This window comes from Variovorax ginsengisoli (assembly GCF_030486595.1).
GTDB lineage: Bacteria > Pseudomonadota > Gammaproteobacteria > Burkholderiales > Burkholderiaceae_C > Variovorax > Variovorax ginsengisoli_B.
Map to the genome: position 1 here is coordinate 1 of NZ_JAUJZH010000047.1, position 41,036 is coordinate 41,036.

Below are 41,036 nucleotides of genomic sequence, written 5' to 3' on the forward strand. Positions count from 1 at the left end.
TACACCCAGGTCAAGTACAACAACGTCACCGCCCTGAACCAGCTCATCCCCGGCCTGTCGCCGGATCCGAAGTCGGAGAAGTTCGCCCTCGGCTATGTGTACAACCTGTCGAAGCGCACGGCCCTGTACGCGACCGTGGCACGGATCGACAACTCGAACGGCGCAGACCTCACGGTGGGCGGGCCGGCCTTCTACGCGAAGCCGATCAATGGTTTCGTGCCGACCGCGCAGTCGTCGACCGGCTACGACCTCGGCATCCGCCACATCTTCTGACCGCCGATGACCGCACTCACCCTGGCCGGCTGGCCAGCGCTCGGACGCCAACTTTTTCCCGGCGTGCTCGCCAGCGTCGTCGTGGCCGCCGCTGCGATGTTCCTGTCGCAGCACTATGGCGCGCCGGTGATGCTCTTCGCACTGCTTCTCGGCATGGCGATGAACTTCCTTTCCGCCGACAGCCCCTGCACCCCGGGCATCGAGTGGACCGCCCGCCAGGTGTTGCGCATCGGCGTGGCCTTGTTGGGCTTGCGCATCACCACCGGCCAGATCGTGGCCATGGGCTGGCATCCGGTGGGGATGGTGGTGGCCTCGGTGGCGCTCACCATCGGCCTGGGCATCGGGGTCGCCAGGCTGATGGGCTACCGGAGCTTCTTCGGCTTGCTCACGGGCGGCTCGGTCGCGATCTGCGGCGCCTCGGCGGCCATGGCGCTTTCCGCGGCGATGCCGCACCACCCGATGCGCGATCGCGCCACGCTGTTCAATGTGATCGGCGTCAGCGCGCTGTCGACGCTGGCGATGGTCGTCTATCCGATGATCGTGCGCGCGGCGGGCCTCGATCCGGTGCAGGCCGGCATCTTCCTCGGCGCCACGATCCATGACGTGGCCCAGGTGGTGGGTGCCGGCTACGGCATGTCGAGCGCCACCGGCGACGCCGCCACCTTCGTGAAGCTGCTGCGTGTCGCGATGCTGCTGCCCGTGATCGCGTTCGCGGGCTTCCTGACGCGTGCGCACCAGGGCGGCGCGGTCGATGGCCCGCGCCCGCCGCTTCTGCCGTGGTTCGCGCTGGCCTTCGCGCTGCTGGTCGCCGTCAACAGCACGGGCTGGGTGCCCAAGGCCGTCGCCCGGGCGGGCATGGACCTCTCGCAATGGTGCCTCGTCACGTCGATCGCCGCGATCGGCATGAAGACCCAGTTGAAGGAACTTGCCACGGTGGGATGGAAGCCGATCGCCCTGATGGTCGGCGAGACGGTGTTCCTCGCGCTGCTCGTGATGGCCTGGCTGCACTGGGGCGGCGCCGCGCCGGGGTGAGCGATCGCTGGCGCGTCTACTCCGGCACCTTCCCCATCGTCTTCGCGGCCCGCAGAAAGTCGAAGTCCACCCCCTGGTCGGCTTGCGTGACGGTCTCCAGGAACAGCTTGCGGTAGCCGCGCCCGGCGGTCGGCGCCACCACCGGCGAGGCCTCGGCGCGGCGCGCCAGCTCTTCGTCGGACACCAGCAGGGCGATCTCGCGGGCCCGCACGCTCAGGCGGATCCGGTCGCCGTTGCGCACATGGGCCAGCGGCCCGCCGATGGCCGACTCGGGCGTGATGTGCAGCACGATGGTGCCGAAGGCGGTGCCGCTCATGCGGCCATCGGACATGCGCACGATGTCCTTCACGCCGGCCCGTGCGAGCTTGCGCGGGATCGGGAGGTAGCCCGCCTCGGGCATGCCGGGCGCGCCCCTGGGGCCGATGTTCTTCAGCACCAGCACGTCGTCGGCCGTGACGTCCAGGTCGTCGCTGTCGATGCGTTCGGCCAGGTCCTCGAGGTTCTCGAACACGACCGCCCTGCCTTCGTGCTCCATCAGCCGGGCGTCCGCCGCCGACTGCTTGATGATCGCGCCGCCCGGGGCCAGGTTGCCGCGCAGCACCGCGATGCCGCCCTGCGGATAGATCGGGCGCGCGATGGGCCGCACCACGTCCTGGTCGAAGCCGGGCCCCGAGGCCTCGATCTCCTCGCCGAGCGTGCGGCCGGTCACGGTCAGCGCGTCGAGCCGCAGCAGCGGCCTGAGTTCGCGCAGCAGGGTGGCCATGCCGCCGGCGCGATGGAAGTCCTCCATGTAGTGCTGCCCCGACGGCTTCAGGTCCAGCAGCACCGGCGTCTCGCGGCCCACGCGGTCGAGGGCGTCCAGGTCGACGTCCAGGCCCATGCGGCCCGCGATCGCGGTCAGGTGGACGATGCCGTTGGTCGAGCCGCCGATCGCCAGCAGCACGCGCATCGCGTTCTCGAAGGCGGCCGGGGTCAGAACCTTGTCGATCGACAGGCCGTCGCGCGCCATCTGCACGGCCCGGGTGCCGGTCTGTTCGGCCACCCGCATGCGGTCGGCGGTGACCGCCGGCGGCGAGGCGCCACCCGGCACCGTCATCCCCAGGGCTTCGGCGATGCAGGCCATGGTGCTGGCCGTGCCCATCACGGAACAGGTGCCGACGCTCGCGACCAGCTGGTCGTTGACCTCGCCCACCTCGTCGTCGTCGATCTCGCCGGCGCGGAACCGGCCCCAGTAGCGGCGGCAGTCGGTGCAGGCCCCGACGCGCTCGCCGCGGTGGCTGCCGGTCAGCATCGAGCCGGTGATGAGCTGGATCGACGGGATGCCGGCCGAGGCCGCGCCCATCAGCTGCGCCGGCACGGTCTTGTCGCAGCCGCCGATCAGCACCACGGCGTCCATCGGTTGGGCGCGCACCATTTCTTCGGTGTCCATCGACATGAGGTTGCGCAGGTACATGCTGGTGGGGGCGGCAAAACTCTCGTGGATCGAGATCGTCGGGAATTCCATCGGCAGGCCGCCGGCCAGCATGACGCCGCGCTTGACCGCCTCGAGCAACTGGGGCGCGTTCCCGTGGCAGGGGTTGTAGGCGCTGCCCGTGCTGGCAATGCCCACCACCGGACGGTCGAGCGCGCCGTCTGTGTAGCCCGCGCCCTTGATGAAGGCCTTGCGCAGGAACAGGGAGAAGCCCGGGTCGCCGTAGCTGGTCAGGCCCTTCCTGAGGCCGGTCGGATTCGGGGCCATGGCGCTCGCGTGGGCGACCCTATTGCGGTACGGCGAGGAACTTGTCGACAAGGCCGACCGTCGTCTCGGTGCTTTCCTCCATCAGCCAGTGCCCCGCGTTCGGGACCACCTCCTGCTGCACGTTGGTGGCCGCGTTGCGCATGACCGTCGCCATGTTGGCGCCGAAGGACTTCTCTCCGCCGATGGCCAGCACCGGCATCGGAAGCTTGTTGCGCGAGAACGCGATGTTGTCCGCGACATCCTTCGCCGCGATGGTGTTGAACTGCGCGAAGGATGCCCGCATAGCGCCGGGCTGGGCATAGAGCTTCGTGTAGTGCCGGCGGGTCGCTTCATCGATCTTTGAAGGGTCGCCGGCGAACTCGTTCCAGAAGCGGTCGAGGTAGATGCGCTCGCGCCCCGCCACCAGCCGCTCCGCATTGGGGCCGCCGAAATTGAAGTGCCACAGCGCGGGCCACAGGATGATCTGGTCCCAGGGCGCGATGCCGGGCACCGGCGCGTCCATCACGACCAGCTTGTCGACCTTGTCCGGATAGCTCGCCGCGTATGCGTAGGCGACCATGGTGCCGATGTCGTGGCCGACCACCGCCGCATGGTCCTGGTTGAAGGCGGTGACGACCGCCCGGATGTCGACGGCCTGCGACTTCTTGTCGTAGCCGCCGGTCGCCTTGGCCGAGCGGCCCATGCCGCGCAGGTCGGGCACGATGACCAGGTGCGTCTTGGCCAGTTGCCCGGCCAGGGGCCCCCACATGTCACCGGTGTCGCCGAATCCGTGGATGAGGACGACGGCAGGGCCGGCGCCTCCGGAGCGAACGAAGAGCTTCGTTCCGTCCTGCGCGTCGACCGTGCGGGTCTTGAAGCCGCTGGGCAGCACGGGCTGCGCGGCGGCGGCCTGGCCCAGCGAGAGCCCGGCAACGAGCAGGGCGGCCAGGAAAAACGCAAGGCGGATGGTCATGTTTGTGAAGCTCCAGGGGATGAGGGTGAACACGCGCTAGCCGGCGGCGCCGCCCAGTTGCAGTTTGAGGAACTCGATCGTGCGGGCCCAGGCGAGCTTGGCCGCGGCCGCGTCGTAGCGAGGCGTCGTGTCGTTGTTGAAGCCGTGCTGCGTGCCCGGATACTGGAAGTCACTGACGCTGACGCCCGCGGCCTTGAGCGCCGCTTCGTAGGCCGGCCATGCCGCATTGATGCGCTCGTCGACGGCGGCCCGGTGCACGAGCAGCGGCGCCTTGACCTTGGCGGCTTCGGCCGGCGCCGGCACGTTGCCATAGAACGGCACGCCGGCGTTCAGGTCGGGCATGCGCGTGCTCAGCACATGGACGATGCCGCCGCCGTAGCAGAAGCCGACCGCGCCGAACTTCCCGGTGGCGTCCGGGCGCGCCTTCAGCCAGTTGGCGGCGGCCACGAAATCCTCCCGCGCATGGGCCTGGTCCAGCTTGGCGAAGGCGTCGCGGGCCTTGTCTTCGTCGCCGGGGTAGCCGCCCAGCGGCGACAGCGCGTCGGGCGCGAAGGCCATGAAACCGTCGAGCGCCAGGCGCCGCGCGATGTCCTCGATGTGCGGGTTGAGGCCGCGGTTCTCGTGAATCACCAGCACGGCGGGAAGGCGGGTGGCGCCGGCGGCGGCGGGGCGCGCCAGGTAACCCCTGACGGTGCCGCTGCCGGCGGGAGAGAGATAGTCGACGCGCTCGGTCCTGAGCTTCGGGTCGCTCGGCGGCACCTGCTGGCCGGCCGCGAAATCGGGGCTCAGTGCGGCGAGCAGCCCGGCGGCGGTGACGCCTGCCTTGGCGAACTTCTGCGCCTGCCCGAGGAAGCCCCTTCGGTCCAGGTTGCCGTGGACGTAGGCGTCGAAAAGAATGAGCAAGTCCTGGTCGAAGTCCTGGGCTGTGAGGCGAGGCTGCATCGGTGCTCCTTGGAAAAAGATCCCGGAGCATAAGCCGCAAATCCGAATGGCGTGCGACGGCCTTCGCGCGGGGTCTGGACGCCGCCCGCGGGTGCGCGTAACGTGCGGCGCGACGGATATCGGCGCCGGCGCCTCGACGGCGCGTCCAAGGAGGACGCACATGGACCACAGCAGCCACGGCATCATCGAAGGACCTGCGCTCACGGGTGAATTGCCCCGGACCACCGTGCCGGCGTTGGTTCGCCGGCGCTTGCGCGAAAGGCCCGAGGCAGTCGCGCTGGTGGACGCCGCCAGTGGCCGCGAACTGACCTGCAGCGCGCTGGACCACGCGATCGGCCGCTTCGCGGCGGGCCTGGCGGCCCAGGGCTTCAAGCCCGGCGACGTGTTGCTGCTGTTCGCGCCGAACTCGCCGGAGTGGCCGATCGCCGCGCTCGGCGCCATGGCTGTCGGCGGCGTGGTGAGCGGCGCCAACCCGATGTACGGGGCGGCCGACCTGGCGCACCAGATGCGCGACGCCAACGCGCGCTTCGTATTCACCCTGCCGACCCTGCTGTCCACCGTGCGCGAAGCCGCGGCCTTGGCCGGCGGGGCCACCGTGGTGGTGCTGGGCGAAGCCGCGGGCGCGCTGGCCTTCGCGTCGCTGATGGCCAGCACCGATCCCGAACCGGCGCCGGACATCGACCCCGACGCGCTGGCCGCGCTGCCCTATTCGTCGGGCACCACCGGCATGGCCAAGGGCGTGATGCTGACGCACGCCACCATCGTCGCCAACGTGAGCCAGTACCTGCAGGCCTATGCGCACCCGCCGGACAAGGTGCTGCTGGCCTTCCTGCCGATGTTTCACATCTTCGGCTTCACCATCATCACGCTGTGCGGGCTGGTCGCCGGCTGCCGGTTGGTGACCGTGCCGCGCTTCGAGCCGGAAGCCTTCCTCAAGGCGATCGCTACCTACCGCGTGTCGCGCCTCGCCGTGGTGCCGCCGGTGATGCACTTCCTCGGACTGCACCCGATGGTGGACGACTTCGACCTGTCGTCGCTCGAAGTGATCGGCAGCGGCGCGGCACCGCTCGGCGCCGCGCTGGAACACAAGGTCGCCGAACGCCTGAAGTGCAAGGTGCTGCAGGGTTACGGCATGACCGAGTCCTCGGGTTGCGTGACCGTGAGCCACCCGGACCGGATCCACGCCGGCACCAGCGGCCAGATCCTGCCCGGGACGCAGGCGCGGGTGGTCGATCCGGCGACCGGCGCCGACGTGGCGCGCGGCCAGTCCGGCGAGCTGTGGTTCCGCGGCCCGCAGGCCTTCAAGGGCTACCTGAACCAGCCGGAAGCCACCGCGGCGACCTTCACCGACGACGGCTGGGTCCGAACCGGCGACCTCGTCACCATCGATGCCGACGGCTACCTCACCGTCACCGACCGGCTCAAGGAGCTCATCAAGGTGAAGGGCTTCCAGGTCGCCCCGGCAGAGCTGGAGGCCCTGCTGTACACGCATCCGCAGGTGGCCGACGCCGCGGTGATCGGCCGGCCCGACGACCGTGCCGGCGAGATGCCGGTGGCCTACGTCGTGGCGCGCGGCGCCCTGGCCGCAGGGGACCTCAAGGCCTGGGTCGCCGAGCGGGTGGTGGCTTACAAGCAACTCGGCGACGTGGTGCTGTGCGAGACCATTCCGAAGACGCCGGCCGGCAAGATCCTGCGCCGCGTGCTGCGCCAGCAGGACGCCGTGCGCATGCGCGGCTGACCGTGCCCGTCAGGCAAAGCGACGCCTCCACGCGCGCTGGCCGATGGTCTAGCATGCGTGACCGTTGTGAGCTCTCACTGTCACCCCACGGAGGACCTTCGATGCCAAATCCCGACACGCGGCGCTGGACGGGCCCCGCCATGGCCCTGCTGGTGCTGGTCATCGCCGCCCTGCTGGCCTGGATCGCCTACCAGCAGGGGTTGTTCAGCCGCCAGGACCAGCTCTTCGTCGAGGTCCCCGACGCGGCCGGAATGAGCGAGGGCATGCCGGTGACGACCCGCGGCCTGGTGATCGGCAGCGTGCGCAGCATCCTGCTGGCCCCGTCGGCGCCGTCCGGCGACCAGGGCGTCAGGGTCGAGCTCGGCATCGGCCGCGACTACATGGCGGAGTTTCCGAAGGGCACCCGGGCCAGGCTGGTCCAGGACAACGCGATCGGCAAGCCGGCGATCGAGCTGGTGGCCCCGCGCGGCGGCCGTGCGCAACCGGTGGCCTCCGGCGAGGTGCTGGCGTTCGAGCGCCCCCGGGTGACGGGCCAGCTGGCGCAGGACATGCAGGCCGCGCTGATGCCGGCGATCGCCGATGCGCGCAAGCTGACTGAGAGCCTGACCGATCCGGAGGGCCCGTTCCAGCAGACCCTGAAGGCCGGCCAGGAGGCGGCGTCGAAGATCCCGGCCATCGCCGAGAAGGCCGGCGAGGTGCTGCAGCAGGCGCAGCAGGCCGTGAAGACCGTCGAGAGCGGCGCGGCGACGACGCTGCACAAGGCCAACCAGACCCTCGGGGTGGTGGCCGACGCCGCGCCGGCCGTGATCGAGAAGGTCCAGCAGGCGGCGGCCACTTCGCAACAGGCCAGCGCCGAGGTGCATGCGATGGCGGCGCAGGCCGCCGAAAGACTGCCCGGCGTGCTCGACCAGGTCCAGGCGGCGGCGACGCAGACCAACCAGATGGTCAGCGACGCGCGCCAGACCTGGCCGATCAGCTGGCTGACCGGTACCGCCACCACGCCGCAGTCGCTGCCGATCGACAGCATCGGCGGCCTGCCGCTGCCGGGGGACGCGCAATGAGTCGCGCACCGGCGAGGGCCGCCGTCGTCGTGTGCGTCGTGGCGGCCGGCCTGCTGGCGGCCTGCTCGACGCCGCCCGCGCGCTCGACGGCGCAGATCCGGGCCCAGGGCTTCAACACCCAGGGAATGGACCGCTACAAGGCCGGCGACCTGCCGCATGCGCTGACCTATTTCGAGCAGGCGCTCCAGGTCGCGCAGTCGATCGAGGACGACGATGCGATCGCCGTCGCCCGGCTCAACTTGTCGATGGTCTACCTCGGCATGGGGCGCCAGGACGAGGCGCTGAAGCAGCTGGACGGGGTTCTGGACGAACCCCGGCTCGCGTTCGGCAACGACCGCCGTGCCGAGGCCGCCTTGCGCCGTGCGATGGCGGTCCAGGCAGGCGATCGCGCCGGTGCCGCGCAAGCGCTCGACCGGGCCGACACGCTCTGCGGCAGCCGATGCGCCGTGAGAGGCAAGATCCTCAACCTGAAGGCCTATCTGGCGTTGACCGCGGGACGCGCCGAAGAAGGCCTTCGCTTCGCCCAGCAGGCCCACGGCGCCTTGGCCAAGGACGACGCGCTCGAGCGCGCCAACGCCCTGCGCCTGCAGGGCAGCGCCTGCATCGCGCTGAAGACGCCCGCCGCGGCCGTGGCGCCGCTCGAGGAGGCCCTCAAGCTGGACAAGGCGGCCGGTGCGAGCGAGAAGATCTACCAGGACCTGCTGCTGCTGGGCCAGGCGTCGGCCGACAGGCCGGAGCTCGCCAGGGACTACTGGAGCCGGGCCCACGACGTGGCGCTGGCGGCCGGCAACAAGGCGGGTGCCGAGCGCACCGCGAAGCTGATGGCCTCGGCGCCGCGCTAGGCGGCCGGGCCGCCGATCCGGCGGCGGCAACAAATTGCACCCGGGGCCTGATCCCGGATTTCCCAGAAAATACCTAAAATAGCCAAATCGGTTAAAACGGGTGTTTTGGAGATCCAACGGAGCTTCTCATGTCCATCACGCGCAATTCGCGTCCCGAAGCCTTCGATCGTTTCACGCGCGGCTTGCCGGCCGTCTCGGCCACCCATCTGGTCGCGGGGATGCAGAAGGTCACCAGCGCCGTCATGACGCACGGCGCGGTGGTCGTCACCCGCCACGACGAGCCGGCCATGGTGCTGATGTCGATCGATCGCTATCTCGCGCTCGAACAGGCGGCCGAACCCGACCTGGATGCGCTCACCCGCCAGTTCGACGACATGTTCGCCCGCATGCAGGGCGACGAAGCCGCCGCGGCGATGGAGGACGCCTTCGCGATGTCCCCGGCCGAACTGGGCAAGGCGGCGGTCCGCGCCACGGGCGGCGGCAAGTCCGCCAAGAGGTGATCCCCGGGCAATGACCGCGCGCATCTTCGTTCTCGCGGGCGTTAACGGAGCCGGCAAGAGCAGCATTGGCGGCGCAGCGCTCCAGGCACGCAAGGTCCCCTGCTTCAATCCCGATCTCGCGGCGCGCACGCTGCTGGACACCGATCCCGCGCTCACGCAGGAAACGGCCAACGCGCAGGCCTGGGAAATGGGCCGCGCCGGCCTCGAACGCGCGCTGGCCGAGGGCCTCAATTTCGCTTTCGAAACCACGCTGGGCGCGCGGACGCTGCCGGACATGCTGCTCGCCGGCGCGCGCAAGGGTGCGCAGGTCCACGTCTGGTACGCCGGGCTCGATTCACCCGAGAAGCACATCGAGCGCGTCAAGGAACGCGTGATTGCGGGCGGCCACGACATCCCCGAGGACAAGATCCGCGCCCGCTACGTGAGCAGCCGCGCGAACCTCATCCGGCTGCTTCCGCACCTGGCAAGCCTGCGCGTGTACGACAACAGCATCGACGGCGATCCGAAGGCCGGCATCAAGCCCCAACCCGTGCTGGTGCTGCACATGGCGGGCGGGCAGATCGCCTCGCACATCGCGCTCGACCAAGTGCCGCAATGGGCCAAGCCGGTGGTGGCGGCCGCACTGACCCTCAGGGCATCACCTGCCCGCCGTTGACTTCGATGATCTGGCCGGTGACGTAGCCGCTGGCCTGCGCGTCCGCGAGGAACATGAAGGCGCCGACGCATTCCTCGGCGGTGCCCAGCCGCCCCATCGGAATGGCACTCGCGAAGTTCTTCAGCACCTCGGGGCTCGAATGGCCGTCATGGAACGGCGTCTCGATCACGCCCGGCGCCACCGCGTTGACGCGGATGCCGTCCTTCACCAGTTCCTTCGCCATGGTGCGCGTGATCGTGGAGACGAATCCCTTGCAGGCCGCATAGAGCCCCGCGCCCGGCCCGCCACCGGTGCGCGCCGCCTGGGTGGTCACGTTGATGATGGCCCCGCCGCCGCCCGCCGCCATGAGGGGGATCACCCGGCGGCTCACCGCCACGACCGAGCGCGCGTTGAGACGGAACACGGCGTCGATGTAGTCGTCGTCCGCATCGACGATGGGCGAGCGCTTGACGAAGCCGCCGGCGTTGTTGACCAGGATGTCGATGCGGCCGAAGGCCTCGTGCACCGCCTGCACCATGCGGTCGACCGCGTTCGTGTCCATCACGTCGGCCTGCACCAGCAGCGCCTCGCCGCCGGCCGACCGGATGTCTCGCGCCACGGCCTCGGCCTCCGCCCGGCTGCCGCGGTAGTGCACCGCCACGCGGGCGCCGGCCTTGCCCATGGCGCGTGCCACGGCTGCGCCGATGCCGGTGCTGGCGCCGGTGACGAGGACGGCCTTGTTCTTCAGATCGTTCATGGTGAAGCTCTTTCAGGGGTTGAAGCAAAGGCCACCACGGCGGGCATCTTCAGAGCGTCGCGGCGATGGCTTCCAGTTGGGTGAGTCGCCGGGCCATGCGGCCGACGAAGTTCTGCGTGACGTGCGGCAGCACGCGCTGCGTGGGCACCACGATGCCCACCTTCATTCCGTTGAGCGCCTCCAGTTCGAAGGGCCGCCAGAGCAGTTCCCCGCGCTTGAGTTCCTCGATGAAGGCGATCTTGGAGAAGCAGGAAATGCCCTTGCCGCCCATGATCAGGCGCTTGAGCAAGGGCGTTGAATTGCAGGTGGCGGCCGGCTCCATGTCGTCCCAGAAGCTGGCGAACTCGGGCGACGACGCGGCGCTGATCACCGGATGCGAGCTGGAGCGCAGGAAGGAATACTTCGCGCACTCCTTGAGCGACACGGTATCGAAGCTGGCCAGCGGATGCCCCGGCGGCATCACGATGCCGATCGGCAGGTGCGCCACGTTCATGGCCCGCACGCCGCCCGGCAGCCGCCCCAGGAAAGTCAGCCCGACGTCGGCCTGGCCGGCCATGACCATCTGGGCCACCTCCATGGGCTGGGTGGAGGTGATGGTGTAGGTCACCGCGGGGAAGATCTGGAGGAACTCCTCCACCGCCGACGGCAGCAGCTCCTCGAAGAAAGAATCCATCGCCGCCACCTTGACGTGGCCGGTGCGCTCGCCCTTGAGCGCATCCAGCTCGGTGCGCATCACCTGGAACTGGTGCAGCGTTTCCTGCGCATGCTTGAGCAGCCGCTCGCCGGCCGGGTTCAGCCGGAGGCCGTTGGGCATGCGGTCGAACAGCTCGACGCCCAGCTCGTCCTCCAGCTTGTGGATCTGCCGGTTCACCGCGCTGGCCGCCACATAGAGCCGCTCGGACGCCTTGCGCACCGAGCCACACTGCGCCACTTCGATGAAGTACTTCAGGACGCTGGCATGCATCAGCCGGCCCTCCTGCCCCGCTGCGCACTACGCCATCGCTCCGACGGATGGCAGCGCCCTGGCGATGCCGGGATGGTCGCAGGCGCTCGCCCGGCCGTCCGCGCCGCCGGGCGAACCCAGGCCGCTGACGGCGTCGCCGAAGTACTCGCGGTTGATGGCCGTGAAATGCGCGAGCTCGGGCGGCAGCCGAGACTCTTCGTAGATGGCCTGCACGGGACAGGCCGACACGCAAACGCCGCAGTCGATGCATTCATCCGGATGAATGTACAGAGTTCGGGCGCCTTCGTAGATGCAATCGACCGGGCAGCAGGGCACGCAGGCGCCGTCCTTGCAGTCGATGCAGGCGGTGGTGATGACATGGGCCATGGTGTCGTCCCTTCGCGTCCGGCCTCAGCGCCCCTGCCAGCGCGGCTTGCGCTTCTGCTGGAAGGCCAGCACGCCTTCGTTGGAGTCTTCGGACTGCAACGCGGCGACCAGTGCGGGCAGGCGCATGCCGTGGGCCTGCGCCGGCGAGAGCTGGCCGGTCTGGCGCACCACCTGCTTGATCGCGCGCAGCGAAAGCGGCGCGCAGGCCAGCAGTTGCTGCACCCAGCGCTCGACCGCGGTGTCGAGCTCGACACGCGGCACGACTTCGTTGACGAGGCCCATCTCCAGCGCCAGGCGCGCCTTGACTCTCTGGCCGGTCAGCATCATCCCCATCGCCTGGCGATACGGGATCTGGCGCTGCAGCAGCAGCATGCCGCCATCCAGGGGCAGGCGACCGACCAAGGGCTCGGGCAGGCCGAAGCTGGCTTCCTCGCAGGCCACCACGAGGTCGCAGCCGAGCACCATCTCGAAGCCGCCGCCGAGCGCGAAGCCGTTGACCCGCGCGATCACCGGCACGTTCAGCGTGTCGCGCAGCGCGATGCCGCCGAAGCCGCCGGGGCGGCTGGCCGCCCAGTACTCGACGCCCTTGAGGTTGCTGGTGTTCTTCAGGTCGGCGCCGGCGCTGAAGGAACGCTCGCCCGCGCCGGTCAGCACCACCACGCGCACGTCGTCGCGCCGCTCGATGTCGTCCCAGATGCGGATGAGTTCGGCTTCGGTCGGCAGGTCGACCGCATTGAGCACGTCGGGCCGGTCGATGGTGACGCGGGCGACGTGCTCCTTGACCTCGTAGATGACGCTCATTGGGCCACCTCGCTCAGTGCGCGGGCTTCGTCCAGCACTTCGTCCGTGTGCTCGCCCAGCCGGGGCGGCGCACGGCGCAGGCCGGTGGCCGCGCCCGACATGCGGATCGGGCTCGCGATGAACCGCAGCGGACGGCCGTCGGGCGTTCCGCCGTCGAGGATCATCTCGTTGTGGAGGGTCTGCGGATCGACCAGCGCCTCGCGCATGTCGCGCACCGGCGCGGAGAGCAGGTCCTGGGCCTCGAGCCGCGCCAGCCAATGCTCGCGGGTGTTGCTCGCGAAGCGTTCGCGGAAGATCGCGTGCAGCTCGGCCTTGTGCTTGAACTGGCCCTGCAGGTCGCAGAAGCGCGGGTCGAGCGACAGGTCGTCGATCTCCAGCGCGGCGCAGATGTCGCGCAGCGGGTTGGCCTTGAAGGCCCCGACGAGCACCAGCGCGCCGTTCTGCGCCTGGAAGACGCCCGACAGCGGCATCGCCGCCCAGTTCACCTCGGAGTCCTCCATCATGATCATCGCGGCCTCCTGCATCTGCATGGCCAGCATCGAGTTGTAGAGCGACACCGAGACCTTCTGCCCTTCGCCGGTGCGCTCGCGCTGCAGCAGCGCGAAGAGGATGCCCTGCACCATGTGCATGCCGGCGGTGTAGTCGGCCAGCGCGGTGGGATAGATCGACACCGGCACCGACGCATCGGCGCGGCGCGCCATGACGCCGGTCAGGGCCTGCGCGAGCACGTCCTGGCCGCCCTTGTGCGCATACGGCCCGCTCTCGCCGAAGCCCGTGCCCACCGCGTAGATGATGCGCGGGTTCAGCCGCTTGCAGTCCTCGTAGCCCAGGCCGAGGCGCTCCATCACGCCGGCGCGGAAGTTGTTGGTGACCACGTCGGCATCGGCGATCAGCGCCTTCACCAGTTCCACCTGCGCCGGGTCGCGCAGGTCGATCTCGCAGCTTCGCTTGTTGCGGTTGAGGCTGCAGAAGATCGGGTTGTCATGCCCCGCCACCGGCGCGAAGGTGGAGCGGCTCAGGTCGCCCGCTCCCTTGCGCTCGATCTTGATCACGTCCGCACCATGGTCCGCCAGCATCTGCGTGCAGACCGGGCCCATCATCACCTGGGTGAAGTCGATCACCCGGATGCCGGCCAGCGGCAGCGTCTTGGTCGTGTGTGTCATGCGGCCTCCGCGAAGGAACGTGCGATCTCGGGCACGTCGGCGTTCGGGCCCTTCTGGTCTCCCGGGTCGGCGCCCTGCGCGCGCAGCGTGCGCTGCAGCTTCGCGACGTCGACCTTGCGCACCGTCACGCCGGCGTCGAGCGCCAATGCGGCAGCGGTGCCGGCGGCCTCGCCCATCGCCATGCAGGGCGGGATCTCGCGCGAGATCTTCTGCGCCGCCGAGGTCGACGAATAGTGGCGGCCCGCCACCAGCAGGTTCTCGACGCTGCGCGGCACCAGCGAGCGATACGGGTAGTAGTAGTCGCGGCCGCGCGCCACGCTGTCCTCGAAGCGCACGCGCTGCGTCACGTCGTCCTTGCTCATCACGTACTCGCCTTCGAGCAGGCGGGTCTGGCGCACGCCGGTCTGCGGCGCGAGGTCGATCAGGTAGCAGTCGGCAAAGCCCGGCAGCTTCGCGCGGATGAACTCGATCACCTTGTGGATGGTGGCGCGGCCCTGCACCTCGGCGCGCGTCAGGTCGGCCACCTTGAGGCCGTCCAGCCCCGCCATGTGCGGGCAGTTGCACCACACCACGCCCGGCAGCGGCGTCTTGAGCCACCAGCTGTCCCAGGCACCGCCCAGCAGGTGCTTGACCTCGCGGTCGATCGCCTGGAAGGCGGCCGGCTCCTCGTGCTCGAAGCGCTCGGCTTCCTCGGTGTCGACGCCGCCGAGGCGGAACACTGTGGTCACGATGTAGGCGCCGCTGACGTGCGGCGCGCCGGCCGAGGCGGCCACGTCGAGGTCGCCGGTGGCGTCGATCACCACCTTGCCCAGGATCGCCTCGCGCCCGCTCTTGCTTTCGCAGATGACGCCCTTGACCTGGCCGTCCTCCACCAGCGTGCGGGAGAACCAGGAATGCAGGCGCAGGTTCACATTGGCCTGCAGCACCATCTCGAGCGAGGCGCGCTTGAAGGCGTCCGGGTCGAAGGCGGCCGCGAAGCAGATCGGATGCGGCTTCTCCTTGCTGTGGAAGTCGAAGGTGCCCCAGCGCTTCCAGCGGCGGACCGACTCGGGGAGGCTCCCCCAGTCTTTCTGCTTCGGGTATTCGGCCAGGCCGCGCTCGGCCATGCGCTCGATCATCTCCAGGCAGATGCCGCGCACCGAGATCTCCTGCAGATGGCTGTCCCACATGTCGTCCAGCACCAGCACCATGCCGCCGGAAGCGAGGCCGCCGAGGTGGTTGTAGCGCTCCAGCAGGGTCACGCTGGCGCCGTTGCGCGCCGCCGCCAGGGCTGCCGCCTGGCCGGCGGGGCCGCCGCCGACCACCACCACGTCCGATTCGGCTGCGACACGAACATCGTGCGCGCTCTCATGCATCCAATCGCCAATACGGCTCATCACTATCTCCTTGATTGATGGGGGAACGGAGCGGCGCGCGGCGCGCCGTGCTCCTGGGGGTTCAGTGGCTGCCTTCGGGCTGCCAGCGGATGACGAGACGCTCGGCCACGGTCACGAGCAGGAAGAAGAGACCCGACAAGGTCGCGCTCATCACGATCGCGGCGTAGAGCAGCGGCGAGTCGAAGTTGAAGGTGGCCTGCAGGATCATGGCGCCGATGCCCACGGTGGCACCGACCCACTCGCCCACCACCGCACCGATCACGCTCATCGAGGCCGCGATGCGCAGGGCCGAGAACAGGTACGGCAGCGAATTGAGCAGCCGCAGCCGGAAGAAGATCTCGGTCTTGCTGGCGGACAGCACGCGCATCAGCTCCATGGCCTGCGGGTTCACCGACTCCAGCCCGCGCACCATGTTGACCAGCGTCGGGAAGAAGCACACCAGCGCAGCGATCGTGATCTTGGGCTCCATGCCGTTGCCCATGATCAGCACCAGCACCGGGGCCTTCGCGACCAGCGGGATGGCGTTGAACATCAGCACCACCGGGAAGAAGATGTCCTGCAGCGTCTTGTTGTGCACGAAGATCGTGGCGATGGCGATGGCCGCGAGGTTGCCCAGCAGGAAGCCGCCGGCCGCTTCCAGCGCGGTGGGGATCAGGTTGTCGAGCAGCACCGCGCGCTTGGCGTAGAGCGTCTCGAGCACCGCCCAGGGCGAGGGCGCGATGAAGGGCTTGACGTCGAAGATCGCGATCACCGCCCACCACAGGGCGACGAGCCCGCCGATGCCCAATGCGGGCAGGATGCGGCGTCGCCAGAGCTTGCGGCGCCGCGCGGCGGCCCAGGCGGCGTGTTCGGGATCGGCGGCCACGGAAGCGCGCACCGTCACGGGGGTTTCGAGGGAACTGGTGGTCATGTCGGCGGCCTTCAGCAGGTTTCCAGCACGCGGCGCAGGTGGCCGGTCAGCTGCACGAATTCGGGGGTCTCGCGGATGTCCAGGGTGCGGTCTTCCGGCAGGTTGACCAGCACGATCTCCCGCACCCGCCCGGGATTGGCGGCCAGCATCAGCACGCGCTGGCCGAGGAAGGCCGCCTCGTGGATGCTGTGGGTGACGAAGAGGATGGTCACGCCGGTCTCCTTCCAGACGCAGCGGATCTCCTCGTTGAGACGGTCGCGCGTGATCTCGTCGAGCGCACCGAAGGGCTCGTCCATGAGCAGGATCTTCGGATCGCTCGCCAGCGCCCGTGCGATGGACACGCGCTGCCGCTGGCCGCCGGACATCTCGTGCGGCCAGGCGTTGGCGCGGTCCTTCAGGCCGACGAGTTCGAGCAGTTCCTGCGGCGACCGGCGGCCCTTGCGACCGGCGCCGCCGCCCACCTGCAGCGGCAACTGCACGTTCTGCAGCGCGGTGCGCCAGGGCAGCAGCGCCGCGTCCTGGAACACGAAGCCGATGTCGCGGCGCTGGCGCGCCTGCTCGGGCGTGGCGCCGAGCACGCTGATGCTGCCGCGGCTCGGCGCCAGCAGGTCGGCCACCACGCGCAGCAGCGTGGACTTGCCGCAGCCCGAGGGCCCGAGCAGCGTCAGGAATTCGCCCTGCGCCACTTCGAGGTCGAGCGACTTGATCGCGGTGACGTCGCGCCGCTCGGTGAAGAAGCGCATGCCGACATCGCGGCACGAGATCGCGGGGGCGTCATTGAACACGGCAGCCATGGCTCAGGCCTTCACGCGGGCTTCGACCGTGCTCTTGAGCGCGCCGAGCCAGATGACGTCGTCGACCTTGGGCGTGCGGGCTGTGAACTGGCCCAGCTCGGCGTAGGTCGTGATCTGCGACTGCCAGACCGCCGGGTCCATCGTGCCCCATCCCTGGGTCTGCGCGGCGCCGCCCAGTGCGTATTCGAGCATCACGTCGATGGCCGCGCGCTCGTCCTCGCGCTTGAGGTTGGGGTATTCCTTCACCAGCAGGTCCACCGCCTGGTCGCGGTTGGCCTTGGCATGCTGCCAGCCGCGCGAGGTGGCCCGCACGAAGGCCTCCAGCACCTTGGGCTGGGTCTCGATGGTCTTGGTGGTGGCGTAGTATGGCAGTGCGTAGAGTTGCACGCCCCCGTCCCACAGCGTGAGATCGATCCGATCCGGACCCAGCGCCTTGAGCGCGGTGGTGCTGGTGAGCCAGCCGGTGACCACGTCGACCTGCCCGGTCAGGAGCGGCGCCATGTCCGAGCCGACGGTGACCACGGTCACGTCCTTCTCCGCGATCTTGTTCTTGGCGAGCAGCGCACGCAGCAGGATGCCGGCGGTGGACGGAATGCCCACCTTCTTGCCCACCAGGTCGGCGGGCTTGCGCACCGGGTTCTTCGCGAGCGAGAAGAAGGTGAAGGGGTGTTTTTGCGCGCCGACCGCGAAGCACTTGATCGGCAGGCCCTGCGAAACGGCCAGCATCACCGAGGGGCTCGACGACACCTGGCCGACTTCGTAGCGGCCGGAGGCGACGATCGCCACGCCGTCGATGTTGGGACCGCCGGGCTGAATCGCGAACTCGATGCCTTCCTGCTCGTAGAAGCCCAGGCGCTTGGCCACCACCTCGCCGACCTGGTTGACGCTGGGGATCCAGCCGAGCTGCATGTTGATGCGCGTCTTGCCTTGGGCCAGCGCGTCGATCGAGAGAAAACCCCCGGCGGCGAAGGCACCGGCGGCAAGCGAGGTCTTGAGCAGGCGGCGGCGTGCGGGATCGCAAGAGTGATTCATGACGGAGTTCCTGGTTTGTGGATTCGGGTCGTCTGCCGTATGGCGTGACCGGAATTTAGAAGCTGCAGGCGAACTCGCAAAGCACCGTTTTTAGAGACGGGCGATCTAAAAATTAGCGCCGGTAGAAACCCTGAATGCAGGGCGCGCGCGCCCCTCTCCGGATGAAGCGAAGGTCTCCAGGGGGGTGGGAGAACCGCGATGGCGGCCCGAGCGGATGCCCCCGGGGCTCAGCCGAGATTCTGGAGTTCCCTGCGGGCGGCCTGGTAGCTGCTGGTACTGATCGCCAGCGCCGGCTGGAGCGTGAAGAAGAAGGCGGCACCGTGGCCCTTTCGACCCTCGGCCCAGATGCGCCCGCCGTGGCGCTCGACGATGCGCCTCGCGGTCGTGAGCCCGATGCCGTGTCCTTCGAACGACGCGGCATTCGAAAGCCGATGGAAGGGCTTGAACAGGCTGCGCGCGTCCGCCGGGTCGAAGCCCGGCCCGTTGTCGCGCACGCAGAAGGTGGTTTCGTTCAGCCCCGTGTGGGCCCCGACCGTGACCATGGGGTGCGGACAGTCCCGCGTGAATTTCCGGGCGTTGCCGACGAGGCTGGCCAGCACCACCTTCAGCAATTCGGCATCCGCCGTCGCGTACATCTGCGCCTGGATGCGGAAATCGACCGTGCGCCCCGGATCCGCGGCTTGCTGCGCCCGAGCCACGGCATGGGCCAGCGACGAGAGGTCGAGGTCCTCGCGTTTGATCGGCTTGTCCCGCGCCAGTGCGAGCGCGCGCAGGTCCTTGGCGAGCCCCTCCATCCTGATCGTCGACGCGAGGACATCCCGCCGGGCGTCGGTCGGCGCATCCGTGGCGGCGCCGTCGACGCCGGTCTGCAGCAGGCCCCGCAGATGGCTGAGCGGCTCGCTCACGCTCTGCGAGAGCGCCACGGAAAAACGCTCGATGGTCTGTGCTTCCTCGCGCAGCTCATTCTCCCTGGTCGCGTGGTCCATCCGGATCATGCGCAGCTGCCGGCGTTGCCGGTTCCATGCCAGCCACCCCCCGCCGCAGAGCAGCGCGAGCAGGCTCAGGCTGGAGGCGGTCCAGACCATCCGCTCGCGCGCGACGTCGCGCCAGGCCGCCAGCACCTGGTCGCGCGGAAAGCCCACCAGCATCACCGCATCGAGGTCGTCGAGCTGCCGGTAGCTGAGGATCCGCGTGATGCCGTCGATCGGGCTCGCCGCTTCGTAGGTGCCCGTGCCTTCGGAGAACGAACGCCCGCCGGGCAGCTTGAAGCCGACGGCGCGCTCGACGAAGGGATAGCGGAAGATGATCTCTCCGCTGCGCCCGATGATCGAGAGGCTCGCCTCTCGCAGGTTTTCCATCTGCTCGTAGAGCTCGCGCATGTGCGAGAGGTTGATCGCCACCGACACGACGCCGAGCATCTTTCCCTCGGGCGACGCGATGATGCGGGAAACGGGCAGGATCCAGCCGCGGGTCAATTCGGAGTAGTGGGCCCGGCCGACGCGGACACGGAGCTCCGTCGGATGCTGGAAGTGATAGGCGATGGTGGGGCGGTCGAGCAGCGAGCGGCCTTCGTGGGTTTCCGGAAACCCGGCGCTCGCCACCACCTTGCCGTCGGCATCGACCACGAACATCGCCTGCGTGCCGACTTCGTCGCCGGCCTCCCGCTGGAGCTCGGCGCGCAGCGCCGCGGCGGGCAGCTGGCGCGGGCCGCCGCGCTCCTGGATCGACTCGGTGATGGCGTTCAGGCTGGAAATGGCGCTGCGGGCGACGGCGGAGAGCTGCTCGGAGAGGCTCAGCGCCTCGAGCTGCGTCTCCCGGTGCGCGCGCTCGATGACCGCGTCGCGAAGGGGCAGCGTGGACCACCAGGCGACCAGGGTCAGCAGCAGGATGGCAGCGATGACGGCCAAACCTGTCAGGAGGCGGAGGACTGCGGAGCGGGACGGCATGGCCGGCGGGTTTCTGGCGGAGCGATCCCGCGATTGTCGACGCCGCCGCCGCCGATCGGCGGGTTGCCGGACGCAAGATCGCGCGTTGCGGGCGCCCGAACCCCGAAAATGTCACGGAACCGGGCAAGCCGCCGGCGCTGTCCTCAGCCCAGCACGTCGTTCACCTGCTCGTTGAACTCCGCCTGGCTGAGCGCGGTGCCGATCTCCCTCGGCAGTGCGTCGCGCACCGAAAAGACGCCGAGGATCTTGGTGCCAGACACCAGCGGCAGGTGGCGAAAGCCGCGCTCCAGCATCAGCACGACGGCGTCGGACACCAGCGTCTCGGGCGGCACGCAGATCGGGTTGGGCGTCATGACTTCGCGCGCCGTGGTGTGCTCGGGGTCGAGCCCCTTGGCCAGCACGCGCGTCATCAGGTCGCGCTCGGTCAGGATGCCCAGCAGCTTGTCGGGCGGCTCCATGACGAGCACGCTGCCGCAATTGGCGCGGGTCATGATGCAGGCGGCGTCCCGCACGCTGGCCTGCGGGCCCAGGCTGGTCACGTGCTTGCGCGAGATGGACTGGAAAACAGTGCGTTCGGCCATGGTCCGCCCTCCGAAGGAAGCGCTATGGTGCCTGTCGTCCCGGCTCAGCGCAAGGAGTCGTTGAGCCGGTCGAGGGCCTTCGCCCCGGGACAGAGCTGGCCAGACCCGAGCGCGTTGAGCGGGTGGTCGCTGGTGTTGAGCGCCGTATGCAGGTCGGTGGCCAGCGGGTCGACGTAGAGCAGCCCGGTCACGACCTCGCCCATCTCCTGGTGGCGCTGCATGTGGGCCATGGCGGCATAGCGGTCGCCGGGGTCGTAGCCGGCATGCAGGCTGCGCAGCCGCAGCAGGGTGCCGTCGTGCTGGCGCACGTCGAGCGCTTCGCCCGGTGCCATGTCGACCGTGATCTCGTCCCTGGCGCTGATGAAGTCGATGCGGCTGACCGCCTCGTTGTGCTCGCGCACGTAGTCGTAGCTCTTGGTGCTGCCCGGGTGGTTGTTGAAGGCGACACAGGGGCTGATGACGTCGATGAAGGCCGCGCCACCATGGCTGATCGCCCCCTTGATCAGCGGTACCAGTTGCGCCTTGTTACCCGAAAAGCCGCGTCCCACGTAGCTGGCGCCGAGCTGCAGCGCCATGGCGACCAGGTCGACCGGGCTGTCGGTGTTGACCACCCCCTTCTTGCTCTTGGAGCCCTGGTCGGCGGTGGCGGAGAACTGGCCCTTGGTGAGGCCGTAGACTCCGTTGTTCTCGACGATGTAGGCCATGCGCACGCCGCGGCGCATGGCGTGGGCGAACTGGCCCAGGCCGATGGAGGCCGAGTCGCCGTCGCCGGAGACGCCCAGGTACAGCAGGTCGCGGTTGGCCAGGTTGGCGCCGGTCAGCACGCTGGGCATGCGGCCGTGCACTGTGTTGAAGCCGTGCGAGGCGCCCAGGAAATAGTCCGGCGTCTTGGAGCTGCAGCCGATGCCCGAAAGCTTGGCGACCTTGTGCGGCTCGATGTCGAGCTCCCAGCAGGCCTCGATGATGGCGGCGGAGATCGAGTCGTGGCCGCAGCCGGCGCACAGGGTCGAGATCTTGCCTTCATAGTCGCGCCGGGTGTAGCCGACCTTGTTGGTGGCCAGCGTCGGATGATGCAGCCGGGGCTTGGCGAGGTAGGTCATGCAGTTTCCTGGGTGTCGGTGGCGCGGGGCGCGGGCGCCCCGACATGGGCGCCGATGGCTTCGACGATGAAGCGCGCCGTGATCGGCGTGCCGTCGAAGTGCAGCACCTTGACCAGGCGCGCCGGATCGATCTCGAGTTCGTTGACCAGCAGGCTGCGCATCTGGGCGTCGCGGTTCTGCTCGACCACGAACACCCGCGTGTGCCGGGCCAGGAACTGCACCACGCTTTCCGGGAACGGAAAGGCGCGCAGCCGCAGGGCGTCGAGGTGGATGCCGCGTTCGGTGAGCGCCTCCAGCGCCTCTTCCATGGCCGGGCTGGTCGAGCCGAAATAGATCACGCCGAACTCGGTCGGGCGGGCCGCCGGCCGCAGCACCGGCTGCGGCACCAGGGCGGCGGCGGTCGCGAACTTCTTCAGCAGCCGCTCCACGTTGTAGACGTAGTCGGGGCCGCGCTCCGAATAGCGGGCATAGGCATCGCGGGTCGTGCCGCGGGTGAAGAAGCTGCCCTTGCTCGGGTGCGTGCCGGGCAAGGTGCGCCAGGGGATGCCATCGCCGTCGACGTCCTTGTAGCGGCCGAAGTCGCGGCCGGCCTCGAGTTCCTCGGCGGTCATGACCTTGCCGCGGTCGTAGTCGCGGCTGTCGTCCCAAGCGAAGGGCGCGCACAGGCGCTGGTTCATGCCGATGTCGAGGTCGGTCATGACGAACACGGGCGTCTGCAGCCGGTCGGCCAGGTCGAGGGCCGCCGCCGCGTGCTCGAAGCACTCGTGCGGGTCTTCGGGGAACAGCAGCACGTGCTTGGTGTCGCCGTGCGAGGCGTAGGCGCACGAGAGGATGTCGGCCTGCTGTGTGCGCGTGGGCATGCCGGTGGAGGGCCCGCCGCGCTGCACGTTGATCAGGGTGACGGGAATCTCCGCGAAGTAAGCCAGGCCGATGAACTCGGTCATCAGCGAGACGCCCGGCCCCGAGGTCGCGGTGAAGGCGCGTGCGCCGTTCCAGCCGGCGCCGACCACCATGCCGATGGAGGCGATCTCGTCCTCGGCCTGCACGATCGCGAAGCGGTTCTGCCCGGTCGCCGGGTCGACCCGGAACTTGGCGCAGTACTTCTGGAAGGCTTCCGCCACCGAAGACGACGGCGTGATCGGGTACCAGGCCGCCACCGTGGCGCCGCCATACACGCAGCCCAGTGCCGCGGCGCTGTTGCCGTCGACGAAGATCCGGTTGCCCACCCGGTCGGCCCGCCGCACCTGCAGGCCCACCGGCTCGCGCAGGTTCTCGCGCGCGAAGTCGCAGCCCAGGTGCAGCGCCTGCACGTTGGAGGCCAGCAGCTTCTCCTTGCCCTTGTACTGCTCGCCGAACAGCTTCTCGACCACTTCGGGCTCGATCCCCAGCAGGATCGCCAGCGCGCCCACGTAGACGATGTTCTTGAACAGCTGGCGCTGCCGCGGGTCGTGGTAGACCGCGTTGCAGATCTCGGTCAGCGGCATGCCGATGACCCGGATGTCGTCGCGGAACTTCGACGGCGGCAGCGGCCGCGTGCTGTCGTAGAACAGGTAGCCGCCGGGCTCGAGCTCGGCGACGTCGGCGTCCCAGGTCTGCGGGTTCATCGCCACCATCATGTCGGTGCCGCCGCGCCGCCCCAGGTGGCCTTTCTCGGTGACGCGCACCTCGTACCAGGTCGGCAGGCCCTGGATGTTGCTCGGGAAGATGTTGCGCGGACTCACCGGCACGCCCATGCGCAGGATGGCCTTGGCGAACAGTTCGTTGGCCGAGGCCGAGCCGGAGCCGTTGACGTTGGCGAACTTGATGACGAAATCGTTGACCGCTTCGATACGGCTCATGCCACAACCTCCCGTGCGGCGCGTGCCTGCGGGCCGGCCGGCGTCATCTTGAGCAGGAACTTCTGCATGTCCCAGGCCCCCGTGGGGCAGCGCTCGGCGCACAGGCCGCAGTGCAGGCAGACGTCTTCGTCCTTGACCATCACCCGGCCGGTCTTGAGCCCGCCGGACACGTACAGGTCCTGCGCGAGATTGAGCGCGGGCGCCTTGAGCCGGGGCCGGAGCTCGCTCTCCTCGCCGTTGACCGTGAAGCTGATGCAGTCCATCGGGCAGATGTCGACGCAGGCATCGCATTCGATGCAGGCGGACTCGGTGAACACGGTCTGCACATCGCAGTTGAGGCAGCGCTCGGCCTCCTTGAAGGCGGTGGCGGAATCGAAGCCCAGCTCGACCTCGACCCGGATGCTGGCCAGCGCGGCCTCGGCCTTGGCCCAGGGCACCTTGTAGCGCAGGTCGTTGGAGGTGTCGTTGTCGTAGCTCCACTCGTGGATGCCCATCTTCTGCGACACCAGGTTGGTCATCGGCGCCGGTCGGACATACACCGCCTCGCCGTGCAGCAGCCGGTCGATCGACACCGCCGCCTCGTGGCCATGGGCCACGGCGGTGATGATGTTCTTGGGGCCGAAGGCCGCATCGCCGCCGAAGAAAACGTTCGGCACCGACGACTGGAAGGTGTTCTCGTCGAGCCGGGGCAGGCCCCACTTGTCGAAGGCGAGGCCGCAGTCGCGCTCGATCCAGGGGAAGGCGTTTTCCTGGCCCACCGCCACCAGCACCTCGTCGCATTCGATGAAGGCCTCGGGCTCGCCGGTGGGCACCAGCGTGCGGCGGCCCTGGTCGTCGTACTCCGCCCGGACGATCTCGAAGCGCATGCCCAGCAGCTTGCCGCCTTCGTGGACGAAGGCCTTGGGCACGTGGAAGTTGAGGATCGGGATGCCCTCGTGCTGGGCGTCTTCCTTTTCCCAGGGCGAGGCCTTCATTTCGTCGAAGCCGCTGCGCACGATGACCTTGACGTCGGTGCCGCCGAGGCGGCGGGCCGAGCGGCAGCAGTCCATCGCGGTGTTGCCGCCGCCGAGCACGATCACGCGCCGGCCGATGTGAGTCACGTGGCCGAATGAAACCGAATTGAGCCAGTCGATGCCGATGTGGATGCTGGCGGCCGCTTCCTGGCGGCCGGGCACCTGCAGGTCGCGCCCGCGCGGCGCACCGCAGCCGACGAAGATCGCGTCCCAGCCCTGCGCCATCAGCGCCTTCATCGACTCGATGCGCTCGCCGGAACGAAACTCGACGCCGAGGTCGAGGATGTAGCCGGTCTCTTCGTCGATGACCGATTCCGGCAGCCGGAAGCGCGGAATCTGCGTCCGGATGAAGCCTCCGGCCTTGGCCTCGCCGTCGAACACCGTGACTTCGTAGCCCAGCGGCGCGAGGTCGCGGGCGACGGTGAGCGAGGCTGGCCCGGCGCCGACGCAGGCGATGCGCTTGCCGTTGCGGGGCGCCACCGTCGGCATCCGCGAGCGGACGTCCTCCTTCATGTCGGCCGCCACCCGCTTGAGCCGGCAGATGGCCACCGGCTCGGGCGCCTGGGCGTTGCTCTCCTCGACCCGAGCCCGCCGGCAGGCGGGTTCGCACGGCCGGTCGCAGGTCCGTCCGAGGATGCCCGGGAACACGTTGGAAACCCAGTTGATCATGTAGGCATCGCCGTAGCGGCGTTGCGCGATCAAGCGGATGTATTCGGGGACGGGGGTGTGCGCCGGACAGGCGTACTGGCAATCGACGACCTTGTGGAAATAGGCCGGGTTGGCAATGTCGGTTCGCTGCAAGGCGTGTCTCCTGGCTGCCGCCCGCGGCCTGGTGGGATCGGCGCGGGTCTGCCCCCAGTATGCGCCGCGGCGGACCGGGCCATGCCTTGGTGGAATCCCTCACCAAAGGGCAGAGGCGCTTACCCGAACAGACAGTTCACAAACCCGTCCCGATGGCGCAAGATTTTGCCGGCCGAGATGGCACCCGCCAACCAGGGGCACACCCACCATGAATTCGAACGGCGCCGCCAGCGAACGACTGGCCCGGAGTTTCGAGGAGAACTACAGCGAGGCCACCCGCGGCCTGGCCACGTTCCAGGTGATCGGGATTGCCCTGCTCGCCGCGCACGGGATGGCCGACGACAGCTTCAAGGCGGCGTTCCGCGGTTTCGTGCACGGCTGGCTGCAGGCGCGGGGGGTCGACGAAGACGAATTCCAGCGCGCCGTGACCGCGCTGGAAGAACTGCTGGACCACTCCGACATCCCTTCGATCCTGCGGCATTGAGCCGCGGTCCTCAGGAACTGGCGCGCCGATAGAAGGCCAGCGATCCGGCCAGCGCCAGCAGCGCCGCGCCGCAGGAACGGTCCAGCCAGAGCACCGCGCGCTGGCGCAGCAGCCGCACGGCGCGTGCGCCGACCATCGCATAGCCCAGCATCACGAGGAAGTCGAGGCCGGCGAAAACCAGGGCGATGGCGGCGTACTGGGGCCATTGCGGGGCCGATGCATCGATGAACTGCGGCAGCAGCGCGGAGCAGAACAGGTAGCCCTTGGGATTGGTCACGGCGACCAGGAAGGAGCGCGCGAAGATCCGCCGAGTGCTCACCTGGCCCCGGCGCTCTTCGAGTTGCGACAGGTCCAGGCCGCCCTTGGAGCGCAGCAGCCGAAGGCCGAGCCAGGCGAGGTAGGCGGCACCGACCCACTTGACGACCGAAAACCAGAACTCGGAAGCGGCGAGCAGGGCGCCCAGGCCGAGCGCCACCGCGCCCACCAGCACGAAGTCCGAGACCACGGCACCGAACATGCCGGACAGGGACCGGCGCACGCCGTGGCGCGAGCCGTTGGCGAGGGCCAGCAACACGGTCGGGCCGGGAGTGGCGATGGCCACCAGGGCGACCAGGGCAAAGACGGCGAGGGTGGCGGCGTTCATCGCGGGGCGGGGCAGCGTGGGCGGGAGAGGACGATACACCGGTTCGGTCGGGTCATCGGAAACGCCTCCGCTGACGGCCGAGGAGCGGACCTGGCGCATGCCTGTTGGGACCTCCACCACGTCCCGAAAAAGTGTGTCCACGGAAGCGCCATCGTCGTAGGATGAGGCGCCAGGAGCGGGCGCTGCCCGCATATAGCTTGCCCAACCCCCGCTCATGGGTGGAGAAGTGCCATGCCTACGTACCAATATCGTTGCGCAAAGTGCGGCGAGGTTTTCGAGCACATCGAACACGTCGCTGAGCATGAGACTGTTCGCCTGCGTTGCCCGAAGTGCGCCAGTGAGTCCGTTCAGCACCAGCCGACGCAGTTCTTTGCGAAGACCTCCAAGAAGAGTTAGGTCACCGGGGTTTGCTATCGGGCGGCCCCTTGCCTCGCCGACCTCCTGCCGCGTGGCGCCCAATACTAAGGTGTCAACGTGCCAATTGCGGCCCAATCCGGCACCACCCCCCACCGGCCCTCGACGTGTTGCCCGGGCTCCAACTTCAATAGGCCGATCCCTGAGCGAAGAGCATTCGGCGGGCACGTCATTGGCTCGATCGCAATGGCGCGTCGTCGACGCGCCACATTCTCGATGGTGTCGCCCGTGTACACCATGAGGTATCGGAACAACGAATCGGCCCAGAGGCTGACACGCCGGCCTTTGTCGGGGCTCGCCACGGATGCACGCGCGAGGCCGTCGGCCCCTCGCACGAGGTCCGTGTAGCCAGTATCCAGCCGCATCGAGCCGACCGACCGCGGCTCGGTGAAATCCCGGTCCGATCCGGCGACCGGCTCGTCTCCGACCGGAAGCCCGCGGTCGTCCATCACCAGGCATCGGTTCGCCGGGACCCGCAGGACCGCGTCATCGATGGCGGCGCCCGCCGTCAGGTAGGGATGGAAGCCGATCCCGAAGGGCGCGGGGACGCTCGAGGCATTCCGCGCCAGAAAGGAGACCGTCAGGCCTGTCACGTCGAGCCGATACCGGACTTCCAGGTCGAGCCGCCACGGATACCCCGGCTGTGGGTGGAGCGCGCAGGTCAACGCAACTTCACCGGCTGACTTCGATGCACTCCGCCATGGGAGCCATCGCACCAGCCCATGGATCGCATTCTGCAACTCGGGCTCGTCGAGCGCCGCTTGGCCGGTTCGACCTTCGAACCGGTACTGCCCGCGGTCGAGGCGGTTCGGCCAGGGAGCCAGCACCTGACCGCGGCCGCTGGGCGACCACTCCTCCACTCCGAATCCATCGATGATGTCCGCGTCTTCCACCGAGTAGTGGCGCAGCGTCGCGCCCACTTCGGTCACGATGGCGCGCTGCGAGCCGTGACGGATCTCGTATTGCGCGCCCGAGGGTGGCGAAACCGCGTTGACCGAGCTCATCGATTCCGTGCGGTGGACCGCCGCAAATCAGCAGCTTCCGAGAGAGCCACGGCGCTGGCGATGAACGTCAGGTGAGTGAACGCCTGGGGGAAGTTGCCGATCAGTCGCTGGTGCGCCTGGTCGTATTCCTCGGCGAAGAGTCCGAGATCGTTTCGGAGCGAGAGCAGCCGGTCGAAAAGCGCCTGGGCCTCCTCGAGTCTGCCGAGCATGGCCAAGTCGTTGACGAGCCAGAAGCTGCAGGCGAGGAACGCGCCTTCGCCCGGGGGCAATCCGTCGGCCGCGTCCTTGTCCGGGATGTACCGCATCACGAACCCGTCGTGCACGAGCTCGCGTTGGATCGCCTCGACCGTGCCGGCCACGCGCGGATCGGTCGCCGGCAGGAATCCGACCTGGGGGATCAGCAGCAACGCCGCATCGAGCTGCGTGGATCCGTAGTACTGGGTGAACGTGTTCCTCTCGGCGTCGAAGCCATTGCGGCACACCTCCTCGTGGATGTCGTCCCGCATCCGTAGCAATTCGTCCATCGCGCCCTTGTAGCCCGACTCTTGCAACATCTTCACGACGCGATCGGCGGCGACCCAGGCCATCACCTTCGAGTGAACGAACTGACGTCGGGGCCCCCGAACCTCCCAAATGCCATCGTCGGGTTCGCGCCAATGGCGCTCAAGCCACAGAACGAAGCTTTGGGTGGGATCCAGCGCTGCGGCGACAGCAGTCATGCCGAGCCGACGCGCGCGGTAGATCGCATCGGCCAACTCGCCATAGACGTCAAGCTGCAGTTGCCCCGAGGCAGCGTTTCCGACCCGCACGGGGGCGGACCCCTCGTAGCCCGCCAGCCAGCCGAGTTCGTACTCGTCGAGGCGGCGCTCTCCTGCGATCCCGTACATGATCTGCAGGTCATCGGGGTCGCCCGCAACGGCGCGGATCACCCAGTCGCGCCATTGCGTCGCTTCCTCGACATAGCCTGCAGACATGAGCGCGTCCAGCGCGAGCGCTGCGTCTCGTATCCAACAGTACCGGTAGTCCCAGTTGCGCACGCCGCCAAGGAACTCGGGCAGGGACGTGGTGGGCGCAGCCACCAGCCCGCCAGTGGGTGCGTAGGTGAGCGCCTTGAGCGTGATGAGGGAGCGTTCGACCTCGTCCTTCCACGCACCTTTGTACGTCGACCGACCCGACCAGGCGCGCCACCACGCCTCAGTCTCGGCCACGGCATCGAGAGCATTGATGGGTGGCGGCGCCTCTTCCCAGGAGAGGTACCCTGAGAGAACAAAGCAAACGCGCTCGCCCTCGTTCACCGAGAAGTCGGCTTCGAGACAACGGTCCTGCGACGTGATCGGTACGACGGCCGTCTCGAACTCGGTTTCGAGAACGAGCGTCGAAGGCCGATACCGTCGCGTCGTGGCGAGGGCGTCTACGGTCGGAGCGATGCGCCATCGACCGTTTTCCTCGGTGCCGAGCAGGTTCGCGAAACATGCGGGAGAGTCGAAGCGCGGCAGGCACAACCAGTCGATCGACCCATCGATCCCGACCAATGCTGCAGTGTGCATATCGCCGATGAGTCCGTAGTCCTCGATTCGAAGAGCCATTCGACCTCCCGTGGGGCAGTCGGCGCCGAGGCGGATTCAGGCTTGAAACCGCGGTGGCGTTGCTGGGTCCGTCTGGCCGGGTGAGCAGCGAGCTGGAGCTAGGCCCGATTTTGGAGGCGACTGGCCTCGCCTGTGCTGCGTTGACATTGCCCAGTTACCAACGTAACGATTTCCGACAGTATCGGCCGCGGAAGAGGTGCCCACTCCTGCAGTCAAGGCTTTACCCACGGGGGAACCTAATGCGCAGCGATGATCACTACGATTTCATCATCATCGGCAGCGGGGCCGGCGGCGGCACGCTCGCCCTCAAGCTGGCCCCTTCCGGCAAGCGAATTCTCATCCTCGAACGCGGCGACTATCTGCCGCGCGAAAAGCAGAACTGGGATCCGACCGAGGTCTTCGTGAAGAACCGCTACGTGTCGAAGGACACGTGGTACGACTCGGACGGCAAGCCGTTCCAGCCGGGCGTCCACTACTTCGTCGGCGGCGCGACCAAGATGTTCGGCGCTGCGATGTTTCGCTTGCGTGAGAGGGATTTCACGGCGCACAGCACTGCCGACGGCTCGACGCCCGACTGGCCGATTCGGTACGACGAATTCGAACCTTACTACACGCAGGCAGAAGCGCTCTACCACGTCCATGGTCAGCGGGGCGATGATCCCACCGATCCGCCGGCCAGCGCACCCTACGCATTTCCCCCCGTGAGCCACGAGCCGCGTGTGCAGGAGATCGCCGATGGCCTGAAGCGTGCGGGTTATCGGCCGGCGTACGCGCCGACCGGCATCCTGCTGGACGAGGCGGACCGTCCGCATAGCCAGTGCATACGCTGCAATTCCTGCGACGGCTACCCCTGCCTCGTCCACGCCAAGGCGGACGCTGAAGTCATCGCCGTGCGGCCCGCGTTGCAGTACCCGAACGTGACGCTGAGGAGAGACGCGCATGTCCAGCGCCTCGAAACGGACGCCAGCGGACGCACGGTCACCAAGGTGATCGTGCATTGCGATGGGCAGCGCGAGGAGTACACCGGAAGCCTCATCGTCGTGTCCTGCGGGGCGGCCAATTCCGCACGGCTGTTGCTCATGTCGGCGAATCAAAAACATCCGCGCGGGCTGGCGAACGGTTCGGACATGGTGGGTCGCCACTTCATGTTTCACAACGCGGTCGCGCTGGTCGCCCTTTCCCGGCACGAGAACCCGACCGAGTTCCAGAAGACGCTCACGATCAACGATTTCTATTTCGGTGCGACGGACTACGAATTTCCGCTCGGCAATATCCAGATGCTCGGCAAGTCCCAGGGACCGATGTTCAAGGAAGATGCGCCACGGTTCGCGCCCGGCTTCACGTTGGATCAGATGGCCCGACACGCGGTGGATTTCTGGCTCACGAGCGAAGACTTGCCGCTTCCGCAGAATCGCGTCTCCGTGAATTCTGGCGGTGAGATCCAACTCCACTACCAGTTTACGAACGTGGAGCCGATCAATCGCCTGCAAAGGAAATTGCAGTCGATGCTCGAGCACATGGACATGCATCCTCACCTCATCCCGAACAACCTCTACATGGGAAAGCACATTCCGATCGCCGGCGTCGCTCACCAGTCCGGCACCTGCCGGTTTGGCATCGACCCGGCAACTTCCGTCCTCGACGTCAACTGCAAGGCGCACGAGCTCGACAACCTGTACGTCGTGGACACGAGCTTTTTCCCAAGCATCGGGGCGGTGAATCCGTCGCTGACCGCCATCGCGAACGCCTTGCGCGTCGGCGAGCATCTGCTGCACCGCATCCAATGACAAATTACCCGCTCGCACGGCGCAAAGAAGTCGCGGCCGTGTACGGTGCCGGCTTGATTCAGGGCGTGGCGTTGGTCACGTTTCCGGCGGCGGGCGTCGTTCTCACCAGCGCCACGGGCTACGGTTTGTCGAGAACGGAATACGGCGGAATGTTCGTGCCCCAGGCGGTGACAGCCATCGTATCCTCCCTGCTGGGCGCCGGCTTGGCACGACGCCTCGGCGCCAAGCGCATCTTCTTGATCGGACTCGTTGCGAATCTGGCGTCGATGGCGCTGCTCGTTCTGAGCCGGTTCGCGATGAGCGAGCACGCGCTTGCCTACGTGGTCCTGCTCGTCGCCACCGGCTGCCTCGGCGTCGGTTTCGGTTTCACGGTGCCGACGCTCAACACCTTCGCCGCCGCCTTCTTTCCTCAGAAAGTGGACAAGGCCGTGTTGGCGCTGAACGCCCTGCTGGGGTCAGGCACTGCGCTGGCGCCAATTCTTGTCGCGGTGTTCGTCGGTCTGGGCTTCTGGTGGGGACTTCCGGTGCTGGCTGGCGCGCTGACCCTGGGGTTGCTCCTGTTCAGTGCGCGCTTGCCGCTCGGTCCGGATGCGCAGGCGGACGGCGCCGCCGTCATGGGCGGGCGGACGAAGCTTCCTTTTCGGTTCTGGGTGTTCGCCGGATTCGCGCTCTTGTACGGTGTCTGCGAAACGATGAACGGCAACTGGGCTTCGCTCTACATGACGAAGGAACTGGGCGCAAGTGCGACGCAGTCCTCGCTCGCCCTCACCGTGTTCTGGGGCATGGTGACGGCAGGGCGCGTCCTCTTTGCCCTCGTCGGGAAATGGTTGCCCGAGCGCGCCGTCTTCCAGGTCCTGCCGTTGCTCGTGGCCGCTGGCTTCGTCGTCCTTGCCTTCCTGCAGCCGAGCCAGCCGCTCTTCGGCATCCCGGCCTTTGCGCTCGCGGGCTTCGGTTGTTCGGCGTTGCTGCCGCTGGCCATCAGCTTCGGTCAGGCGGAACTCAAGGCCATCGCAGCATCGATGGCCGGTGGATTGATCGCGTCCTACCAGATCGGCTACGGTATCGCGGCCTTTGGCGTCGGCCCTCTGGAGTCACGGTTGGGATTGAGCTTGGGCACGATCTATGGAGCGACCACCGGCGTCGCGCTGGCGCTGGTCGTGCTTGCCGCGCTCATCGCCCGCCGCCCTGCGCGACTGGTCACGGAAGCAGCGCGCGCGCCGATTCAAAGTCCGACCCGGACTTCAACCGTCACTCATCGAGGAGATCAACCATGAACCTGAAGGACAAAGTCGCCATCGTCACCGGCGGGAACAGCGGCATCGGTCTCGCCATCGTGCTGGAGCTCGCCAGGCAAGGCGCCAACGTTGTCATCGACTATGTCGTGCATCCCGAAGCAACGGAAGCGACGGAGAGGCAGGTCCTTGCCTTGGGAGACCAGGCGATCGGCGTGCAAGCCGACGTGAGCAAGGTAGCCGACCTGCAAAGGCTGATCGCCACTGCCGTCAAGAGGTTCCGCCGGGTCGACGTCATGGTCAACAACGCAGGGGTCGAGACTCGCACCTCCGTGCTCGACACGAGCGAGGCGGATTACGACAAGGTGCTCGCCATCAATCTCAAGAGCGCGTTCTTCGGCACCCAGTTCGCCGCGCAGCAGATGATCAAGCAGGGGGGCGGCGGGCGCATCATCAACGTCAGTTCCGTGCACGAGGACTGGCCGATGCCGGGCAACGCGGCCTACTGCCTTTCGAAGGGCGGCATTCGCATGCTCACGCGCACGGCGGGCGTCGAGCTGGCGCCGCACAACATCCTCGTCGTCGGCGTCGGCCCTGGCGCCGTGGCCACGCCGATCAACCTGTCGACCATGAACGATCCGGTATTGCTGAAGAAACTGAACTCGGCCATTCCGTTGGGCCGCATGGCTCGTTCGGAGGAAATCGCGAGCGTCGTGGCGTTCCTCGCGAGCGACGGTGCGAGCTACCTGACGGCCACCACGATTTTCGTGGACGGCGGGATCATGCAAAGCAGTCCTGGACTGTGATGAGTCGCACCGGAGAACTCCAGATGACACCGGGAAGCGCCTGGCCCGATCTGCACTCAACGTAGTCTCGTCGCCGACGGCAGCTTTCAGGCCTCGAATCAAACAGGCCGGAGGACGGCTTCGGGCCCAGAAGAGACTTTGATAGGGCAAATCTGGCGGACCCGAAAGCTGACACTGCCCCATAAGGTGACGGGACGATCCCTTTGAGCGAGCGCTACAAGCCAGGGCTCAAATACTGCTCTACGCACCTCGAGCCTATGGACCACGAGCCAGTCGTTCGGTACCGCGGGCCACGCGCCGACGCTGCCCCGCGACCTCGCCAAACTGTTGCTTGTACCAGCGCGAGAAGGCGCTCAGCGCCGAGAACCCCAGGAGTTCGGCAACTTGCGACAGCGGCCGCGTTCCGTCATCGACGTACTGCGCGGCCAGCTCGCGCCGGATGGTGTTCACCACGTCGGAAAAAGTCGTGCCCTCGCGCAACAAAAGCCGATGAACGGTGCGCTTGTGGACGCCGAGGTGCTGAGCCACTTGCTCGATCGAGCCCTGGCCCGAAGGAAGCAGCACGAGCAAGATGTGGCGCACGCTGTCGACCGTGCTCACGGGACCCGAGTCGGCAGCGGCTTCCAGAGTCAACCGCGCATAGCGCGCCATCACTGGGTCGGCCATCGGATTCGGTGCGTCCATGTCACGCGTGGTGCAGACAAGCCCGTTGAAATCCTGTCCGAACTCGACGGCGTAGCCGAAGATGCGGTGGTGCACACTCGGATCGCGCGGTGGTGCGTGCACGAAGCAGACCCGCAGTGGGTTCCAAGTTGGCCCGAGGAAGAACTTCAAGCTGCGAAACGTCACGCCGACCAGAAGTTCCGTCGCTTGCCGCGAAGATCCGTGATGGCGAACGAGAAACTCTTCGCGAAGCACAGCAATGCCGTTGCTCTCCTCGAGCTTCAGAAATAGCGACTCGTTCAGCACGTGGCTATAGCGCGTCATCGCCCGCACGAAGCGCCGAACCGTGGGTTCCTCGCGCGCCATCAACGCCACGGCGCCAAGGTTCGATAGCTGCCGCGTCTCGGCCATGCGCAGGCCGAAATTGTCCAGCCCGCTGGCGATCGCCGATGCCTCGAACAGGGCCCGAACCGCATCACTGGGAATCCGCAGGTCAGGATCATGGAGGCAGGCTGGACTTAGTCCCACCTCCGCCAGCAGGGCGACCGGGTCGAGTCCCGCGGCCCGCGCTACTTCGGGGTAGTTGGTCAGGCTGGCGCTGCGAATGAGATTCGACATGGGGTTTGCCCTCGGTGTCCTCGTAGGTTAAACGCGTGGCACCGCTGGTCAATCGGCAAATCCCCAGGTCGGAACAATCACTCCACCAACCAGCCGCAACTGGCAAGCCAACAGCAGGACCACTTTCAGGAGACACGACCATGGATCACGACATCGCCCAATCTTCATCATCGACGCCGGTCTGCGACCGCTTGCGCAGCACCGGCAACTGGAATCCCAACTGGGAACCCTTTGCCGAACTCGACTCTGCATGGACCGAGAAATTCATGTCGATGGCCATGGCGCCGATGCTGTCGGGCGTCCTGGACGCGAAGACAGTCGAATTCCTTGCCATCGCCGTCGACGCCTCGTGCACCCACATGTATGGGCCGGGCGTGCGCCGCCACATCCGCAAGGCGCTGGAACTCGGCGCCACCAAGGAAGAGATTACCGCCGTGCTGCAGTGCGTGAGTGTGCTCGGCATCCATTCCATGAGCATCGGTGCCCCCATCCTGCTCGACGAACTGGCGTCAGCTTCGGCGCGCTGAGCCGCCCCTCCAGCCACTCCATTTTTCCTAACCTCAAGGACACAGATCATGCAATTCCTCGACGACTCCCTGCTCCCCGAAAACCAGCAACCCCTGGTCATCCAAGTCGCGCCCTATGGGCCCCAATGGGCCGCAGGCGATTCCGACGACATCGCCATCACGATGGACGATCAGATCCAAAAGGCAGTTGACTGTTGGAACGCCGGCGCCACCGTGCTGCACGTGCACGTGCGTGAAGAAGACGGCAAGGGCAGCAAGCGCCTGTCCAAGTTCAACGAGATGCTGGCGCGCCTGCGGGAAGCCGTGCCCAAGATGATCCTGCAGGTCGGCGGCTCCATCTCCTTCGCCCCCGAGGATGACGGCCAGGCCGCCAAGTGGATGACGGACGACACGCGCCACATGCTCGCCGATCTGAACCCGCGCCCCGACCAGGTGACGATCGCGATCAACACCAGCCAGATGAATGTGATGGAGCTGATGACCGAGGCCGACGTCGCTGGCACCTCGCTCAGCAACCCGGCCGTGCAGGCAGCCTACACCGACATGATCGTGCCATCGAATCCGTCGTGGCATGTCGAGCACCTGAAGCGCCTCACGGCCAGCGGAATCCAGCCGCATTTCATGCTCGGCAACGTGACCCAGCTCGAGACGGTGGAGCGACTCATTCGCCGCGGCGCGTACACCGGGCCGCTGATCCTCAACTACGTGGCGATTGGCGGCGGCTTCGCCGGGTTGAATCCGGCAGACATGATGGAGTTCGTGCGCCGCACGCCCGACGGCGCGGTGCTCACGCTCGAGACCCTGAACCGTCATATCTATCCTATGAACACGATGGCCATCGCACTCGGCATGCATGTGCGCGTTGGCATCGAGGACACGTTGTTCGGCCCGCGCGGGGAACGCATGACCTCCGTGCAGCAGATCGAGATGATGGTGCGAGTCGCGCGCGAGCTGAACCGCGATGTCGCCAGCGGCGACGAGGCACGACGCATCTACAAGCTCGGCGAGACCTACCGCAACACTGACGAAACGCTGGCGAAACTGGGCCTGCCGCCGAACCGCGCGCATGGTCAGCGCGGCGTGCCGTTGCGCGTCGCGGCCTGAAGCCGCGCGCCGGCTGCCGTCCGATGGTGACGCGCAGCCGACCGCGGCGCGCCTATCCGATCGGCGCACGCCGGCTACCGCCGCGCCGGGCGCATCGATAAGCACTAGTGGGCCTGCGACCCCCATCTGCGCGCGCGCTCTGCGCGGCGAAAGAGAACTGCAGCCGGAAGCTGCACACCAAAAAGAGACAAGAGACAAACGCCATGAATCCTTCCCTGTCGGCGGGCGCAGCCCCTGCGCCATCGAGAGACCTCGCCGGTGGATCGCGCATCTATGCGTGGTCGGTCTTCGCGCTCACTTTCGGCCTGATGTTGTCCGACTACCTGTCGCGGCAGGTCATCGGCGCAGTGATGCCGGCCCTCAGGGCCGAGTGGGGTCTGCTGGACTCGCAGCTAGGCATGCTCGTGAGCGTGGTCTCGCTGGTGGTCGGCCTATTGGTAGTGCCGATTTCACTAGCCGCCGATCGCTGGGGTCGCGTCAAGAGCATCACGCTGATGGCTTTCGTGTGGTGCCTGGCGACCATCGCCTGTGGCCTGGCGCAAAGCTACGGTCAGTTGCTCTGGGCGCGGGCCTTCGTGGGTCTTGGCGAGGCGGCGTACGGGGCCGCAGGGGCCGCTCTGCTGGCGCATGTGTTTCCCGCCAGGCAGCGTGCCGCAGTGATGGGCGCCTTCCTGTCCGCGGGCTTGTTCGGTTCGGTGCTCGGCGTGGTCCTCGGGGGCGCTGTCGTCGCCCAATCAGGGTGGCGCACAGCCTTCTTCGCCGTGGGTGCGCCGGGCCTGCTGCTCGCCCTGATCTACCCCTTCGTCGTACGCGATTACAAGACAGTCCCACTGACGCCCGAGGGCCAGGGTCACGCGGCCCCCGGCCAACTCCATGTCGCACGCATCGCTCGCGAAGTGTTCGCTGCCCGCTCCGGCAACTTCGCCTACCTCGCGAGCGGCCTGCAGATGGCGATGCCCGCGATGCTGATTGCTTGGCTGCCGACCTACTTCGTTCGCTTCCATGGGATGGACGTGAAGAAGGCGGCCCTGATGACTGGCGTCGCAGTGCTGGTGTCAGGCCTCGGCATGATCTTCGGCGGTGGCATGGCGGACCGGTTGAGCGCCCATCAACCGCGGCTTCGGGCCCTTGTGCCGGCGCTCTATTCGGTGCTCACGGCTGTGGTCCTTATCGCCGCGTTTGCGCTCCCGACCGGTCCACTGAGTCTGGGCCTGATCTTCCTGGGCGCCTTGTTCGCGGCCGCGCAGGGCGGCTGCTCCGTCGCCCTTGCCTGCGATGTCACCCATCCTGGCGTGCGTGCGACGGTCACGGCGACGGCGACCCTGGCCAACAACCTGCTCGGCCTGGCACCGGGCCCGATCATCGTCGGGGTGCTCTCCGATCTCTTCGGCCTGAAGATTGCGCTGACGCTGACGCCCGTGCTGGCGCTGGCATCGGCTGTTCTCTTCGTTCTGGCCTCGCGCAGCTATGAGCGGGACGTGGCGCGCAATCGCGCAACGAGGACACCAACATGCTGATTTCAGATCATCCCAGCGCCCCCGACCCATCGCCCTCCGCTGACGGTTGCCCACGGTGGACCGATGTGCTTGGGGACCAGGACCTGGCCGCTGGAGGCCGCTGCTTCGCACGCCACGGCGGGCACGAGATTGCCCTGTTCCGTATCCAGGGCGCCGTGTACGCAATCGCCGACAGCTGCCCGCATGCCGGCGCATCGCTCGCGAGCGGGGAGCTCGAAGGCGCCACGATCAGATGTCCGGCTCACGGCTTGCGCTTCGACCTCGTTACCGGCTACGCCCGCGGCGGCGGCTTCGCCATGCGCATCTACCCGGTCCGCGTGCACGAGGGCCGCGTCGAAGTCGACCTTGGCGCAACTGCCCGCTGACACCTCTCTCAACCTCATCCACCCGGAGCCTCGGATGACCATTCCTTCCAATCATCGTGTCGACACCTTGCATGACCATCTCGGTCATGACTTCGGCTGTTCGACCCCTGCGCTGCTCAACCAGCAACGTATCGACCACTTCGCCCAATGCACGGGCGACGACCAGTGGATCCACGTCGATGTGGAGCGCGCTCGAGCGCAAGCACCATTCGGCGGCACGATCGCACATGGAATGCTGCTGCTGTCACTCATCCCCACCGCCCAGTTCGAGCTCGGCGTATACCCCCGTGACGCCGCCAACGTGCTGAACTACGGCTTCGACAAGGTTCGATTCCTGGCACCAGTGCCGGCGGGCTCGCGCGTTGTCGTGCAAGTCGCGCTGGTCGAAGTCGAGTCGAAGGGCCCGGGCCGCATACTCGTCCGTTGCAGCAATACCGCCTTCGTCCAGGGCGCACCTGAGCGGCCGGTGCTGGTGGCCGAGTCGATGGGCATGGTGATGGCATGAACAACATCGCCTTCTCCTCCAAGACAACGGACGCCCAAGCGCCGTTGGTCAACGTCGGACTCGAGCGTACGCCTGTGCGACTGAGCGAATCGCTGCGGGCGATGGCCACTGCGGCGATCATGCAGCCCGCCAAGACCATCGGCGCCGTCGGCCGCGCTGCCAGCGAACTGGCGCAGGTGGCGTTCGCCCGCTCTTCGGTCGAACCTGCGGCGCGCGACCGCCGCTTCGACGATCCAGCTTGGCGCGACAATGGGTCTTACAGGCAACTGATGCAGGGGCATCTCGCGCTCTGCCGCGAGACGCAACGCCTGGTCGGCGAGCTCGGCCTTTCCGCATCCGACGAGGCGCGGGCGAGGATGGTGCTTGGCATGGTGGCAGATACGCTGGCGCCGACTAACACGCTGCTTGGCAATCCAGCCGCGCTCAGGCGTACGCTCGATACCGGGGGCGCCAGCTTGATGCGCGGAGCGGCGCAGCTGCTCGAGGATTGGCGCCACAACGGCGGGCTGCCGGCGTCGGTGGATGTCTCGAAGTTCAAGGTTGGCGAGAACCTGGCGACAACACCCGGCGATGTCGTGTTCCGCAGCGAACAGCTCGAACTCATCCAGTACCGGCCGCAGACGCCAAATGTGCACGGCACACCACTCTTCATCGTGCCGCCGCAGATCAACAAGTACTACGTCTGGGATCTCGCACCCGGACGCAGTCTGGTCGAGTTCCTTGTGCAGCAGGGTTTCCAGGTCTTCATGGTCAGTTGGCGCAACCCGACCGCCGAGCAGGCCAACTGGGGGCTGCAGTCCTACGTGCTTGCGCTCGAGGATGCGATGCGCGTGACGCGCGACATCGCGCGCGCGCCACAGGTGCACTTGCTCGGCGCATGCTCGGGCGGCATCACTTCGGCTGCACTACTGGCCTACCTGGCCACCAAAGGCAGCAACTGGGCGCGCAGCCTGACGCTGCTGGTGTCGGTCCTGGACATCGACACCATCTCCGACAGCTCAATGGGCCTATTCGTGAACCTGGAGACGCTGGACATTGCGCGCACCCTGAGCGGTGCGCGCGGCGTGCTCAAGGGCAAGGACTTGGCCAAGGTGTTCGCGTGGCTGCGGCCTAACGAGCTGATCTTCAACTACTGGGTCAACAACTACCTGCTCGGCGAGAAGGCTCCGGCTTTCGACGTGCTCTACTGGAACTCGGACACCACGGGCCTGCCGGCGCGCCTGCATGCCGATTTCCTGGCGCTGCTCAAATCCAACGCGCTCGCGCAGCCCGGTTCCCTGACGATCGCCGGGCAGAAGCTAGACCTTCGCGATGTGACCTGTGATGCCTACATCGTGGGCGGCAGCACCGACCACATCACGCCCTGGCAGGGCTGTTACCGCACGCGCGCAATGCTCGGCGGCAAGAGCGAGTTCGTGCTCAGTTCGAGCGGCCACGTGCAGTCGATCGTCAATCCGCAGGGCAACAAGAAGTCGTCGTTCGTCACGAATGGCGGCTCGCATGACACACCGGAGGCCTTCGAACAGGGCGGGACGGCCCGTGAAGGCACTTGGTGGCCGCACTTGGCAGCGTGGCTGGCGGGGCGATCGGATGCCGAGAGGCGCGCTGCGCGCCAGCCTGGGTCGAAGCGCTATCCGGCGCTGTGCGACGCGCCCGGCACCTACGTGATGCATGAGGGCTGACCGCGTGGCCAAAGACAACGCTGTCACGCCTGAGCGCACCCACTGCGTCACTCTGGACGGTCAGGTCATCCGCTACGGCGAGGGCGGCTCACTTGGGGCTGCGCGCGTCCTGTTGTTGTTCAACGGCATTGGCGCCAGCGTCGAGACTGCCGCCGAATTTGCCGACGCGTTTGAGAACACGCGCGTCATCGCCTTCGACGTCCCGGGCGTCGGCGCGTCGCCTGCACCCCTGTTGCCGTACCGGCTGCGCACGGTGGCCGATCTCGCGGCGGCACTGCTGGACCATCTCGGGCTGAGTTCTGTCGATGTGTTTGGCGTCTCGTGGGGTGGCGCGGCGGCGCAGGAGTTCGCGCTGCGGCACTCGAAGCGCTGCAGGACGCTGACGCTCGCGGCCACGACGGCAGGCTTCATGATGGTGCCCGGCCAACCGGCTGTGCTGCTGAAACTTCTCAGTCCACGGCGCTACCTCGACCCGGGCTATCTGATGCAGATCGGTGGACGGCTCTACGGAGGCGTGCTGCGGCAAGACCGCGACCTGCTGCAGCTGCACGCGGCCGCAATGCGCGGCCCCAGCCATCGCGGCTATCTGTACCAGTTACTCGCCGTGTGGGGATGGACCAGCTGGCACCGGCTGCACCGCGTCAAGCTGCCGACGCTGGTGCTGATGGGCGCCGACGACCCCATCGTGCCGTTGGTCAATGGAAGGATCATTGCGTCCCGCGTGTCTCGCGCGACGCTGCAGACGGTCGATTGCGGCCATCTGTTCGTGCTGACGAAGCCGGCCGAAACGGCGCGGCGCGTCGAGCGTTTCATGGCCGCACACGTAATGCCGGCCTAGGGAGATGCTGATCAATGAATGACGTCGTCGGATCTCAAGACATCACGACACGATGCGGTCGCGATTCCGGTCAACGTCGCGCCGTGAGGTCTGCCCACCGGGCGTTT

40 protein-coding genes are annotated in these 41,036 nt (G+C 67.6%); 19 read left to right on the forward strand and 21 right to left on the reverse strand.

Features of this window, described 5'->3' with window-relative positions; translation table 11 throughout:
* Together QZH52_RS36290 and QZH52_RS36295 are read left to right on the forward strand one after the other, a co-directional pair.
* The coding region (locus tag QZH52_RS36290) for a porin (protein ID WP_301816148.1) at positions 1 to 273 on the forward strand (273 nt) is incomplete at its 5' end.
* Positions 274 to 279: 6 nt separating this feature from the next.
* Positions 280 to 1,305 carry a YeiH family protein gene (locus QZH52_RS36295; protein WP_301816149.1) on the forward strand — a complete coding sequence of 342 codons (1,026 nt, stop codon included), beginning with the start codon at positions 280 to 282 and terminating at the stop codon, positions 1,303 to 1,305.
* Positions 1,306 to 1,321: 16 nt separating this feature from the next.
* On the opposite strand, the gene QZH52_RS36300 is transcribed toward QZH52_RS36295, so the two are convergent.
* From QZH52_RS36300 to QZH52_RS36310, 3 genes are read right to left on the reverse strand one after another with little or no spacing between them, the layout of a single operon-like run.
* Positions 1,322 to 3,043, reverse strand: a complete 1,722-nt coding sequence (locus QZH52_RS36300; protein ID WP_301816150.1) for an IlvD/Edd family dehydratase — start codon at positions 3,041 to 3,043, stop codon at positions 1,322 to 1,324.
* A gap of 19 nt (positions 3,044 to 3,062) precedes the next feature.
* Positions 3,063 to 3,989, reverse strand: a complete 927-nt coding sequence (locus QZH52_RS36305) for an alpha/beta fold hydrolase (RefSeq protein WP_436411668.1) — start codon at positions 3,987 to 3,989, stop codon at positions 3,063 to 3,065.
* A 42-nt stretch (positions 3,990 to 4,031) separates the two neighbouring features.
* Positions 4,032 to 4,937 (reverse strand): dienelactone hydrolase family protein, encoded by a 906-nt coding sequence (locus tag QZH52_RS36310; RefSeq protein WP_301816152.1) that lies wholly within the window; start codon positions 4,935 to 4,937, stop codon positions 4,032 to 4,034.
* A gap of 160 nt (positions 4,938 to 5,097) precedes the next feature.
* On the opposite strand from QZH52_RS36310, the gene QZH52_RS36315 reads away from it, so the two are divergent.
* From QZH52_RS36315 to QZH52_RS36335, 5 genes are all read left to right on the forward strand, one after another.
* The gene (locus QZH52_RS36315; RefSeq protein ID WP_301816153.1) at positions 5,098 to 6,675 is read left to right on the forward strand and encodes an AMP-binding protein; all 1,578 of its coding nucleotides are present in this window, start codon (positions 5,098 to 5,100) and stop codon (positions 6,673 to 6,675) included.
* 101 nt (positions 6,676 to 6,776) lie between these two features.
* Entirely contained in the window at positions 6,777 to 7,736 is a 960-nt protein-coding gene (locus tag QZH52_RS36320) for an MlaD family protein (protein ID WP_301816154.1), read from the forward strand.
* On the forward strand, positions 7,733 to 8,578 hold the full coding sequence (locus QZH52_RS36325) for a tetratricopeptide repeat protein (RefSeq protein WP_301816155.1): 846 nt from the start codon (positions 7,733 to 7,735) through the stop codon (positions 8,576 to 8,578). The genes QZH52_RS36320 and QZH52_RS36325 overlap by 4 nt, the downstream gene beginning before the upstream one ends.
* 128 nt (positions 8,579 to 8,706) lie before the next feature.
* Entirely contained in the window at positions 8,707 to 9,078 is a 372-nt protein-coding gene (locus tag QZH52_RS36330) for a hypothetical protein (RefSeq protein ID WP_301816156.1), read from the forward strand.
* Positions 9,079 to 9,088: 10 nt separating this feature from the next.
* Positions 9,089 to 9,733: an ATPase gene (locus tag QZH52_RS36335; protein ID WP_301816157.1), complete on the forward strand. Its 645-nt coding sequence runs from the start codon at positions 9,089 to 9,091 to the stop codon at positions 9,731 to 9,733.
* On the opposite strand, the gene QZH52_RS36340 is transcribed toward QZH52_RS36335, so the two are convergent.
* The 14 genes from QZH52_RS36340 to QZH52_RS36405 all read right to left on the reverse strand — a co-directional run bounded on the left by QZH52_RS36340 (position 9,708) and on the right by QZH52_RS36405 (position 25,154).
* On the reverse strand, positions 9,708 to 10,469 hold the full coding sequence (locus tag QZH52_RS36340) for an SDR family NAD(P)-dependent oxidoreductase (RefSeq protein ID WP_301816158.1): 762 nt from the start codon (positions 10,467 to 10,469) through the stop codon (positions 9,708 to 9,710). The genes QZH52_RS36335 and QZH52_RS36340 overlap by 26 nt on opposite strands.
* A 49-nt stretch (positions 10,470 to 10,518) precedes the next feature.
* Positions 10,519 to 11,433 (reverse strand): LysR family transcriptional regulator, encoded by a 915-nt coding sequence (locus QZH52_RS36345; RefSeq protein WP_301816159.1) that lies wholly within the window; start codon positions 11,431 to 11,433, stop codon positions 10,519 to 10,521.
* 27 nt (positions 11,434 to 11,460) lie between these two features.
* The gene (locus tag QZH52_RS36350) at positions 11,461 to 11,799 is read right to left on the reverse strand and encodes a 4Fe-4S dicluster domain-containing protein (RefSeq protein WP_301816160.1); all 339 of its coding nucleotides are present in this window, start codon (positions 11,797 to 11,799) and stop codon (positions 11,461 to 11,463) included.
* A gap of 24 nt (positions 11,800 to 11,823) precedes the next feature.
* Entirely contained in the window at positions 11,824 to 12,600 is a 777-nt protein-coding gene (locus QZH52_RS36355) for an enoyl-CoA hydratase-related protein (RefSeq protein WP_301816161.1), read from the reverse strand.
* Positions 12,597 to 13,763, reverse strand: a complete 1,167-nt coding sequence (locus QZH52_RS36360) for a CaiB/BaiF CoA transferase family protein (protein WP_301816162.1) — start codon at positions 13,761 to 13,763, stop codon at positions 12,597 to 12,599. Before QZH52_RS36360 ends, QZH52_RS36355 begins: the two co-directional genes overlap by 4 nt.
* Positions 13,760 to 15,139, reverse strand: coding sequence for an FAD-dependent oxidoreductase (locus QZH52_RS36365; protein ID WP_301816163.1), 1,380 nt, complete (start codon positions 15,137 to 15,139; stop codon positions 13,760 to 13,762). Before QZH52_RS36365 ends, QZH52_RS36360 begins: the two co-directional genes overlap by 4 nt.
* A gap of 61 nt (positions 15,140 to 15,200) precedes the next feature.
* Positions 15,201 to 16,049, reverse strand: coding sequence for an ABC transporter permease (locus tag QZH52_RS36370; protein ID WP_301816164.1), 849 nt, complete (start codon positions 16,047 to 16,049; stop codon positions 15,201 to 15,203).
* Between the two features lie 11 nt (positions 16,050 to 16,060).
* On the reverse strand, positions 16,061 to 16,843 hold the full coding sequence (locus tag QZH52_RS36375; RefSeq protein WP_301816165.1) for an ABC transporter ATP-binding protein: 783 nt from the start codon (positions 16,841 to 16,843) through the stop codon (positions 16,061 to 16,063).
* A 3-nt stretch (positions 16,844 to 16,846) separates the two neighbouring features.
* The gene (locus QZH52_RS36380) at positions 16,847 to 17,875 is read right to left on the reverse strand and encodes an ABC transporter substrate-binding protein (protein ID WP_301816166.1); all 1,029 of its coding nucleotides are present in this window, start codon (positions 17,873 to 17,875) and stop codon (positions 16,847 to 16,849) included.
* Between the two features lie 227 nt (positions 17,876 to 18,102).
* The gene (locus QZH52_RS36385; protein WP_301816167.1) at positions 18,103 to 19,782 is read right to left on the reverse strand and encodes a sensor histidine kinase; all 1,680 of its coding nucleotides are present in this window, start codon (positions 19,780 to 19,782) and stop codon (positions 18,103 to 18,105) included.
* A gap of 182 nt (positions 19,783 to 19,964) precedes the next feature.
* On the reverse strand, positions 19,965 to 20,402 hold the full coding sequence (locus QZH52_RS36390) for a CBS domain-containing protein (protein ID WP_286507046.1): 438 nt from the start codon (positions 20,400 to 20,402) through the stop codon (positions 19,965 to 19,967).
* Between the two features lie 44 nt (positions 20,403 to 20,446).
* Positions 20,447 to 21,502: a 2-oxoacid:ferredoxin oxidoreductase subunit beta gene (locus QZH52_RS36395; RefSeq protein ID WP_301816168.1), complete on the reverse strand. Its 1,056-nt coding sequence runs from the start codon at positions 21,500 to 21,502 to the stop codon at positions 20,447 to 20,449.
* Positions 21,499 to 23,340: a 2-oxoacid:acceptor oxidoreductase subunit alpha gene (locus QZH52_RS36400; protein WP_301816169.1), complete on the reverse strand. Its 1,842-nt coding sequence runs from the start codon at positions 23,338 to 23,340 to the stop codon at positions 21,499 to 21,501. The genes QZH52_RS36395 and QZH52_RS36400 overlap by 4 nt, the downstream gene beginning before the upstream one ends.
* Complete coding sequence (locus QZH52_RS36405) at positions 23,337 to 25,154, reverse strand: FAD-dependent oxidoreductase (RefSeq protein ID WP_301816170.1); 1,818 nt, start codon at positions 25,152 to 25,154, stop codon at positions 23,337 to 23,339. The genes QZH52_RS36400 and QZH52_RS36405 overlap by 4 nt, the downstream gene beginning before the upstream one ends.
* A 208-nt stretch (positions 25,155 to 25,362) precedes the next feature.
* Between QZH52_RS36405 and QZH52_RS36410 the strand changes: the two genes are divergently transcribed.
* Positions 25,363 to 25,638 carry a hypothetical protein gene (locus QZH52_RS36410; RefSeq protein WP_301816171.1) on the forward strand — a complete coding sequence of 92 codons (276 nt, stop codon included), beginning with the start codon at positions 25,363 to 25,365 and terminating at the stop codon, positions 25,636 to 25,638.
* Between the two features lie 10 nt (positions 25,639 to 25,648).
* On the opposite strand, the gene QZH52_RS36415 is transcribed toward QZH52_RS36410, so the two are convergent.
* The gene (locus QZH52_RS36415) at positions 25,649 to 26,281 is read right to left on the reverse strand and encodes a LysE family translocator (RefSeq protein WP_301816172.1); all 633 of its coding nucleotides are present in this window, start codon (positions 26,279 to 26,281) and stop codon (positions 25,649 to 25,651) included.
* Positions 26,282 to 26,512: 231 nt separating this feature from the next.
* Between QZH52_RS36415 and QZH52_RS36420 the strand changes: the two genes are divergently transcribed.
* Positions 26,513 to 26,677, forward strand: a complete 165-nt coding sequence (locus QZH52_RS36420; RefSeq protein ID WP_301816173.1) for an FmdB family zinc ribbon protein — start codon at positions 26,513 to 26,515, stop codon at positions 26,675 to 26,677.
* A gap of 65 nt (positions 26,678 to 26,742) precedes the next feature.
* On the opposite strand, the gene QZH52_RS36425 is transcribed toward QZH52_RS36420, so the two are convergent.
* Together QZH52_RS36425 and QZH52_RS36430 are read right to left on the reverse strand one after the other, a co-directional pair.
* Complete coding sequence (locus tag QZH52_RS36425; RefSeq protein WP_301816174.1) at positions 26,743 to 27,699, reverse strand: aldose 1-epimerase family protein; 957 nt, start codon at positions 27,697 to 27,699, stop codon at positions 26,743 to 26,745.
* Entirely contained in the window at positions 27,696 to 29,285 is a 1,590-nt protein-coding gene (locus QZH52_RS36430) for a glycoside hydrolase family 15 protein (protein WP_301816175.1), read from the reverse strand. The genes QZH52_RS36425 and QZH52_RS36430 overlap by 4 nt, the downstream gene beginning before the upstream one ends.
* Positions 29,286 to 29,524: 239 nt before the next feature.
* Here QZH52_RS36430 and QZH52_RS36435 point away from each other — a divergent pair, with 239 nt between their 5' ends.
* The 3 genes from QZH52_RS36435 to QZH52_RS36445 are packed head-to-tail and all read left to right on the forward strand — an operon-like array spanning position 29,525 to position 33,110.
* Complete coding sequence (locus QZH52_RS36435; RefSeq protein ID WP_301816176.1) at positions 29,525 to 31,072, forward strand: GMC oxidoreductase; 1,548 nt, start codon at positions 29,525 to 29,527, stop codon at positions 31,070 to 31,072.
* Positions 31,069 to 32,346 carry an MFS transporter gene (locus QZH52_RS36440; protein ID WP_301816177.1) on the forward strand — a complete coding sequence of 426 codons (1,278 nt, stop codon included), beginning with the start codon at positions 31,069 to 31,071 and terminating at the stop codon, positions 32,344 to 32,346. Before QZH52_RS36435 ends, QZH52_RS36440 begins: the two co-directional genes overlap by 4 nt.
* Entirely contained in the window at positions 32,343 to 33,110 is a 768-nt protein-coding gene (locus tag QZH52_RS36445) for an SDR family NAD(P)-dependent oxidoreductase (RefSeq protein ID WP_301816178.1), read from the forward strand. Before QZH52_RS36440 ends, QZH52_RS36445 begins: the two co-directional genes overlap by 4 nt.
* 255 nt (positions 33,111 to 33,365) lie before the next feature.
* On the opposite strand, the gene QZH52_RS36450 is transcribed toward QZH52_RS36445, so the two are convergent.
* Complete coding sequence (locus tag QZH52_RS36450) at positions 33,366 to 34,391, reverse strand: AraC family transcriptional regulator (protein WP_301816179.1); 1,026 nt, start codon at positions 34,389 to 34,391, stop codon at positions 33,366 to 33,368.
* Between the two features lie 140 nt (positions 34,392 to 34,531).
* Between QZH52_RS36450 and QZH52_RS36455 the strand changes: the two genes are divergently transcribed.
* The 7 genes from QZH52_RS36455 (at position 34,532) to phaZ (ending at position 40,929) form a co-directional block, all read left to right on the forward strand.
* Positions 34,532 to 34,918 (forward strand): carboxymuconolactone decarboxylase family protein, encoded by a 387-nt coding sequence (locus tag QZH52_RS36455; RefSeq protein ID WP_301816180.1) that lies wholly within the window; start codon positions 34,532 to 34,534, stop codon positions 34,916 to 34,918.
* Between the two features lie 48 nt (positions 34,919 to 34,966).
* Entirely contained in the window at positions 34,967 to 36,022 is a 1,056-nt protein-coding gene (locus tag QZH52_RS36460; RefSeq protein ID WP_301816181.1) for a beta-keto acid cleavage family enzyme, read from the forward strand.
* A gap of 107 nt (positions 36,023 to 36,129) precedes the next feature.
* Positions 36,130 to 37,539 (forward strand): MFS transporter, encoded by a 1,410-nt coding sequence (locus QZH52_RS36465; protein ID WP_301816182.1) that lies wholly within the window; start codon positions 36,130 to 36,132, stop codon positions 37,537 to 37,539.
* Positions 37,533 to 37,904: a Rieske (2Fe-2S) protein gene (locus tag QZH52_RS36470; RefSeq protein ID WP_301816183.1), complete on the forward strand. Its 372-nt coding sequence runs from the start codon at positions 37,533 to 37,535 to the stop codon at positions 37,902 to 37,904. Before QZH52_RS36465 ends, QZH52_RS36470 begins: the two co-directional genes overlap by 7 nt.
* Positions 37,885 to 38,409, forward strand: a complete 525-nt coding sequence (locus QZH52_RS36475; protein ID WP_301816184.1) for a MaoC family dehydratase — start codon at positions 37,885 to 37,887, stop codon at positions 38,407 to 38,409. The genes QZH52_RS36470 and QZH52_RS36475 overlap by 20 nt, the downstream gene beginning before the upstream one ends.
* Positions 38,406 to 40,091 carry an alpha/beta fold hydrolase gene (locus tag QZH52_RS36480; RefSeq protein ID WP_301816185.1) on the forward strand — a complete coding sequence of 562 codons (1,686 nt, stop codon included), beginning with the start codon at positions 38,406 to 38,408 and terminating at the stop codon, positions 40,089 to 40,091. The genes QZH52_RS36475 and QZH52_RS36480 overlap by 4 nt, the downstream gene beginning before the upstream one ends.
* 4 nt (positions 40,092 to 40,095) lie before the next feature.
* Complete coding sequence (phaZ, locus tag QZH52_RS36485) at positions 40,096 to 40,929, forward strand: poly(3-hydroxyalkanoate) depolymerase (RefSeq protein ID WP_301816186.1); 834 nt, start codon at positions 40,096 to 40,098, stop codon at positions 40,927 to 40,929.
* The last annotated feature ends 107 nt before the right edge of the window (positions 40,930 to 41,036 follow it).

Excerpts from the sequence above, each read along its gene's own strand:
- QZH52_RS36295 (WP_301816149.1), top strand. The coding sequence starts at position 280 with ATGACCGCACTCACCCTGGCCGGCTGGCCAGCGCTCGGACGCCAACTT.
- QZH52_RS36300 (WP_301816150.1), bottom strand. The coding sequence starts at position 3,043 with ATGGCCCCGAATCCGACCGGCCTCAGGAAGGGCCTGACCAGCTACGGC.
- QZH52_RS36310 (WP_301816152.1), bottom strand. The coding sequence starts at position 4,937 with ATGCAGCCTCGCCTCACAGCCCAGGACTTCGACCAGGACTTGCTCATT.
- QZH52_RS36315 (WP_301816153.1), top strand. The coding sequence starts at position 5,098 with ATGGACCACAGCAGCCACGGCATCATCGAAGGACCTGCGCTCACGGGT.
- QZH52_RS36320 (WP_301816154.1), top strand. The coding sequence starts at position 6,777 with ATGCCAAATCCCGACACGCGGCGCTGGACGGGCCCCGCCATGGCCCTG.
- QZH52_RS36325 (WP_301816155.1), top strand. The coding sequence starts at position 7,733 with ATGAGTCGCGCACCGGCGAGGGCCGCCGTCGTCGTGTGCGTCGTGGCG.
- QZH52_RS36330 (WP_301816156.1), top strand. The coding sequence starts at position 8,707 with ATGTCCATCACGCGCAATTCGCGTCCCGAAGCCTTCGATCGTTTCACG.
- QZH52_RS36335 (WP_301816157.1), top strand. The coding sequence starts at position 9,089 with ATGACCGCGCGCATCTTCGTTCTCGCGGGCGTTAACGGAGCCGGCAAG.
- QZH52_RS36340 (WP_301816158.1), bottom strand. The coding sequence starts at position 10,469 with ATGAACGATCTGAAGAACAAGGCCGTCCTCGTCACCGGCGCCAGCACC.
- QZH52_RS36345 (WP_301816159.1), bottom strand. The coding sequence starts at position 11,433 with ATGCATGCCAGCGTCCTGAAGTACTTCATCGAAGTGGCGCAGTGTGGC.
- QZH52_RS36350 (WP_301816160.1), bottom strand. The coding sequence starts at position 11,799 with ATGGCCCATGTCATCACCACCGCCTGCATCGACTGCAAGGACGGCGCC.
- QZH52_RS36355 (WP_301816161.1), bottom strand. The coding sequence starts at position 12,600 with ATGAGCGTCATCTACGAGGTCAAGGAGCACGTCGCCCGCGTCACCATC.
- QZH52_RS36360 (WP_301816162.1), bottom strand. The coding sequence starts at position 13,763 with ATGACACACACGACCAAGACGCTGCCGCTGGCCGGCATCCGGGTGATC.
- QZH52_RS36365 (WP_301816163.1), bottom strand. The coding sequence starts at position 15,139 with ATGAGCCGTATTGGCGATTGGATGCATGAGAGCGCGCACGATGTTCGT.
- QZH52_RS36370 (WP_301816164.1), bottom strand. The coding sequence starts at position 16,049 with ATGACCACCAGTTCCCTCGAAACCCCCGTGACGGTGCGCGCTTCCGTG.
- QZH52_RS36375 (WP_301816165.1), bottom strand. The coding sequence starts at position 16,843 with ATGGCTGCCGTGTTCAATGACGCCCCCGCGATCTCGTGCCGCGATGTC.
- QZH52_RS36380 (WP_301816166.1), bottom strand. The coding sequence starts at position 17,875 with ATGAATCACTCTTGCGATCCCGCACGCCGCCGCCTGCTCAAGACCTCG.
- QZH52_RS36390 (WP_286507046.1), bottom strand. The coding sequence starts at position 20,402 with ATGGCCGAACGCACTGTTTTCCAGTCCATCTCGCGCAAGCACGTGACC.
- QZH52_RS36395 (WP_301816168.1), bottom strand. The coding sequence starts at position 21,502 with ATGACCTACCTCGCCAAGCCCCGGCTGCATCATCCGACGCTGGCCACC.
- QZH52_RS36400 (WP_301816169.1), bottom strand. The coding sequence starts at position 23,340 with ATGAGCCGTATCGAAGCGGTCAACGATTTCGTCATCAAGTTCGCCAAC.
- QZH52_RS36410 (WP_301816171.1), top strand. The coding sequence starts at position 25,363 with ATGAATTCGAACGGCGCCGCCAGCGAACGACTGGCCCGGAGTTTCGAG.
- QZH52_RS36415 (WP_301816172.1), bottom strand. The coding sequence starts at position 26,281 with ATGAACGCCGCCACCCTCGCCGTCTTTGCCCTGGTCGCCCTGGTGGCC.
- QZH52_RS36420 (WP_301816173.1), top strand. The coding sequence starts at position 26,513 with ATGCCTACGTACCAATATCGTTGCGCAAAGTGCGGCGAGGTTTTCGAG.
- QZH52_RS36425 (WP_301816174.1), bottom strand. The coding sequence starts at position 27,699 with ATGAGCTCGGTCAACGCGGTTTCGCCACCCTCGGGCGCGCAATACGAG.
- QZH52_RS36430 (WP_301816175.1), bottom strand. The coding sequence starts at position 29,285 with ATGGCTCTTCGAATCGAGGACTACGGACTCATCGGCGATATGCACACT.
- QZH52_RS36435 (WP_301816176.1), top strand. The coding sequence starts at position 29,525 with ATGCGCAGCGATGATCACTACGATTTCATCATCATCGGCAGCGGGGCC.
- QZH52_RS36440 (WP_301816177.1), top strand. The coding sequence starts at position 31,069 with ATGACAAATTACCCGCTCGCACGGCGCAAAGAAGTCGCGGCCGTGTAC.
- QZH52_RS36445 (WP_301816178.1), top strand. The coding sequence starts at position 32,343 with ATGAACCTGAAGGACAAAGTCGCCATCGTCACCGGCGGGAACAGCGGC.
- QZH52_RS36450 (WP_301816179.1), bottom strand. The coding sequence starts at position 34,391 with ATGTCGAATCTCATTCGCAGCGCCAGCCTGACCAACTACCCCGAAGTA.
- QZH52_RS36455 (WP_301816180.1), top strand. The coding sequence starts at position 34,532 with ATGGATCACGACATCGCCCAATCTTCATCATCGACGCCGGTCTGCGAC.
- QZH52_RS36460 (WP_301816181.1), top strand. The coding sequence starts at position 34,967 with ATGCAATTCCTCGACGACTCCCTGCTCCCCGAAAACCAGCAACCCCTG.
- QZH52_RS36470 (WP_301816183.1), top strand. The coding sequence starts at position 37,533 with ATGCTGATTTCAGATCATCCCAGCGCCCCCGACCCATCGCCCTCCGCT.
- QZH52_RS36480 (WP_301816185.1), top strand. The coding sequence starts at position 38,406 with ATGAACAACATCGCCTTCTCCTCCAAGACAACGGACGCCCAAGCGCCG.